The organism is Pseudomonas petrae, assembly GCF_021728295.1.
GTDB lineage: Bacteria > Pseudomonadota > Gammaproteobacteria > Pseudomonadales > Pseudomonadaceae > Aquipseudomonas > Aquipseudomonas petrae.
Genome location: NZ_JAKJXE010000015.1, coordinates 1 through 57,671, shown reverse-complemented (window position 1 = coordinate 57,671; position 57,671 = coordinate 1). Strand labels below are relative to the sequence as shown.

General features: G+C 61.2%; 40 protein-coding genes and 1 pseudogene (1 of these 41 running past the window's edge). 24 read left to right on the top strand and 17 right to left on the bottom strand.

Annotated features, from left to right (window positions below):
* From betA to L4G42_RS21995, 6 genes are all read right to left on the bottom strand, one after another.
* Positions 1-950 carry the 5' portion of a choline dehydrogenase gene (gene betA, locus L4G42_RS22020; protein ID WP_237253500.1) on the bottom strand. Its footprint begins 754 nt before the window's first position, so 950 of the gene's 1,704 nt are visible here — the first part of the coding sequence; the start codon lies at positions 948-950; its stop codon lies off the left edge, out of view.
* A gap of 163 nt (positions 951-1,113) precedes the next feature.
* Positions 1,114-2,586, bottom strand: a complete 1,473-nt coding sequence (gene betB, locus L4G42_RS22015; RefSeq protein WP_237253499.1) for a betaine-aldehyde dehydrogenase — start codon at positions 2,584-2,586, stop codon at positions 1,114-1,116.
* 75 nt (positions 2,587-2,661) lie between these two features.
* Positions 2,662-3,255 carry a transcriptional regulator BetI gene (gene betI / locus L4G42_RS22010; protein WP_122533875.1) on the bottom strand — a complete coding sequence of 198 codons (594 nt, stop codon included), beginning with the start codon at positions 3,253-3,255 and terminating at the stop codon, positions 2,662-2,664.
* Positions 3,256-3,546: 291 nt separating this feature from the next.
* The gene (gene choV, locus L4G42_RS22005; RefSeq protein WP_237253498.1) at positions 3,547-4,728 is read right to left on the bottom strand and encodes a choline ABC transporter ATP-binding protein; all 1,182 of its coding nucleotides are present in this window, start codon (positions 4,726-4,728) and stop codon (positions 3,547-3,549) included.
* Positions 4,725-5,573 carry a choline ABC transporter permease subunit gene (gene choW / locus L4G42_RS22000; protein WP_237253554.1) on the bottom strand — a complete coding sequence of 283 codons (849 nt, stop codon included), beginning with the start codon at positions 5,571-5,573 and terminating at the stop codon, positions 4,725-4,727. Before choW ends, choV begins: the two co-directional genes overlap by 4 nt.
* A 64-nt stretch (positions 5,574-5,637) precedes the next feature.
* Positions 5,638-6,585, bottom strand: coding sequence for a choline ABC transporter substrate-binding protein (locus L4G42_RS21995; RefSeq protein ID WP_237253497.1), 948 nt, complete (start codon positions 6,583-6,585; stop codon positions 5,638-5,640).
* A gap of 476 nt (positions 6,586-7,061) precedes the next feature.
* Between L4G42_RS21995 and L4G42_RS21990 the strand changes: the two genes are divergently transcribed.
* From L4G42_RS21990 to L4G42_RS21980, 3 genes are all read left to right on the top strand, one after another.
* The gene (locus L4G42_RS21990; RefSeq protein WP_237259802.1) at positions 7,062-8,438 is read left to right on the top strand and encodes an L-serine ammonia-lyase; all 1,377 of its coding nucleotides are present in this window, start codon (positions 7,062-7,064) and stop codon (positions 8,436-8,438) included.
* A 461-nt stretch (positions 8,439-8,899) separates the two neighbouring features.
* Complete coding sequence (gene gbdR, locus L4G42_RS21985; protein WP_237253495.1) at positions 8,900-10,003, top strand: choline metabolism transcriptional regulator GbdR; 1,104 nt, start codon at positions 8,900-8,902, stop codon at positions 10,001-10,003.
* Positions 10,004-10,327: 324 nt separating this feature from the next.
* Positions 10,328-11,248, top strand: a complete 921-nt coding sequence (locus L4G42_RS21980; protein ID WP_237253494.1) for a halovibrin HvnA — start codon at positions 10,328-10,330, stop codon at positions 11,246-11,248.
* A gap of 46 nt (positions 11,249-11,294) precedes the next feature.
* Here L4G42_RS21980 and L4G42_RS21975 read toward each other — a convergent pair whose 3' ends face one another.
* Positions 11,295-11,558 carry a hypothetical protein gene (locus L4G42_RS21975; RefSeq protein ID WP_237253493.1) on the bottom strand — a complete coding sequence of 88 codons (264 nt, stop codon included), beginning with the start codon at positions 11,556-11,558 and terminating at the stop codon, positions 11,295-11,297.
* A 329-nt stretch (positions 11,559-11,887) separates the two neighbouring features.
* Between L4G42_RS21975 and L4G42_RS21970 the strand changes: the two genes are divergently transcribed.
* Complete coding sequence (locus L4G42_RS21970) at positions 11,888-12,727, top strand: 23S rRNA (adenine(2030)-N(6))-methyltransferase RlmJ (RefSeq protein WP_237253492.1); 840 nt, start codon at positions 11,888-11,890, stop codon at positions 12,725-12,727.
* 271 nt (positions 12,728-12,998) lie between these two features.
* On the opposite strand, the pseudogene msrA reads toward L4G42_RS21970, so the two are convergent.
* The 4 genes and pseudogenes from msrA to aceE form a co-directional block, all read right to left on the bottom strand.
* A pseudogene (gene msrA, locus L4G42_RS21965) lies at positions 12,999-13,661 on the bottom strand (peptide-methionine (S)-S-oxide reductase MsrA).
* A 131-nt stretch (positions 13,662-13,792) separates the two neighbouring features.
* Positions 13,793-16,486 carry a putative bifunctional diguanylate cyclase/phosphodiesterase gene (locus L4G42_RS21960; protein ID WP_237261208.1) on the bottom strand — a complete coding sequence of 898 codons (2,694 nt, stop codon included), beginning with the start codon at positions 16,484-16,486 and terminating at the stop codon, positions 13,793-13,795.
* A 489-nt stretch (positions 16,487-16,975) separates the two neighbouring features.
* A complete protein-coding gene (gene aceF / locus L4G42_RS21955) occupies positions 16,976-18,646 on the bottom strand; it encodes a dihydrolipoyllysine-residue acetyltransferase (protein ID WP_237253490.1) in 1,671 nt (556 codons plus the stop codon).
* Positions 18,647-18,792: 146 nt separating this feature from the next.
* The gene (aceE, locus tag L4G42_RS21950; RefSeq protein ID WP_237261206.1) at positions 18,793-21,438 is read right to left on the bottom strand and encodes a pyruvate dehydrogenase (acetyl-transferring), homodimeric type; all 2,646 of its coding nucleotides are present in this window, start codon (positions 21,436-21,438) and stop codon (positions 18,793-18,795) included.
* A gap of 384 nt (positions 21,439-21,822) precedes the next feature.
* Between aceE and glnE the strand changes: the two genes are divergently transcribed.
* The 8 genes from glnE (at position 21,823) to L4G42_RS21910 (ending at position 32,038) form a co-directional block, all read left to right on the top strand.
* A complete protein-coding gene (gene glnE / locus L4G42_RS21945) occupies positions 21,823-24,774 on the top strand; it encodes a bifunctional [glutamate--ammonia ligase]-adenylyl-L-tyrosine phosphorylase/[glutamate--ammonia-ligase] adenylyltransferase (protein WP_237259804.1) in 2,952 nt (983 codons plus the stop codon).
* A 247-nt stretch (positions 24,775-25,021) separates the two neighbouring features.
* Complete coding sequence (gene waaF, locus L4G42_RS21940) at positions 25,022-26,056, top strand: lipopolysaccharide heptosyltransferase II (protein WP_237253487.1); 1,035 nt, start codon at positions 25,022-25,024, stop codon at positions 26,054-26,056.
* 1 nt (position 26,057) lies between these two features.
* Positions 26,058-27,122 (top strand): lipopolysaccharide heptosyltransferase I, encoded by a 1,065-nt coding sequence (gene waaC / locus L4G42_RS21935; RefSeq protein ID WP_237253486.1) that lies wholly within the window; start codon positions 26,058-26,060, stop codon positions 27,120-27,122.
* A complete protein-coding gene (locus L4G42_RS21930; RefSeq protein WP_237253485.1) occupies positions 27,122-28,246 on the top strand; it encodes a glycosyltransferase family 4 protein in 1,125 nt (374 codons plus the stop codon). The genes waaC and L4G42_RS21930 overlap by 1 nt, the downstream gene beginning before the upstream one ends.
* On the top strand, positions 28,243-29,049 hold the full coding sequence (gene rfaP, locus L4G42_RS21925) for a lipopolysaccharide core heptose(I) kinase RfaP (protein ID WP_237253484.1): 807 nt from the start codon (positions 28,243-28,245) through the stop codon (positions 29,047-29,049). The genes L4G42_RS21930 and rfaP overlap by 4 nt, the downstream gene beginning before the upstream one ends.
* Complete coding sequence (locus L4G42_RS21920) at positions 29,049-29,783, top strand: lipopolysaccharide kinase InaA family protein (protein ID WP_237253483.1); 735 nt, start codon at positions 29,049-29,051, stop codon at positions 29,781-29,783. The genes rfaP and L4G42_RS21920 overlap by 1 nt, the downstream gene beginning before the upstream one ends.
* Positions 29,780-30,535: a lipopolysaccharide kinase InaA family protein gene (locus L4G42_RS21915; RefSeq protein WP_237261204.1), complete on the top strand. Its 756-nt coding sequence runs from the start codon at positions 29,780-29,782 to the stop codon at positions 30,533-30,535. Before L4G42_RS21920 ends, L4G42_RS21915 begins: the two co-directional genes overlap by 4 nt.
* Positions 30,536-30,586: 51 nt before the next feature.
* The gene (locus L4G42_RS21910; RefSeq protein WP_237261202.1) at positions 30,587-32,038 is read left to right on the top strand and encodes a lipopolysaccharide kinase InaA family protein; all 1,452 of its coding nucleotides are present in this window, start codon (positions 30,587-30,589) and stop codon (positions 32,036-32,038) included.
* A 4-nt stretch (positions 32,039-32,042) separates the two neighbouring features.
* On the opposite strand, the gene L4G42_RS21905 is transcribed toward L4G42_RS21910, so the two are convergent.
* Complete coding sequence (locus L4G42_RS21905; protein ID WP_237261200.1) at positions 32,043-38,090, bottom strand: membrane-targeted effector domain-containing toxin; 6,048 nt, start codon at positions 38,088-38,090, stop codon at positions 32,043-32,045.
* A gap of 565 nt (positions 38,091-38,655) precedes the next feature.
* Between L4G42_RS21905 and L4G42_RS21900 the strand changes: the two genes are divergently transcribed.
* From L4G42_RS21900 to L4G42_RS21885, 4 genes are all read left to right on the top strand, one after another.
* Positions 38,656-40,413, top strand: a complete 1,758-nt coding sequence (locus L4G42_RS21900) for a carbamoyltransferase family protein (RefSeq protein WP_237253479.1) — start codon at positions 38,656-38,658, stop codon at positions 40,411-40,413.
* Entirely contained in the window at positions 40,397-41,527 is a 1,131-nt protein-coding gene (locus tag L4G42_RS21895; protein WP_237253478.1) for a glycosyltransferase, read from the top strand. Before L4G42_RS21900 ends, L4G42_RS21895 begins: the two co-directional genes overlap by 17 nt.
* A 78-nt stretch (positions 41,528-41,605) precedes the next feature.
* Positions 41,606-42,814: an O-antigen ligase family protein gene (locus L4G42_RS21890; protein WP_237253477.1), complete on the top strand. Its 1,209-nt coding sequence runs from the start codon at positions 41,606-41,608 to the stop codon at positions 42,812-42,814.
* Entirely contained in the window at positions 42,801-43,694 is an 894-nt protein-coding gene (locus L4G42_RS21885) for a lipopolysaccharide core biosynthesis protein (RefSeq protein ID WP_237253476.1), read from the top strand. The genes L4G42_RS21890 and L4G42_RS21885 overlap by 14 nt, the downstream gene beginning before the upstream one ends.
* Here L4G42_RS21885 and L4G42_RS21880 read toward each other — a convergent pair.
* Positions 43,663-44,304 (bottom strand): lipopolysaccharide kinase InaA family protein, encoded by a 642-nt coding sequence (locus L4G42_RS21880; RefSeq protein ID WP_237253475.1) that lies wholly within the window; start codon positions 44,302-44,304, stop codon positions 43,663-43,665. The genes L4G42_RS21885 and L4G42_RS21880 overlap by 32 nt on opposite strands.
* A gap of 121 nt (positions 44,305-44,425) precedes the next feature.
* On the opposite strand from L4G42_RS21880, the gene msbA reads away from it, so the two are divergent.
* From msbA to L4G42_RS21845, 7 genes are all read left to right on the top strand, one after another.
* Entirely contained in the window at positions 44,426-46,246 is a 1,821-nt protein-coding gene (gene msbA, locus L4G42_RS21875) for a lipid A export permease/ATP-binding protein MsbA (protein ID WP_237253474.1), read from the top strand.
* Complete coding sequence (locus tag L4G42_RS21870) at positions 46,240-47,136, top strand: GNAT family N-acetyltransferase (protein WP_237253473.1); 897 nt, start codon at positions 46,240-46,242, stop codon at positions 47,134-47,136. Before msbA ends, L4G42_RS21870 begins: the two co-directional genes overlap by 7 nt.
* 1 nt (position 47,137) lies before the next feature.
* Complete coding sequence (locus L4G42_RS21865) at positions 47,138-48,541, top strand: PIG-L deacetylase family protein (protein ID WP_237253472.1); 1,404 nt, start codon at positions 47,138-47,140, stop codon at positions 48,539-48,541.
* Between the two features lie 151 nt (positions 48,542-48,692).
* Complete coding sequence (gene hldE, locus L4G42_RS21860; RefSeq protein ID WP_237253471.1) at positions 48,693-50,117, top strand: bifunctional D-glycero-beta-D-manno-heptose-7-phosphate kinase/D-glycero-beta-D-manno-heptose 1-phosphate adenylyltransferase HldE; 1,425 nt, start codon at positions 48,693-48,695, stop codon at positions 50,115-50,117.
* A 72-nt stretch (positions 50,118-50,189) separates the two neighbouring features.
* Positions 50,190-51,164 carry a glycosyltransferase family protein gene (locus L4G42_RS21855; protein ID WP_237253470.1) on the top strand — a complete coding sequence of 325 codons (975 nt, stop codon included), beginning with the start codon at positions 50,190-50,192 and terminating at the stop codon, positions 51,162-51,164.
* Complete coding sequence (locus L4G42_RS21850; RefSeq protein WP_237253469.1) at positions 51,164-51,874, top strand: hypothetical protein; 711 nt, start codon at positions 51,164-51,166, stop codon at positions 51,872-51,874. The genes L4G42_RS21855 and L4G42_RS21850 overlap by 1 nt, the downstream gene beginning before the upstream one ends.
* Positions 51,875-51,941: 67 nt before the next feature.
* On the top strand, positions 51,942-52,754 hold the full coding sequence (locus L4G42_RS21845) for a hypothetical protein (protein WP_237253468.1): 813 nt from the start codon (positions 51,942-51,944) through the stop codon (positions 52,752-52,754).
* Positions 52,755-52,762: 8 nt separating this feature from the next.
* Here the strand turns inward: L4G42_RS21845 and L4G42_RS21840 are convergent, their stop codons facing one another.
* The 4 genes from L4G42_RS21840 to L4G42_RS21825 all read right to left on the bottom strand — a co-directional run bounded on the left by L4G42_RS21840 (position 52,763) and on the right by L4G42_RS21825 (position 56,142).
* Positions 52,763-53,728, bottom strand: a complete 966-nt coding sequence (locus L4G42_RS21840; protein ID WP_237253467.1) for a metal ABC transporter ATPase — start codon at positions 53,726-53,728, stop codon at positions 52,763-52,765.
* Positions 53,729-53,764: 36 nt separating this feature from the next.
* Positions 53,765-54,574 carry an aldo/keto reductase gene (locus tag L4G42_RS21835; protein ID WP_237253466.1) on the bottom strand — a complete coding sequence of 270 codons (810 nt, stop codon included), beginning with the start codon at positions 54,572-54,574 and terminating at the stop codon, positions 53,765-53,767.
* On the bottom strand, positions 54,571-55,746 hold the full coding sequence (locus tag L4G42_RS21830; protein WP_237253465.1) for an NAD(P)/FAD-dependent oxidoreductase: 1,176 nt from the start codon (positions 55,744-55,746) through the stop codon (positions 54,571-54,573). The genes L4G42_RS21835 and L4G42_RS21830 overlap by 4 nt, the downstream gene beginning before the upstream one ends.
* A 63-nt stretch (positions 55,747-55,809) precedes the next feature.
* On the bottom strand, positions 55,810-56,142 hold the full coding sequence (locus tag L4G42_RS21825) for a DMT family transporter (RefSeq protein WP_133774590.1): 333 nt from the start codon (positions 56,140-56,142) through the stop codon (positions 55,810-55,812).
* A 173-nt stretch (positions 56,143-56,315) separates the two neighbouring features.
* On the opposite strand from L4G42_RS21825, the gene waaA reads away from it, so the two are divergent.
* Complete coding sequence (gene waaA, locus L4G42_RS21820; RefSeq protein ID WP_237253464.1) at positions 56,316-57,590, top strand: lipid IV(A) 3-deoxy-D-manno-octulosonic acid transferase; 1,275 nt, start codon at positions 56,316-56,318, stop codon at positions 57,588-57,590.
* The last annotated feature ends 81 nt before the right edge of the window (positions 57,591-57,671 follow it).

Sequence of the window (57,671 nt, the reverse complement as noted above, 5' to 3'; positions counted from 1 at the left end):
TACAGCGAGACAGGCTCTGTGCAGGCGTACTGCAGATACATTTCCAAGTGGTCTTGCAGGTTCTCGCCAACGCCCGGCAGGTCGTGAACGACTGGAATGTCGAGCTTCTTCAGCAGCGGCGCAGGGCCGACGCCGGAACGCTGCAGGATCTGCGGCGAAGCAATTGCGCCGCCACACAGCAGGACTTCCTTGCGAGCGCGCGCTTCGATGCGGGTGTCGCTTTCACCGACCATGTAGGCCACTCCGACTGCTCGCTTGTTGTCGAACAGAATCCGGTCGGTCAGCGCGTGAGTGACGATGGTCAGGGTCGAGCGCTTCTTCGCTTCGTCCAGATAACCACGGGCGGTGCTGGCGCGACGGCCGAACGGCGTGACGGTGCGGTCCATCGGGCCGAAACCTTCCTGCTGATAACCGTTGAGGTCCTCGGTGCGCGGATAACCGGCCTGCACGCCTGCTTCCACCATCGCGGCGAACAGCGGGTTATTGCCGGCCTTGGGCGTGGTCACGCTGACCGGGCCTTCGCCGCCGTGGTAGTCGTTAGGGCCGATGTCGCGGGTCTCGGCCTTGCGGAAGTAGGGCAGGCAATCGAGGTAAGACCAGTCTTCCAGCCCCGGGTTTTTCGCCCAGCCGTCGTAGTCCATGGCGTTGCCGCGGATGTAGCACATGCCGTTGATCAGCGACGAGCCGCCCAGGCCCTTGCCGCGACCGCATTCCATACGACGGTTGTTCATGTGCGGCTCTGGCTCGGTCTCGTAGGCCCAGTTGTAGCGACGGCCTTGCAGCGGGAACGCGAGCGCGGCCGGCATCTGCGTGCGGAAATCAGCGCGATAGTCCGGGCCGCCGGCTTCAAGCAACAGCACGGTGACGCCTGCGTCCTCGGTGAGACGGGCTGCCAGGGTGTTACCGGCGGAGCCGGCGCCGATGATGATGTAGTCGAATTCTTGGGACATTTGAAATGCTCCCTCTTTGAGATATGTCTGAAAATGGAGCGAATGTACGCGGTCGAAATCTGTAGGAACCGGCTTGCTGGCGAACGCGATGAGTCAGGTTCTGCAACGTTGAATGACCTGACGCATTCGCGGGCAAGCGCGCTCCTACAAAAGCGGTGCAGGATCAGAACACCGACGCGTAATCGCCCAGCTCGACCTGTACCGATTTGATGCGGGTGTACTGCGCCAGCGAGCTGATACCGTTTTCACGACCCACGCCCGACTGCTTGTAGCCACCGACCGGCATTTTCGCGTCGGACTCGCCCCAGGCGTTGATCCAGCAGATACCGGCTTCCAGTTGATGGATCACGCGGTGCGCGCGGTTCAGGTCCTTGGTCACGATGCCGGCGGCCAGGCCCATTTCGGTGTCGTTGGCGCGGCGGATCACTTCTTCCTCGGTGTCGTAGCTGAGGATGCTCATGACCGGGCCGAAGATTTCCTCTTTAACGATGGTCATCTCATCGGTGCAATCGGTGAAGACCGTCGGCGCGACGAATGCGCCGTTGCCCAGCTCACCCTCGGTCAGACGGTCGCCGCCGATCAGCAGGCGTGCGCCTTCTTCCTTGCCCTTGGAGATGTAGCCGAGCACGTTTTCCATGTGCGCGAAGCTCACCAGCGGGCCGAAATTGGTGTTGTCGTCTTGCGGGTTGCCGACGCGGATGCGTTTAACGCGCTCAAGGATTTTCGCTTCGAACGCGGCCTTCAATGCGCTCGGGACGAACACGCGAGTGCCGTTGGTGCAGACCTGACCCGAACTGTAGAAGTTGGCCATCATCGCGATGTCGGCGGCACGATCCAGATCGGCGTCGTCGAAAATGATCAGCGGAGACTTGCCACCCAGCTCCATGGTCACTTCCTTGAGCGACGAGCTCGACGCGCTGGCCATGACTTTCTTGCCGGTCTGTACGCCGCCGGTGAAGGAGATCTTCTCGATGCGCGGGTGCTCGGTCAGCCAGCTGCCGACGTCGCTGCCGGCACCGGTCAGCACGTTGAACACGCCGTTCGGCACGCCGGCTTCGGTGTAGATTTCTGCCAGCTTCAGCGTGGTCAGCGAGGTGACTTCGCTTGGCTTGAAGATCATTGCGTTACCGGCCGCCAGCGCCGGGGCGGACTTCCAGAGGGCGATCTGAATCGGGTAGTTCCACGCGCCGATGCCGACGGTGACGCCCAGCGGCTCGCGGCGGGTGTAAACGAACGAAGTGTCACGCAATGGAATCTGCTCGCCTTCGATCGCAGGCACCAGGCCGGCGTAGTACTCCAGCACGTCGGCGCCGGTGACGATGTCGACGTACTTGGTTTCGGAGATCGCTTTGCCGGTGTCCAGGGTTTCCAGCTCGGCCAGTTCATCGTTGCGTTCACGCAGGATGTCGACGGCACGACGCAGGATGCGCGAGCGCTCCATGGCGGTCATGGCGGCCCAGATTTTCTGGCCTTTTTCGGCGCTGACAACGGCGCGTTCGACGTCTTCTTGGGTCGCGCGCTGCACCTGGGCCAGGACTTCGCCATTGGCCGGGTTGATGGCGTCGAAGGTTGCGTCGCTGCTGGCGTCCACGTAGCTGCCGTCAATGTAGAGTTTTTGCAATTCGAAACGGGCCATAAAGTCCTCGCAGTAGTCTGGGATGGGTGACGACCGAGTGCGCCGCGCGCTGCCTTGGTCGTGATGCCGGCTGCTTCAGCTCGGCGCTTTTGCCAGTTGAAAGTCCATGTACTCGTAGGCGATCCGTTGCGCTTGTTCGGTGTCGAAGGCGTCGCCCGAAAGCGCGCCGCGCAGCCATAAGCCGTCGATCAATGCCGCCAGCCCCCTGGCTGCGCTGCGTGCTTCGTCCAACGGCAATGCGCGACGGAACTGGCAGCAGAGGTTCGAATACAGGCGGTGATCGTTGATCCGCTGCAGCCTGTGCAGCGAGGGCGAATGCATGCTGGTTGCCCAGAAGGCGAGCCAGGTTTTCATGGCCGGGCCGTTGACCTGACTGGAATCGAAGTTGCCCTCGATGATCACTTTCAGGTGAGCCCGCGGGCTGTCGTCGTTCAACGCCCGGCGCCGCTCGGCGACGCTGGCGATCAGCGCATTCATCAGGTGGCGCATCGTCGCTGCGATCAGGCCGTTCTTGTCCTGAAAGTAGTGACTGATGATGCCGTTGGAGACCCCCGCCAGTTTGGCGATCAGCGCAATGCTGGCATCGCCCATCCCGACCTGATCGACCGCCGTCAGGGTGGCCTGGATCAACTGTTGACGCCGAATGGGTTGCATACCGACCTTGGGCATCTGTAGGGCTCCTTGATGTGCCGGGTGATCGTGAGTGGCTGGAAACGGCGTCCACTGTAAAGCTTTTTAATTGAACGTTCAATCAACAAAAAGTTGCAGGCGCGTGCGATCACCGATCTGTAGGAGCGCGCTTGCCCGCGATTTCGGTGTGTCAAGCGGCAATACATTTTGAGTGTGCCGGCGCCTTCGCGGGCAAGCGCGCTCCTACAGGTTTAGGCGTTCGCGCGATGCAGGGTCGACGCGAATCCGTAGGAGTCGGCTTGCTGGCGAACGCGTGCGTCAGGCGCTGTCTCAGCCGTGATTCTTGCCCAGCAACGCGTGGTACAGCTCGCTGTCGCCGAGGATGCCGACCAGTTGGTTGTTCTCCTGCAGCACCAGCTTGTTGCCGGTGTGATAGCGGATCTGCAAGGCGTCGCGCATGCCGATGTCGGAGTGGACAACGGTCGGTTTGCGGCCGAGGGTTTCCACCGACTGGCCCGGCTCCCAGCTTTGCAGATCAAGGGTCGCGCCATGCTGGTGGGCGCCGGTGATGGCGTTGCCGTCGGACAGATCAATCCAGGTGTCGTCGCTCGGGTCCAGGCAGACCTGAGAACCGTTGATGCGCGTGCACTGGGTGATCGGACGCATCAGGCTGCGACCGCACAGCACGTTGAGGGGGTTGGTGTGGGCGACGAACGTACGCACGTATTCGTCTGCGGGATTGAGCACGATCTCTTCCGGCACGCTGTACTGAATAATCCGGCCGTCCTTCATGATCGCAATGCGGGTGCCGAGCTTGAGCGCTTCGTCCAGGTCGTGACTCACGAAGACGATGGTCTTGTTCAGCTTTTTCTGCAGCGCCAGCAGTTCATCCTGCAAGCCCTGACGGATCAGCGGATCGAGGGCCGAAAACGGCTCGTCCATCAGCAGAATGTCAGCGTCCATCGCCAGCGCCCGGGCCAGGCCGACACGCTGCTGCATGCCGCCGGAAAGCTCGTCGGGCTTCTTGTTGCGCCATTGGGTCAGGCCCACCAGCTCCAGCTTTTCGTCCACCAGCGTGCGCCGCTCTTTCTCGGGGCGGCCCTGCATTTCCAGACCGAAACTGATGTTCTCGCGCACTGTCAGCCACGGCATCAGGGCGAACTTCTGGAACACCATCGCGATGCGCTTGGTGCGCATCATCTTCAGCTCGGCGGGGGTGCAGGCGGCGATGTTGATCTGCTTGCCTTCGTGCTCGACGAACAGCGACCCACGGCTCACTGTGTTCAAACCGTTGATGCACCGCAGGAGACTGGATTTGCCCGATCCGGACAGGCCCATCAGCACGCAGATCTCGCCTTTGTTGATCTCCAGCGTGGCTTTTTCGACGCCGACGATCTGGCCGGTTTTCTTGAGGATTTCGGCCCGCGTAAGGCCCTGGTCCAGCAGTTTGAGAGCTTCACGCGGGTCTTTGGAAAAGACGACGTCAACCTGCTCGAATTTGATGATGCTCATGCGTCGGCCCTCACTTTGGCGTCCGGTTGTTTGCAGATCCGGTCGAGCATGATCGCCAGCAATACGATCGCCAGGCCCGCTTCGAAGCCCAGTGCGATATCAGCAGTGTTCAGTGCGTTGACCACAGGTTTGCCCAAGCCGTCCGCCCCTACCAGCGCGGCAATCACCACCATCGACAGCGACAGCATGATGCACTGGGTGATGCCGGCCGCGATGCTCGGCATGGCGTGGGGCAGTTCGATGCGGGAGAGCAGTTGACGGCGCGAGCAGCCGAAGGCTTTGCCGGCGTCGAGGAGTTCTTGCGGGACATCACAGATGCCCAGGTAGGTCAGGCGGATCGGCGCAGCGATCGCGAACACTACCGTCGAAATCAGGCCCGGTACCACGCCGAGGCCGAACAGGGTCAGGGTCGGGATCAGGTAAACGAAAGTAGGGACGGTCTGCATCAGGTCGAGCACGGGGCGCATGCAGGTATAGAACATCGGCTTGTGCGCGGCAATGATGCCCAGCGGCACGCCGATCACGACACAGACCGCCGTGGCGAACAGCACTTGCGCCAGGGTCTCCATGGTTTCCTGCCAGTACCCCAGGTTGAGGATCAGCAGGAAGGAAATGATCACAAATGCGGTCAGGCCCCATTTGCGCTGAATGAAGTGGGCAAGCAGGGCAACCAGGCCGATCAGCACGAAGGGGTTGAACCAGGTCAGCCCGCCGGTCAGGCCGTGAATCATGGTTTCCAGTGACGAAGCGATGGCGTCGAAGGTGCTGGCGCCGTGCTGCGTCAGCCATTCGACAAAGCCGGCGATGTACTGGCCCAGGGGGATTTTATGATCAGTCAGCATGATGTCGGTTGTCCGCGTGCGGGATGAAAAGAGGACAACAGGCGGGCGTACCCGCCTGCCTGTCGAGTTACTTCGTCAGCTCGGCTTTTGCGGCTTCCAGGCCAGGTTTTCCGTCCACGGTGCTGACGCCCGCCAGCCAGGTGTCGAGTACTTGAGGGTTGGTTTTCAACCACGCCTTGGCGGCGGCTTCAGGCTTCATCTTGTCGTCGAGGATGTTGCCCATCAGCGTGCTTTCCATCGGCAGGGTGAAGGACAGATTTTTCAGCAACTGACCGACGTTGCTGCACTCGGTGGTGTAGCCCTTGCGCACGTTGGTGTAGACGGTGGCTTTGCCGAAGTCGGGGCCGAAGAAGTCATCGCCGCCGGTGAGGTACTGAATTTTGAAGCGGGTGTTCATCGGGTGCGGTTCCCAGCCAAGGAACACCACGTCGGTGCTGCGTCGCGAAGCGCGGTCGACCTGGGACAGCATGCCCGCTTCGCTCGATTCGACGACCTTGAAGCCTGCGTCTTTCAAGCCGAAGGCGTTCTTGTCGATCATGCTCTGGATTAGGCGGTTGCCGTCGTTGCCCGGCTCGATGCCGTAGATTTTGCCGTCGAGTTCTTTCTTGAATTTGACGATGTCGGCAAAGTCGTGAAGCCCCTTGTCATACAGAGCCTGAGGAACGGCGAGGGTGTACTTGGCGTTCTCGAGGTTGGCGCGGACGGTCTCGACGGTGCCGGCGTCGCGGTAGGCCTTGATGTCGTTTTCCATGGTCGGCATCCAGTTGCCGAGGAAGATGTCCATGTTCTTGCCATCGGCCAGCGACTTGTAGGTCACGGGCACGGAAATCATCGTGGTTTTGGTTTTGTAGCCCAACGACTGCAGCACGACGCTGGTGACGGCGGTGGTCGCCGTGATGTCGGTCCAGCCCACATCGGAAAAATTGACCATCTGGCAAGCAGCAGGCTCTGCGGCCTGGGCCAGGATGGGGAGACTCAGCGCAACGCCCAGCAACAGCCTTTGTGAACCTTTCATGTTGGACTCCTTTGGTGTTTTCTTCTCGGCATCAACCGTAGCTGATGCGTTTTCTGGTGTCGGCGAGTCAAGTTGGGAAAACAGCTCCATCACTGCGTCTGGCGATTGAGTCGACAACGATCATGTAACAGGGAAAAACAAACGCCTACAGGGGGCGTCGTATCCAGTACACAGGGCGTCGTATCCAGTATCAGTGACGTCGCTTACAGGTTTTTTCCCTGCTCGCCGAATGATTCCCGGGACAAAAGCAGAGTGACGATACGGCAAAAAGTGCCCGAATCGGCAGCCGATCGTACTCAGGGAGCGGCGAACGCAGACACGACGTTGGTGGGCATGGGTGAGTCGGTGTGAGACGCCGCCCTGCAAAACAAAAGGCTGATGATGCCGCCATCTCGATGGATCGCTGCTTGAGCGTAGCAGCTCCATCGCCGGCCGCGCGGCGCGCCGGGAGCCCTGTTTTCGGAGGTTTGCGGTTAATGGCAATCAGCGTGTTCGACCTGTTCAAGATCGGTATTGGCCCCTCCAGCTCACACACCGTCGGCCCCATGCGCGCGGCAGCATTGTTCGTTCAGGGGCTGCGCGAGCGCGATCAAGTGGCGCAGGTGCAACGCCTCGAAGTACGGCTTTATGGCTCGCTGTCGGCAACCGGCGTCGGCCATGGCAGTGACAGCGCGGTGATCATGGGCCTGATGGGCGAATGGCCCGATGCGATCGATCCTGCGCTGATCGGCCAGCGCATTGCCGAACTGCGTGAAACCGACACCTTGAAGCTCAATGGCGATCACCCGATTTCTTTCGTGTGGCAGCGCGACATGTTGCTCATCGACGAAAACCTGCCGTTCCATCCCAATGCCATGACGCTTATCGCGTTCAATGAGCACGGCGAGTTTCATCGCGACACTTACTACTCGGTCGGCGGCGGTTTTGTCGTCGATGAAGCCCAGGCCGCCAGTGGCGTGCTCGATCGCGACGAAACCGTGCTGCCCTATGATTTCTCCAGTGCCGACGAACTGCTGATGCTCTGCGAAACCCACGGCCTGCGGGTGTCGCAGCTGATGATGGAAAACGAGAAGGTCTGGCGCAGCGAAGACGAAATCCGCGCCGGGCTCATGCACCTGTGGCGTGCCATGCAGGCGTGCGTCGAGCTGGGCTTGAAGCACGAGGGTATTTTGCCGGGCGGCCTGAACGTGCGTCGTCGTGCAGCGCGTCTGCATCGCAGCCTTCTGGAGCTGAACAAGCCGAACGTGATTGGTTCGACGCTGAGCGCGATGGAGTGGGTCAACCTGTTCGCGCTGGCCGTCAACGAAGAAAACGCCGCCGGAGGGCGCATGGTCACGGCGCCCACCAACGGCGCGGCAGGAATCATTCCGGCGGTGCTGCATTACTTCGTCAAATTCAGCGACGAAGTGAGCGAAGCCAACGTGGTCGATTACCTCTTGGGCGCGGCGGCCATCGGCATTCTGTGCAAAAAGAACGCATCGATCTCCGGCGCCGAAGTCGGCTGTCAGGGCGAGGTCGGTTCCGCGTGCGCCATGGCGGCCGCCGGCCTGGCGGACATCCTGGGTGCCACCCCGGCGCAGCTGTGCAACGCGGCGGAAATCGGTCTGGAACATAACCTGGGCCTGACCTGCGATCCGGTGGGCGGACTGGTTCAGGTGCCGTGCATCGAGCGCAACGCCATCGCTGCGGTGAAAGCCATCAATGCCGCGCAAATGGCCCTGCGCGGCGACGGCCAGCACTTTATCTCCCTGGACCGGGTCATTCGCACCATGCGCGACACCGGCGCCGACATGCACGACAAGTACAAAGAGACGTCCCGCGGCGGGCTGGCGGTCAGCGCCGTCGAATGTTGAGTCGGTAACGCCCGATCCTGGGTGAGAAGCCGGTGCACACGTAGCTGCCTGCTCGCTTTTCGCCCACGCCTCACTGAACCCGCTACGTTTTGGCGCGCGCTCACCATTGAGCTGGCGGGATGCCATCCGTATCCAGAGCCCATCGCCGACTGCCGATCACCCCGTGCGTCGGGTGACACTGCCGGACCGCCTGCCGATTCGATGGTTCACACAAGTGCTACGGAATTGCTCATCGCGCCCGCCGCGTCTGCGGCTCAGCACCCCTCGGGGTCGCGATTTGAATCGTTGTGTCGCTCCCGAATAGACGCTTCGCGACGTCGCAATCAGGGGTTGTTGAATGCTCATTCAACTTTAGGCATGGCATTTGCGTTGCAATGACAAAGCTCTCCACAGATGAGGGCGATACAACAAGAGCCTCCTGGCGGGGCCATCAACCGTTTTACGCGTGAGGAGAAATTGTGATGACTTCGTTCAACTCCGGGGCTCAACCCCAGAACCGTGCGCCCCAATCCATCGGCTTCCTGCTGTTGGACAACTTCACATTGATCTCCCTCGCGTCAGCGGTCGAGCCCCTGCGTATGGCGAATCAGCTTTCGGGCCGTGAGCTGTATCGCTGGACCACACTGACGGCTGATGGCGGCCAGGTCTGGGCCAGCGACGGTCTGCAGATCACTCCGGACGCGGCCATGCACAAGGCGCCTGTGCTCGACACCGTGATCGTCTGCGGTGGCGTCGGCATTCAGCGCACCGTCACCCGCGAACACGTCAGCTGGCTGCAGAGCCAGGCGCGGCAGTCCCGTCGTCTCGGCGCCGTGTGCACCGGCAGCTGGGCGCTGGCCTGCGCGGGCTTGCTGGACGGGTTCGATTGCAGCGTGCATTGGGAATGTCTGGCTGCGATGCAGGAAGCTTTCCCCCGCGTCGCCATGAGCACGCGCCTGTTCACCCTCGACCGCAACCGTTTCACCAGCTCCGGCGGCACCGCGCCGCTGGACATGATGCTGCACCTGATCAGCCGCGATCATGGCCGTGAGCTGTCTGCCGCGATCTCGGAAATGTTCGTCTACGAACGCATCCGCAACGAACAGGATCATCAGCGCGTACCGCTCAAGCACATGCTCGGCACCAATCAGCCGAAGCTGCAGGAAATCGTTGCGCTGATGGAAGCCAACCTGGAGGAGCCGATTGATCTGGACGAACTCGCGGTGTATGTCGCAGTGTCCCGGCGTCAGCTGGAAAGGCTGTTCCAGAAATACCTGCACTGCTCGCCATCGCGTTATTACCTCAAGCTGCGCCTGATCCGCGCCCGCCAGTTGCTCAAGCAAACGCCGATGTCGATCATCGAAGTGGCGTCGGTGTGCGGCTTCGTGTCCACGCCGCACTTCTCCAAGTGCTACCGCGAATACTTCGGCATCCCGCCACGGGACGAGCGCGTCGGTTCCAACACCGCCCAGCAGGTAGCGATGCTGCCGATCCCGCAGTCGATCGTGCTTGCTCCGTTGTCCGGGCCGCTGTCGGCGCTGAGTCAGGCGCGCAATGAATCGACGTTTGCGAGTGTGCGGTTGTAGGGCCGGGGCTTTAACGCAAAGCACCGCTATCAAACCTGTGGGGTCTGTCGGGGGAGCATGCTTCTCCGGCAGAACACTCCTCCCCCGAGCATTCACAGGTAGTTAGACTAATTCGAAATAACCCCCTCTTTTGAATCATTGCTCCGATGTATCCCTGACTGACGGAGTCAGCTCCCTGTGGCACGCATGTGTCTGTTAAAGAACTATCTCGGTGGCACTGTCATTTCTGACAGTTTTCATGAATCGATATCGCGCGTATAAAAACTTCCATACCGTTAATGCCTTCGTTGTTTAAGGATCGGTTCGTGGCAAGGAGCGCTCATCATGAAACTGTCCGTCCTGCTTTTATCCATCGCGTTGGTCTGCGGTTGCAGCAGTCAAACAACTCCTCCTCAGAAAAGTCAGAGCGTTAATACATTAGATGGCGCGGCGGTGGCGGCGGCCATCCAGGCGAACTATCTGGACACTCGGCGCAATTGCGGCAGTGAATCGATGCCTGCGTTCTTATGCTCCGGGGTATTGTTCAGGGGCACTAATGAGTCCATGGACTATCATGCTTGGAATGCTGTCCCTGGAAGGACAGGCGTATCGTTCTCTTATCTACGCAAGGACTCAAATTTCGACCACCTGGCGGTTGGCACTGATAACGGATTCATCCTCTATCCCATTCTCGCTGCGCCCGCCGACAAGGAACACCTGCAAGTGCTGTGCTCGTTCCCCATCGACGGTTACACATGGATTCGCGCGCAACCGGGGTGCGGCGAGAGTACTCAGTATCCAGTTGTTAGCAAGCGCTGTCAGTCGCAGGGCATCTCGACAGCAGCCCAATGGAAAGCTCATTTCGATAAAGGTCCCTCAGGTGCCGATCAGAACAATATCTACAGTTATGTATGTTCGTTCGATGTGCGAGACTCCATGAACGAGTTGGGTGCGGAATCGTTCTATCAGTCTCTTCAGGCCATGCACCTGGTGCCAGGCAGTTTGCCGCATCACTATAATGAAATAATTGTCCAGGCGTGGGCGCAGGATATTCCGACTCAACTTCCCATTCAGGCGTTCTTTTATGAGCAGGCCAGTGGTTTGAAAGGCGCCAGGCATGACCAGTGGGACTTTTTCAGAAGCACAGGCGGGGCGTTTATTCCAATCGTTCGTATGACACTGCCTGCTGCTGTGACGGGAAGTGCCAATTTTACCTATGACCCGGCGGACCAATATTGCCAACCGGGTGCAACGTCCTGTTTGTGACGGGCGTTGGTAAATTACTGTGTTGACACGTTAGCCAAAACCCAAACTAACGATGCATGTTTCTGTTGTATGTCGCGAGCGACGGCAACAGTTGCTGATCGATCGCCTGCCTTACCGCCGGCAGAATCGTCGCACTGCCGCTCAGCAGCTTCTCGACCAGCTTGCGCAGTTCGCGGGCGCGATCGTTATTCAGTCCGCGCACCGCCTGAGCGCACGCCTGTTCTGCGCTGACACCGGAAGGCACTTCGAGACCGATCGCCCTGAGTTGGCTGATCAGGTCGTCCTGGTCGATGAGGTCTGCGTGCATCATGACGTGCGCTCCGTTTATTGAGATTGAACCGATTCTGGTGGTGCGCGTATGAGCTCGGCAAGCGCTCGCGTCGCGGATGTCTGGCATACGTATCAGCGTGTCGTTTTCGGCTATGTAACTGTTTAATTCATTTGGCATAGTCGCCTTACTTACATTGCGCAGACTACGGTTTGGTCACCCTCTGGCCCGCGCAAATGCCTCACCCCGGTTTTGTAACGGCTTAACCGGGGATTTTTTTGCCTGGCGTTTGGACTTTCGATCGGCAGGGCATGAGTGGTCTGCGCAACATCGGCTGTTTTGATAGACTCCGCAGCCTTCCAGGAGCCGCCATGAATTACCGCCACGCCTTCCACGCCGGCAACCACGCCGACGTTTTCAAACACATCGTTCTGACTCGCTTGATCGCGCTCATGTCGCGCAAGGAGCAGCCACTCGCTTATCTCGACACCCACGCGGGCATCGGCCTGTATGACTTACAGGGCGATCAGGCCACGCGCACCGGCGAATGGATCGAAGGCATAGGCCGCCTCTGGGATGCCAATGATGTGCCTGAGATGGCGGCGGGGTACATCGACGCGATCCGCCAGATGAACCGCAAGGCCGGCGAGCTGCGTTACTACCCGGGCTCGCCCGAACTGGCCCGCCGCCTGACCCGCGAACAGGACCGCGTGCTGCTCAACGAAAAGCACCCCGAAGACGGCGCGCTGCTCAAAGACAACATGAAATACGACCGCCGTGTCGCCGTGCACCTGGGCGAAGGCTGGCATGTGCCCCGCGCCTTGTTGCCGGTTCACGAGAAGCGTGCGGTGATGCTGATTGATCCGCCGTTCGAGCAGTTGGACGAGATGAAGCGCTGCTCCGTCGCCCTCAAGGAAACCGTTGCGCGGATGCGCCAGACCGTCGCCGCCATCTGGTACCCGATCAAGGACCAGCGCGCGCTCAAGCGTTTCTATCAGGAACTGGCCGAAACCGGCGCACCGAAGCTGCTGCGGGTCGAGTTGTTCGTACATCCGCTGGACACACCCAACAGCCTCAACGGCTCCGGCCTGGCGATCGCCAATCCGCCTTGGGGGCTGGAAGAGGAGCTGCGCGAATTGATGCCGTGGCTGGCGAAGAAGCTCGGCCAGACCCAGGGCGACTGGAAGATGGATTGGTTGATTGCGGAGTAATCAGCCGTGGCTCGTGTCAGTGGGACCGGCTTCCGCCGGGAAGAGGCCAGCTTGGACTCGATCAATTCTGCGGCGTGATGCCCGACGTCTTCCCGGCTAAAGCCAGTCCTACTGGTGCACGCGACCTGTCAGTGGGACCGGTTTTAGCCGGGAAGGGGCCAGATTGAACACCATCAAATTTGCGGCGTGACACCCGACGTCTTCCCGGCTAAAGCCAGTCCTACTGGTGTACGCGACCTGTCAGTAGGACTGTCGACGCCGCCGTTGTGGCTTAGTTACCCGCCAGACTCGGCGGCATGCAGACGCCGGTTCCGCCGATGCCGCAGTAGCCCTGGGGATTCTTCGCCAGGTATTGCTGGTGATACGCCTCGGCGAAGTACACGGTAGGCGCCTGGTCGATCTCGGTGGTGATTTCCCCAAGGCCGGCCTTGGCCAGTTCGGCCTGATACACCTCGGCACTTGCGTTGGCCGCCTGCAGTTGCTCAGGCGTTGTCGCGTAGATCACCGAGCGGTATTGCGTGCCGATGTCGTTGCCCTGACGCATGCCTTGTGTCGGGTTATGCAATTCCCAGAACATCGCCAGCAGCGCTTCGTAGCTGACCTTCGCAGGTTCGTACACCACGAGGACCACTTCGGCGTGGCCTGTCAGCCCCGAGCAGACTTCTTCGTACGTCGGGTTCGGCGTGAATCCGCCCGCTTAACCGACAACGGTGCTGACCACGCCCTCTTGCTGCCAGAAGCGACGTTCTGCTCCCCAGAAACACCCCAGGCCGAAGATGGCGAACTCGACCTCGTTAAAGAACGGCCCGAGGAGAGGAGTGCCTGTGACGAAATGGGTTTCAGGCAGCGTCATGTGTGTTTCGCGCCCAGGCAGTGCCTGCTGGGCGGTGGGGAGAGCGTTTTTATTCACAAGAATTTCCGAGCGCAAGACCATGAGGCACATCCTCTCTGGGGCAGGACAACCAACAGGCGTTGTCAGTGAAAACCGTATATGGGGTCAGAATCGGCTGATGCAAATGCAGGGCGGCAAGTGTGCCGCACTGATGTGATGCGGGGAAGGGGGGCTCAGGCCAGCGGACCGCGCGGGTAGCGACGCAATTTCTCGATCAGCTCTTCGCCCGGAATCGGCTTGTCGAACAGATACCCCTGACCGACATCGCAGCGATGGCGACGCAGGAAGGCCAGCTGTGCAGCCGTCTCGATGCCTTCGGCGACCACCGTCAGCTTGAGGTTGTGCGCCATGGCGATGACCGCCGAGGTGATTTCCATGTCGTCCTGATCATCCGGGATGTCCCGAATGAAGCTGCGGTCGATCTTGATCACGTCGATGGGGAATTTCTTCAGGTAACTGAACGACGAATACCCGGTACCGAAGTCATCCATCGCCAGGGTCAGGCCGAGGGTCTTCAGCGACTCGAGTTGCAGGCGCGTGTCTTCGGTTGCTTCCAGCAGCAGGCCTTCAGTCAGTTCCAGTTCCAGCAGCGACGCGTCGAGCTGTTCGTCCCGCAGAATGCTGGCCAGCGAAGAGACCAGCTCCGGATCGGAAAACTGTTTCGGCGACACGTTGATGGCCACGTGCAGTTTGCCGTATCCGGCGGCGGTCAGTTGCTTGCTCATGCGGCAGGACTGGCGCGCGACCCATTTGCCGATCGGGATGATCAGGCCGGTTTCTTCGGCAACGCTGATGAACTGATCCGGGCGGATCATGCCTTTTTCCGGATGATTCCAGCGCAACAACGCTTCCATGCCCAGCAAACGGCCACTGCGCAAGCACAGTTTCGGCTGATAAAAGACTTCAAGTTCGTTTTGCGTCAGCGCGCGACGCAGGTTGTTCTCGACGAACAGCTTGTAGCTTGCCTCGGCGTTCAGCGCTTCAGTGAACACCTGCACCTGATGCTTGCCGTTGGCCTTGGCCTTGTGCAGCGCCAGGCCTGCGTTTTTCATCAGCGTCTGCGGATCGCGGCCATGGATCGGCGCGCAAGCCAGCCCCACCGAGCCGGTTACGCTGATCAACTGATTATCGACGAACATTGGCTTGTCCAGCGTGCTCAGCACCTGGCTGGCCACCCGTTGGCCTTCCTCGGGGCTGGTGTCGTCGAGCAGTACAGCGAATTCGTTGCTGGCAAAGCGCGCCAGAATGCCGGTCGGGCTCAGGCTATTGCGCAGGCGACGGGCGAGGCTTATCAGCAGCTTGTCGCCAGTCTGGTGGCCGAGGCTGTCGTTGATGCGCTTGAAGTTGTCGATATCCACCAGCAAAAGACTGATCGGCGTCGCGACATCGCGGGCAAAGTGCTCGTCCAGGGTTCGGATGAACGCCGGACGGTTGCCCAGACTGGTCAGATTGTCGGTGTACGCCAGGCGCTCGATCCGCTGCTGGGAGAGCTTGGCCTGGGTGATGTCTTCGTAGATGCCGATGTAATGGGTCAGCTCGCGGTTGTCGCCGTAGACCTTGGAAATCGACAGCTGGCCCCAGTACGGTTCCAGATTTTTGCGCCGGCTCTTGAACTCGCCCTGCCAGCTGTTTCCGTTAACCAGGCTGGAGTTCGCGTCTAGCAGCAGCGCGCTGAGATTTTCCAGCGCCGGCAGCTCCGACAGGCGATGCCCATGAACCTCATCGGCGGGGTACTGCGTGATCTCGGTGAAGCTCGGGTTGACGTACTCGACCACGCCGTCGCGATTGACCAGCAAAAACGCATTGGCGCTCTGCTCAACGGCACGCTGAAACAGGTGCAGGGCGCTGGTGGCGGTGCGGCGGTTGTGGTTGTTGATGGCGTGGGCAAACTGATCGGCCAGCTCACCGGCAAAGGCAATTTCATCGGACTGCCACTCCCGTGGCTTACCGGTCTGCTCGAGGCACAGCACGCCCACCACCTGGCCATCAATGCGCACGGCGGCGTCAAGAATGGCGGTGATGTCCTGGGTGCGCAGTCGCTGAACCAGTTCGCGCGTACGCGGATCCTGTTCGACATCGTTGACGTCGATGGCGCGGCTGGTGTGCAGCACGTCCAGGTAGCTGGGGAATTCGCTGATGTCGATCGCGTCGGTCTTGGGGAACGTACTGGTATCGCGGCGATACTCGGCAATCGGCTCAAGGGTCTTGCCGTTGAGGTTCCACAGGCTGGCGCAGGAGATGTCGTAGATTTCGCAGGCGCTTTTGGTGATCAGCTCTGCGGCTTCCTGCAGCGAATTGTTCGAACTGTAGCGATGGCGCGCCAGGCGCAGAATCAGGCTTTGCTGCCCACGGACCCGCTCAAGGTGCAGCAACTGTTCATGCTGGGCGCGTTGATTGAGTTCCAGCGCGATCTGCAGGCGCGAGTTCTGCACCTCAAGATCGGGGCTGATGATCTGTTCGCCGGGCTCGACCTGCTCATCAACCACTATCAGGTAGCCGCGCAGCAGATGCCGGGTGCGTTGCTTGTACCCCTCACCGATTTCCACCAGATTCAATGGGCCGCGCGTCGTGTGCAGGGTGTAGCGGATCAAGTAATGGGCGCCGCCCGCCAGTTGCATCTGCACGGCGTCGTGCAGTTGATAGCGCGCTTCGGGCTCCATGAGGCTGGCGTAAGGCGTGCCCACCAGCGCGCAGAGTTCGACGGCGGGCATGCTGAATTGTTTTTCGCAATTCGGATCCAGGTAGAGCATGGCCCAACTGGGTTCATTCAGCCGCTCGAAACGCAGCATGCCGAGCCGCGAGGGCACCGGTAATTGCGTCACGACCTCGGCCGCCGGTCTACCGGCAGCATCAGGTTGGCTTTTCATGAAGGAACTCGCTTTCAGGGTGCTGTCGCGCACGGGCAAGGAGCCCGTCTTTAAGTCGCGTGCCGCAAGGTTGCATCATGGCGAACGGGCTGACAAGTGAGCGCGATGGCTTAGTGCTATAAAACTGTCGGCAGACGGTTGATTTACTGAAGGTAATTGGTCGGATTGTCGGGGTGAGGGTGAAGCGGTTGTTTTGTGTGCATGATCAGGTATCGGCAGCGTGACCGAATACTGTAGGCGCGCGCGTGCCCGCGGTGGCGGTGGGTCATTGAGCGCTGCGGGGTCTGGAAAAAGCTGTCGCCAGCAAGCCGGCTCTTACGGCGGCGCGGCGTGTCATCTCTATTTGGAGGTTCCAGGGCCGGCGACCGTAGCAGGCGTTGAGGTAAAAATCCGGGCAAAAAAAGCCCCGCCAGTGAGCGGGGTTGAGGTACGAGCGTGGCAGCTCGAGAAAGCGAAGGCCCGTTTCGCGTGAAACGGGCCTTGTAGGGCTTACAGCAGAATCGTGCGGATGTCCGCCAGCAATTCGCTTAGACGCTTGGTGAAACGCGCTGCGGCGGCGCCGTTGATCACGCGGTGATCGTAGGACAGCGACAGCGGCAGCATCAGGCGTGGCTGGAAAACCTTGCCGTCCCAGACCGGTTGCATGGTGGCCTTCGACACACCAAGGATCGCCACTTCCGGTGCATTGACGATCGGCGTGAAGCCGGTGCCGCCAATGTGGCCCAGGCTGGAGATGGTGAAGCAGGCGCCTTGCATGTCGTTAGCCGACAGCTTTTTGGAGCGCGCTTTTTCCGCCAGCTCGGCCGCTTCGGCCGCCAGTTGCAGCAGGCTCTTCTGGTCGACGTTTTTGATCACAGGGACCAGCAGGCCTTCCGGCGTATCCACCGCGAAGCCGATGTTGAAGTACTTCTTGCGAATGATCGCCTTGCCGCTTGGCGCCAGCGAACTGTTGAAGTCCGGCAGTTCCTTGAGCAAATGCGCGCTCGCCTTGAGCAGCAGCGGCAGCACGGTCAGCTTGACGCCGGCTTTTTCAGCCACGGCTTTCTGCGCGATACGGAAAGCTTCCAGATCGGTGATGTCGGCCTGGTCGAATTGCGTTACGTGCGGAATGTTCAGCCAGCTGCGATGCAGACCGGTTGCGCCCAGTTGCATCAGACGCGTCATCGGCACTTCTTCGGTTTCGCCGAAACGGCTGAAATCGACTTCCGGAATCGGCGGGATGCCCATGCCGCCGGCAGCGCCGCCAGCAGCAGGCGCGTCCTTGGACTTGGTCATGATCGATTTGACGTACGCCTGGACGTCTTCTTTCAGCACGCGACCGTGGGGGCCGGTTGCCGAAACAGCGTTCAGCTCAACGCCGAACTCGCGAGCCAGTTGACGAACAGCCGGGCCAGCGTGAACCTTGGCGCCATTGTTCGCAGGTGCAGCGGCTGGTGCGGCAGCAGGCGCCGGAGCGCTTTCAGCTTTCGCAGCCGGAGCAGCAGCGGCCGCCGGAGCAGCCGCTTCAGCCTTGGCCGGAGCCTGGGCAGCGGCCTGAGCAGGCGCGGCAGCCGGTGCAGCGCCGGCGACTTTCAATTTCAGAATCAGATCGCCGGTACCGACTTCGTCTTCGACCTTGACGCTGATGCTTTCGACAACGCCTGCGGCTGGAGACGGGATCTCCATAGAGGCTTTGTCGGATTCCAGGGTGATCAAGGATTGATCAGCTTCGATGCTGTCGCCCACTTTGACCATCAGCTCGATGATGCGAGCCTTGCCCGACGAACCGATGTCCGGAACATGAATGTCCTGGACGGTATCCGAAGCAGCAGGTGCAGCCGCTGCGGCTGGCGCCGCCTGGGCTTCGGCTGGCTTCTCGGCTGGCTTTTCAGCAGCAGGGGCAGGCGCGGCAGCAGCAGGTGCAGCGGCAGGCTCGGCCGCCGCATCGCCCTCCACTTCCAGCTCAAACAATTCGTCGCCTTCTTTCAGTCGGTCGCCCAGCTTCACTTTCATCGCCTTGATGACACCGGCTTTAGGCGCAGGGATTTCCATGCTTGCCTTGTCCGACTCCAGCGTCAGCACGCTCTGGTCAGCTTCGATGCGATCACCGACCTTGACCATCAACTCAATGACTTCACCTTCACCGTTGCCGATGTCGGGTACGCGAATTAACTCACTCACAATGTCTCTCCTTAGGAGAACCTGTTCCTCGACTGCGCCGATTCATCTGCAACGAAACAGCCTCGATGCTCATTTACCGAAGTAAATTCCGCATCGGCGGCTGTTTCGCGCACATTTCAGCGCTCTATTCGATCATTACGCAGACCTTAGCAGTCCAGCGGGTTGCGCTTTTCAGGATCGATGCCGAACTTGGCAATGGCTTCCGCCACGACTTTAGGTTCGATATCGCCGCGATCGGCCAAGGCTTCCAGGGCGGCCAGCACCACGAAGTGACGGTCAACTTCGAAGAAGTTGCGCAGCTTCTTGCGGCTGTCGCTACGGCCGAAACCGTCGGTGCCCAGAACTTTGTATTCCTTGGTCGGAACCCACTGACGGATCTGGTCAGCGAACAGTTTCATGTAGTCGGTCGAAGCGATCACCGGACCTTTACGGCCGTTGAGGCATTCTTCAACGTAGCTCAACTGTGGCTTCTGACCCGGCTTCAGACGGTTGCTGCGCTCTACGGCCAGGCCGTCGCGACGCAATTCGTTGAAGCTGGTGACACTCCAGACGTCCGCGCCGATGTTGAACTGCTCGCGCAGGATCTTCGCCGCCTCGCGTACTTCACGCAGGATGGTGCCCGAACCCAGCAGCTGCACGTGATGCGCGGCTTCCTTGGTGTCTTCTTCGAGCAGGTACATGCCCTTGATGATGCCTTCCTCGGAACCGGCCGGCATGGCAGGTTGCGCGTAGGACTCGTTCATCACGGTCAGGTAGTAGAAGACGTCCTGTTGTTCTTCGAACATCTTCTTCATGCCGTCCTGAATGATCACCGCCAGCTCGTAGCCGTAGGTTGGATCGAAGGTGCGGCAGTTCGGGATGGTCGAGGCCAGGATGTGGCTGTGACCGTCTTCGTGCTGCAGACCTTCACCGTTCAGGGTGGTACGACCGGCGGTGCCGCCGATCAGGAAGCCACGGGTGCGGCTGTCGCCTGCGGCCCATGCCAGGTCGCCGATACGCTGGAAACCGAACATCGAGTAGAAGATGTAGAACGGAATCATCGGCTGGTTGTGGCTGCTGTACGAAGTACCTGCAGCGATAAACGAAGACATCGCGCCGGCTTCGTTGATGCCTTCCTCGAGGATCTGACCCTTCTTGTCCTCGCGGTAGAACATCACTTGTTCTTTGTCGACCGGCTCGTACAACTGGCCTACGGAAGAGTAGATACCCAGCTGGCGGAACATGCCCTCCATACCGAAAGTACGGGCTTCGTCCGGGATGATCGGGACGATGCGCTGCCCCACTTCCTTGTCCTTGACCAGTTGGGTCAGGATGCGCACGAACGCCATGGTGGTGGAGATTTCGCGGTCGCCGGAGCCGTCAAGGATCGCCTTGAGGGTTTCCAGTGGCGGGGTCGGCAGGCTGAAGCTTTGCGCACGACGCTGTGGCACGAAGCCGCCCAGTGCAGCACGACGCTCGGCCAGGTAACGCGCTTCGGCACTGCCTTCTTCAGGCTTGAAGAACGGCAGGGCTTCGAGCTGATCGTCTTTGATCGGGATGTCGAAGCGGTCACGGAAGTGACGCAGGCTGTCGACGTCGACCTTCTTGGTGTTGTGCGCGGTGTTTTTCGCTTCACCGGCGCCGGTGCCATAACCCTTGATGGTCTTGGCCAGAACCACGGTCGGCTGACCCTTGTGGTTCACCGCTGCGTGGTAAGCCGCATAGACCTTATACGGGTCGTGGCCGCCACGGTTGAGTTTCCAGATTTCGTCGTCGGACATATCCGCAACCGTCGCCTTGAGTTCTGGCGAGTTGAAGAAGTGTTCGCGCACGAAAGCGCCGTCTTTGGCTTTGTAGTTCTGGTATTCGCCGTCGATGACTTCGTCCATGCGACGTTGCAGGATGCCGTCAACGTCTTTGGCCAGCAGTGGGTCCCAGAAACGGCCCCAGATGACTTTGGTCACGTTCCACTGAGCACCGCGGAACACGCCTTCCAGTTCCTGGATGATCTTGGCGTTGCCGCGAACCGGACCGTCCAGACGCTGCAGGTTGCAGTTCACGACGAAGATCAGGTTGTCGAGCTTCTCGCGACCGGCCAGGGCGATGGCGCCCAGGGATTCCGGCTCGTCGGTCTCGCCGTCGCCCAGGAAGCACCAGACTTTCTGCTTGCCTTCAGGGATGTAACCGCGGTGCTCCAGGTACTTCATGAAGCGCGCCTGGTAGATCGCCTGAATCGGACCCAGACCCATGGAAACGGTCGGGAACTGCCAGAAGTCTTTCATCAGCCACGGGTGCGGATAGGACGACAGACCATTGCCATCGACTTCCTGGCGGAAGTTGTTCATCTGGTCTTCGGTGATGCGGCCTTCCATGAACGCACGGGCGTAGACGCCTGGCGATGCGTGACCCTGGAAGTAGATCAGGTCGCCGCCGTGTTCGTCGGTCGGGGCCTGAAAGAAGTAGTTGAAGCCGATGTCGTACAGGGTTGCACTGGAAGCGAAGCTGGAGATGTGGCCGCCCAGATCCGGGTCGCCGATGTTGGTCTTGACCACCATCGCCAAAGCGTTCCAACGTACCAGCGAGCGGATGCGGCGTTCCATGAACAGGTCGCCGGGCATACGTGCTTCGTGGGTAACGGGGATGGTGTTGCGATAAGGCGTGGTGATGGCGTAAGGCAGTTGCGAACCACTTCGTGTGGCCAACTCACCCATACGGGTCATCAGGTAATGAGCACGGTCTTCGCCTTCTTTGTCGAGAACCGATTCCAGGGCGTCCAGCCATTCCTGGGTTTCGACGGGATCGAGGTCTTGCATGGCTTGCTCCAGGGCGGAAAGGCTTCCAGAATCGGTTGCCTGAGTTTGTTACGACTGGCCTTGTGGGCAGACGATGTAAATTCTTGGATGGCCGGATCGGTTCCCGGCGTTGTGTAGTTTTACTACAAATCTCGGGCTAATTCAGCTTTTTGACTTGTATATACAGTAGTAAAACTACAGCTGAGCGCTGTTATCGCTCGTGGTGCAGTGTCCGGTAAAGCAGTGTTATCGGTGCAAAAATCTGACGAGTCGCCTGATGGAACATACTGGCAACCAAGAATCGCCAGCCATCAGCAATTTTTAACCTTTGTTCGACAGTCCGTCCGTTGCGTGTATACAACCGCCCGGTCGGACTGACATTTGAACGCCGATCAAGGATAGACCATGAGCCTTCCCCTGCTGGCCGAGCTGCCGGCTGTCCTTCTGCCGTTGGTCACTCGTGCGCGCCAATCCTGGCGCACCGCTCTCGATTCCCTGACAGATAACGTCAGGCAGCCATTTCAGGCCTGGCCCGAGGCGCGGCTGTTGGCGTTCGATCGTGTGTGTGCGGCCAGCGACTTCGTCGCCGATCAGGTTTCACGAGATCCGCTGATGCTGCTCAACCTCGCTGAATCCGGCGAGCTGGAGCGCAGTTTTGCGCCCGGCGAGCTGCTTGGGCACATCGCCAATGCAGTCATTCAGGCTGCCAGCGACGATGAACTGGGGCGTAATCTACGTCGTCAACGCACGCGCCAGCAAGTGCGAATTATCTGGCGGGATCTGACCCGACAGGCCGATCTGGTTGAAACCTGCCGCGATCTCTCGGACATGGCAGATGGCTGCATTGATCTGGCTTACAGGTGGTTGTACGAGCGGCATTGCCAGCAATTCGGCACGCCGACCGGCCGTCGGACCGGCGAGCCGCAGCAGATGGTCATCCTCGGCATGGGCAAGCTGGGCGCCGTCGAATTGAACCTGTCGTCCGACATCGATCTCATCTTCGCCTATCCCGAAGGCGGTGAAACCCAAGGCGTCAAACGCCCGTTGGACAACCAGGAGTTTTTCATCCGCCTTGGTCAGCGATTGATCAAGGCCCTGGACCCGGTCACGGTCGACGGCTTTGTCTTTCGTGTCGACATGCGCCTGCGCCCGTATGGGTCTTCCGGTGCACTGGTGCTCAGCTTCAACGCGCTGGAGCAGTACTACCAGGATCAGGGCCGTGACTGGGAACGCTACGCCATGATCAAGGCGCGGGTGGTGGGCGGCGATCAGGAGAAGGGCAGCGAGCTGCTCGACATGCTTCGGCCGTTTGTTTATCGCCGCTATCTGGATTTCTCGGCCATTGAAGCGCTGCGCACCATGAAGCAGCTGATCCAGCAGGAAGTCCGGCGCAAGGGCATGGCAGAGAACATCAAGCTCGGGTCCGGCGGCATTCGTGAAGTGGAATTCATCGCCCAGGCGTTTCAGTTGATTCACGGCGGTCGCGACCTGAGCTTGCAGCAGCGACCGCTGCTCAAGGTGCTGAAAACCCTTGAAGGCCAAGGCTATCTGCCCGCTGCCGTCATTGATGAACTGCGTGAGGGCTATCAGTTTCTGCGCTACACCGAGCACGCCATCCAGGCGATCGCTGATCGGCAAACGCAAATGCTCCCTGACGACCCGCAGGATCAGGCGCGCATCGCCTTCATGATGGGGTTTGCCGATTGGGCAAGCTTTCATGAGCAGCTGATGTACTGGCGTGGGCGCGTCGAGTGGCATTTCCGTCAGGTCATCGCTGACCCGGACGAGGAAGAAGGCCAGGAGGCCCACGGCGAAGAAATCGTCGGTGGCGAGTGGCTGCCCCTGTGGGAGGAATCGCAGAACGAAGAAAGCGCCTGCCTCCAGCTCCAGGAGGGCGGATTCGCCGACGCACAAAAGGCGCTGAAAAATCTGAGCAACCTGCGCAACAGCTCGCAACTGCGCTCGATGCAGCGTCTGGGGCGTGAGCGGCTCGATGCCTTTATTCCGCGCCTGCTCGCCCAAGCGGTCGAGCACGACAATCCTGATCTGGTGCTGGAGCGAGTGCTGCCGCTGGTGGAAGCGGTGGCGCGTCGCTCGGCGTATCTGGTGTTGCTTACCGAAAACCCTGGCGCGCTGCGTCGATTGCTCACCCTGTGCGCGGCCAGCCCGTGGATTGCCGAGCAGATCGCCCGTTTCCCGTTGCTGCTCGATGAGCTGCTTAACGAAGGTCGCTTGTTCAGTCCGCCTCAGGCGCTCGAGCTTGCCGCAGAGCTGCGTGAGCGTCTGACGCGGATTCCCGAGGACGACCTCGAACAGCAAATGGAAGCGCTGCGGCACTTCAAACTGGCGCACCGTCTGCGGGTGGCCGCTTCGGAAATCGCCGGCAGCCTGCCGCTGATGAAAGTCAGCGATTACCTGACCTGGCTGGCCGAGGCAATTCTGGAGCAAGTGCTGGCCCTCGCCTGGCGCCACACCGTCGCCCGTCATGGTGCGCCGCGCCGTCCGGATGGCACATTGTGTGATCCCGGTTTCGTCATCGTCGGCTACGGCAAGGTCGGCGGCATCGAACTGGGTCACGGCTCGGATCTGGACCTGGTGTTCATCCACGATGGCGATCCCCAGGCTGAAACCGACGGCGCCAAGCCGATCGATGGCGCGCAGTTCTTCACCCGGCTCGGCCAGCGAATCATCCACCTGATCACCACCCAGACCAACTCCGGGCTGCTCTACGAAGTCGACATGCGCCTGCGCCCGTCCGGCGCGGCGGGTTTGCTGGTGAGTTCGCTCGGTGCGTTTTCCCGTTATCAGGAGAACGAGGCCTGGACGTGGGAGCATCAGGCCTTGGTGCGCGCGCGGGTGCTGGTGGGCAGCACCGATGTCGGCAGGCAGTTCGAGGCCGTGCGCGCCTCGGTGCTGGGCCGCGAACGGGACCTGCCGAAGCTCCGCCTGGAGGTCAGCGAGATGCGCGCCAAGATGCGCGACAACCTTGGCACCCGCACAACGGCGGCCGGCAAGGGGGCTAATGCGTTTGAGCCAACGACGCGGTTCGACCTCAAGCAGGACGCCGGAGGTATCGTCGATATTGAATTTATGGTGCAATACGCGGCCCTGGCGTGGTCCAGAGAGCATCCCGCGCTGCTTCGTTACACCGATAACATCCGTATTCTCGAAGGCCTGGAAGAGGCGGGTCTGATGGCCGTCGCCGATGCCGGTCTGCTGCGTGAGGCGTACAAGGCCTACCGTTCGGCCGCTCACCGACAGGCGTTGCAGAACGATCCGGGTGTTGTGGCCGGCGACCAGTTCGCCACCGAACGGCGCGAAGTGATGCGGATCTGGGAGCAGTTGGGGCTGAGTTAATAAATGAAGGATTCTTCATTGAGCTCGCCGGCCCCATCGCGGGCAAGCGCGCTCCCACAGTTGAGCGCTGTCTCCTGTAGGAGCGCGCTTGCCCGCGATGGCGTCAGAGGGTGCGCAACCGGATCCGGAGTTTGGTGGATCCCATCCGGTTCTATATAGCTATGACAGGGAGGCGTCAGGCGGCGTGTGCAAGCATCGCGCTGTTTGATGGGCCTCCCTGCTCGTTTCTGGTCGTTTTTGGATGAGCATGAGAATTCTGATCGTAGGGCCCAGCTGGGTCGGTGACATGGTGATGGCGCAGACGCTGTTCCAGTGCCTGAAGCAGCGTCACCCGCAGTGCGAAATCGATGTGCTGGCGCCCGAGTGGAGCCGGCCGATTCTTGAACGCATGCCCGAAGTGCGCACGGCCTTGAGCTTCCCGCTCGGCCATGGCGCGCTGGAGCTGGCCACGCGCCGGCGCATCGGCAAATCCCTCAAGGGCCAATACGATCAGGCGATTCTGCTGCCCAACTCGCTAAAGTCGGCGCTGGTGCCGTTCTTCGCCGGTATTTCAAAGCGCACGGGCTGGCGTGGCGAGTTTCGCTATGGCCTGCTCAATGACGTGCGCACCCTCGACAAGCAGCGCTACCCGCTGATGATCGAGCGCTTCATGGCGCTGGCCTACGACAAAGGCGCCGAGCTGCCGCGCCCGTATCCCAAACCCAGCCTGCGAATTGAAACCACGAGCCGCGACGCGGCGTTGACCAAGTTCGGCCTGAGCCTTGATCGGCCGGTGCTCGCGCTGTGCCCGGGCGCCGAGTTCGGTGAATCCAAGCGCTGGCCTTCCGAGCACTACGCCAGGGTCGCCGAAGTGAAGATTCGTGAAGGCTGGCAAGTCTGGCTGTTCGGCTCGAAGAACGACCATGGGGTGGGCGAAAGCATTCGCGAGCGGCTGATTCCAGGCCTGCGCGAAGAATCCATGAACCTCAGTGGCGGTACTTCACTGGCCGAAGCCATTGACCTGCTGTCCTGCGCGGACGCCGTGGTCTCCAACGATTCCGGGCTGATGCACGTGGCCGCCGCGCTGAATCGCCCACTGGTGGCGGTGTACGGGTCGACCTCGCCGGGCTTCACGCCGCCGCTGGCCGATGAAGTGGAGATCGTCCGCCTCGGCATCGAGTGCAGCCCGTGTTTCGAACGCACCTGCCGCTTCGGCCATTACAACTGCCTGCGCCTGCTGGAGCCGGACTCGGTGATCCAGGCCCTCGGCCGCATTGGCGCCGCCCCGGTCGAGGTCGCCTGACTTGCGGGTACTGCTGATCAAAACCTCGTCACTGGGTGACGTCATCCACACCTTGCCCGCGCTGACTGACGCCATGCGCGCGCTGCCGGGCATCCAGTTCGACTGGGTGGTGGAAGAGGGCTTCGCCGAGATTCCGACCTGGCATCCGGCCGTCGCCAACGTGATTCCGGTGGCCATTCGTCGCTGGCGCAAGAACCTATGGCAGACCCTCAAAAACGGGGAATGGCGCCAGTTCAAACAGCGTCTGCGCGACACCCGCTACGACTTGGTGATCGACGCCCAGGGCCTGCTGAAAAGCGCCTGGCTCACCCGCTACGTCAAAGCGCCCATCGCCGGGCTGGACAAGACCTCGGCACGCGAGCCCATGGCCGCTCGTTTCTACGATCGCCCCTATGCCGTTGCCCGCGGCCAGCATGCGGTCGAGCGCTTGCGTCAGTTGTTCGCCCGGGCGCTGGGTTATCAGGTGCCGGCGGGATTGGGCGATTACGGCCTTGATCGCAGCCGCTTGCTCACCGCCACCCACGACGCGCCGTTCGTGCTGTTCCTTCATGGCACCACGTGGGACACCAAGCACTGGCCCGAGCTTTACTGGCGGCAATTGGCCGAACGCATGATCGGTCAGGGACTTGAAGTGCGGCTGCCGTGGGGCAACCCGGCCGAGAAGGCACGGGCCGAGCGCATTGCCGATGGCCTTGATAATGCCGTCGTGTTGCCCAAACTCAATCTGGCAGGCGTTGCCCGCGTGCTGGCGGGCGCACAGGGCTGCGTTGCGGTGGACACCGGCCTCGGCCATCTGGCTGCAGCGCTGGACGTGCCGACGCTGTCGCTGTTCGGCCCGACCAATCCGGGTCTGACCGGCGCCTACGGCCGGTCGCAGGTTCATCTGGCGGCGGAATACCCAGCCTGCGCGCCGTGCCTGCAAAAGAAATGCACCTATCGACCGACGCCTGAAGATCAGCGTCAGGTCGATACCGAACGCGAGTGGCCCATGTGCTTTACTCGCCTGAATCCCGAGCGGGTAGCGAACCAGTTAGGCGCGCTATTGCTGGCAAAGGAACATCCCTGATGCAACTGGCATTCGTGCTCTATAAATACTTCCCCTTCGGCGGCCTGCAGCGTGACTTCATGCGCATCGCCCTGGAGTGCCAGCAGCGCGGCCATAAAATCCGCGTCTACACGCTGATCTGGGAGGGCGATGTGCCGCCCGGCTTTGAGGTGCTGGTGGCGCCGGTCAAGGCGATCTTCAATCACCGTCGCAACGAAAAACTCACCGACTGGATGAACGCCGACCTGGCCAAGCGTCCCGTGGACCGGCTGATCGGCTTCAACAAGATGCCCGGTCTGGACGTGTATTACGCCGCAGACGGCTGCTACGAAGACAAGGCGCAGAACCTGCGCCACGGTCTGTACAAATACTGGGGCCGCTACCGTCACTTTGCCGACTACGAACGCGCGGTCTTCGCCAAAGACGCGAAGACCGAAGTGCTGATGATTTCCGAAGTGCAGCAGCCGCTGTTCATCAAGCATTACGACACGCCGCTTGCGCGCTTTCATCTGTTGCCGCCGGGGATCTCCCAGGACCGCCGCGCGCCGGCCAACGCCGCCGAGATCCGCGCCGAGTTTCGACGCGAATTCAAGCTGGCTGACGATGACCTGCTGCTCGTGCAGATTGGCTCCGGCTTCAAGACCAAGGGCGTCGATCGCAGCCTCAAGGCACTGGCGGCACTGCCTGCTGAACTGAAGAAACGCACGCGGCTGTTTGTAATCGGCCAGGACGACCCCAAGGTATTCCAGCTGCAGAGCACGACGCTGGGCCTGGGTGATCACGTCACGTTCATGAAAGGGCGCAGCGACATCCCGCGTTTTCTGTTGGGCGCCGACCTCTTGATTCATCCGGCGTACAACGAAAACACCGGCACCGTGCTGCTTGAAGCGCTGGTGGCAGGACTCCCGGTGCTAGTCAGCGCGGTGTGCGGGTACGCCCATTACATCGCTGAAGCCGACAGCGGTCTGGTGCTCGATGAGCCGTTCGAACAGAACCAGCTCAATCAATACCTGGCCCGCATCCTCAAGGACGATGCCGCGCGCAGCACCTGGAGCCGCAACGGGCTGGCATTCGCCGACACGGCTGATCTTTACAGCATGCCGCAGCACGCTGCGGATGTGATTCTGGCGGAGCACCACGGATGAAACTGATCCTTGCTGAACCCTTCAAGAGCCTCTGGGCCGGGCGCGATGCGTTCGAGGCCGTCGAGGCGCTGGAAGGCCAGGTCTATCGCGAACTCGAGAACCGGCGCACGTTGCGCACCGAGGTCGACGGACGCGGTTATTTCGTCAAGATCCACCGCGGCATCGGCTGGGGTGAAGTGGCGAAAAACCTGCTGACCGCCAAATTGCCGGTGCTCGGCGCGGGTCAGGAGTGGGACGCGGTCAATCGTCTGCATGAGGTTGGCGTCCCGACCATGACCGCCGTGGCATACGGCGAGCGCGGCAACAATCCGGCCATGCAGCATTCGTTCATCATCACCGAAGAGCTGGCGCCGACCGAGAGCCTGGAAGACGTCAGCCTCAACTGGCGCACCGAACCGCCCGAGCCGCGCATGAAGCGCGCGTACATCGCCGAAGTGGCGCGGCTGGTCGGGATGATGCACCGCGCCGGTGTCAATCACCGCGACTGCTACATCTGTCATTTTTTGCTGCACACCGACAAGCCGGTCACGCCCGACGACTTCAAGCTCTCGGTGATCGACCTGCACCGCGCGCAGACGCGTCCGGCGATCACCCAGCGCTGGCGCAACAAGGACCTGGCCGCGCTATATTTCTCGGCGATGGACATTGGCCTGACCCGACGCGACAAACTGCGGTTTCTCAAGGGCTATTTCCAGCAGCCGCTGCGTCAGGTCCTGGCCCAGGAATCGGCGCTGTTGAGCTGGCTTGAAGGCAAGGCCGAAAAGCTCTATCAGCGCAAATTGCGTTACGGGGACGCGCTCTGATGGCGGGCTGGAATCTGGAGCCTGGCTACGCCGCGCTGACGGACGACTTCGGCACCCTCGACGCCGTGTTCGCCCTCAAAGGCGAGCGCCTGACCCGGGATCCGTTGTCCGAAGTCATCCGCGTCGAGCGCGATGGCGTGAATTACTACGTCAAGCGTTACGTCGCTGCCGGCAAGGGTTTGCGTCGGTATCTGGGGCGGCCGCGGGTCAAGTCCGAATGGCAGAACCTCAAGCGCTTCGCCAAATGGGGCATCCCGACGGCAGAAGTTGTCGCCTGGGGCCTGGAGCGCAACGGCGCTGCGTATGATCGCGGCGCGTTGATCACCCGCGAACTGCCGCGCACCGAAGACCTGTCCGAACTGGCGCGGGTCAACGACACGCGCCTGGACAGCCGTTCATGGGTCAACGGCGTCAGCCAGCAGGTCGCGCACTACACCCGAACCATGCACGACCATCATTTCACCCATAACGATCTGAAGTGGCGCAACTTGCTGGTGGACGATCAGTCGACGGTGTTCCTGATCGACTGCCCCAACGGCGCGTTCTGGGTCAGCTTCATGCTGCGCTATCGGATCACCAAAGACCTCGCCTGCCTGGACAAGGTCGCCAAATATCACCTGTCGGCCACCCAGCGCCTGCGTTTCTATCTGCAATACCGTGGGCGCCAACGCTTGAACGATTCGGATAAAAAACGCATCCGCCACATCGTCAGTTTTTTTGAGGGTCGCGAATGAGTGTTTTCATTGCTGACGCCGACCGGGGGCTGCTGGAGCGGCACGGTCTGGCGGACTTCGATGCGTTGTGGAACGTCGAGCTCGACGCGGTGGATGAGCCCAACACCGGTCGCGGCGGCTGGAGCAGTGTGTTTCGCCTGGAGCTGGAAGGCTCCGGGTATTACCTCAAGCGCCAGAGCAACTACCTGACGTACACCCTGCATCACCCGTTTGGCGAGCCTTCGTTCTCCCGGGAATTTCGCAACATCAGCCTGTATCAGAAGCTGGGTATTCCGGCGCTGCATGCGGTGTTCTACGCCGACAGGAAAGTCGACGGCGAGCGCCGCGCGATTCTGATGACCCGCGCGCTGGATGGCTGGACGGATCTGGACACGCTGTTGCAGGACTGGCACGAGCGGCCGGCCACCGAGCGCCTGGCGATCCTGCAAGCGTGCGGGCAACTGGCGCGCACGCTGCACAAGGCCGGGCAAGTGCATGGCTGTTTCTACCCCAAGCATATTTTCATGCGGGCGCGGGGCGGCAAGTATATTGCGCAGCTGATCGACCTTGAGAAGACGCGTAAGTCGATTTTCGGCCAGCGTGACCGGGTCAAGGACATCGAGCCTCTGCTGCGCCGCGCACCGGTCTGGAACGAAACGGAAATCCGCGAACTGCTCGCGGCTTACCTGCACGCCCCGACCGACAGCGGGCTGGTCGAAGCCTGGTGGCAGCGGGTCGCCAAACGGGGCAGTCACAAGCGCCGGGATCGGTAAACAGAGTTCCGGGTTGAAATGCTTAACCTGGATTGATCAAAGAGGGCGCCGATGCGTTTGTCCGAACTGAAAAACGCCGGTCGCACCCCTGCGCTGCCAATGAGCATTGCGCTGGAGGATGCGGCCGGCCCTGCCGAGCTGCAATTGCTCAGCCTGCTGCGCGTCCTGCCCGGTCAGCGGTACGTCGGCGCCGGCATCTGGCGTGGGCGCACGGTGCTGGCGAAGTTGCTGGTCGGCTCAAAAGCCCCTCGGCATTTCCAGCGTGAACGCGACGGCGTACAGGCGCTGGCAAAACAAGGCTTGCCGACGCCGTTGCTGCTGGCCGACGGGCTGCAAGAAGGTGAGGGCGGCTGGCTGTTGTTCGAGTTTCTGGATCAGGCCGAAAGTCTGGGCGATGCCTGGAAATCGGTGGAAGACCTTCCGCCTCTGGCCGATGCACAGCAGTCAGTGCTGGGCGATGCTCTGGCCGCTGTGGGTCAGATGCACGCCAAAGGCCTGTGGCAAGAAGACCTGCATCTGGACAACCTGCTGCGTCAGGGCTCGACCTTGTACCTGATCGACGGCGCGGGCATTCGCGTCGAGCAAGCGGGCAAGCCGTTGTCCCGGCAAAAGGTGCTGGAGAACCTCGGTGTGTTCTTCGCCCAGTTGCCCAAGTCGCTGGAGCCGTTCACCGAAGAACTGCTGGTCTATTACCTGCTGAGCAATGGCGAGCACGGCTTGCCGGTCGAGGCGCTGCAAAAGCAGATCGACAAGGTGCGCATTTGGCGCTTGCGGGATTACCTGATCAAGATCGGCCGTGAATGCAGCCTGTTCAGCGTTGAAGACGGGCCGTTTGCCCTGCGCGCGATTCGTCGCGAGGAAGTCGCCGGAATGCTGCCGGTGCTGGAGAAGGCAGACGTGCTGGTCGAGCGCGGTCATCTGTACAAGACCGGTGGTGCGGCCAGCGTCGCCAAGGTTGACGTCGCCGGCCGCGAACTGGTGATCAAGCGCTACAACATCAAGAACCTGGCGCACTGGCTCAAGCGTTTCTGGCGCCCGTCCCGTGCCTGGCACTCATGGCGTGAAGGCAATCGGTTGCGGTTCCTCGGCATCGCAACGCCCAAACCGCTGGCGCTGCTGGAAAAACGCTTTTTATGGCTGCGCCGCGAAGCGTATCTGGTGACCGAGTTCCTGCCGGGGCCCGACATCATCGAGCGCTTTGCGCCCTATGTAGCGTCTGGCGATGCGCCAGACGCCGAATTGCAGGCGCTGGACAGGCTGTTTGCGCAGTTGATCCGCGAGCGCATCAGCCACGGCGATCTCAAAGGCCACAACGTGTTCTGGCACAACGATCGCTGGTCGCTCATCGATCTGGATGCCATGTGTCAGCACGGCTCCCAGACCTCGTTCGCGACGGCGTTCGCCAAGGACCGCGCGCGCTTCATGCGCAACTGGCCGGCGGACAGCGCGCTGCACCAAGTGCTGGAGCAGCGCATTCCGACCGTTGCAAAAACGGAGGGCTGAATCGTCAGTCCACGTGTTTGAGGTTCATCTCCACCAGTGCGTCGATCAATGCCTGCACGTTGTCGAACGGCTGGCGATGAACCTGCGGCCATGACGCGCGCTCGACGTAGGCTTTGCCAGCGGTATTGAACCGTACCGGCGTGTGCTTGAGGGTGCGGTCTCTTGAGCGATGCACGATCGTCGGCCGCAAGGGGGCGGACTCATCGAGCATGAACATGCCCGGACTGTGCAGTCTGTCGCTGGCGGGCGCGGCGAGTTGAGGGCGTGGCGGCAGTTCGATCTCCACGCGGAAATCATTCTTCACCTGCACCGACTCACGCCCCAGCCCCGCCGGGACCTGTTCGCCCGGATCGATCATGATGCCGTGGCCTTTGCCCTGCGCCACGTCCATCACCCGCACGCCAATCCCCTGCTCTAGTTCGGCGATGCCCGGCACGCTGTTTTTGAAGGTGTTGGCATGGGTCTCACCCACCAGCGCCATCCACTTGTGGGGCCCCATCACCTCCTGATGCTTGCGTATCGTGCGAGACGCAAAATAGCTGAGCACCTGCTGGCGCGTGGTGTTGGAGTGGGTTGGCAAATGGCGGATGAAGTAACTGGCGGCGCAATCGATAGCGCGAACTTCAATGCCATGCCGCCTGGCCTGGACCACCAGTCTTTCGAACGTGTAGAGGCCCGTCGGGTCGGTCTGGAATGTTTGGTCCATGCGCTTGAGGTCATGCAGCAGACGCTTGCTCATGTGGCCCGTCTCGGCGAAGCGGTCAAGATCGGCCGGATGGATATCCGTCAGCAGATGCTCCATGTACAGCGTCTTCACCTTCTGGCGTGCCAGATGCTCCATGTTGTCGAGGATGAAGCGCTTGCTGGCGCGTGCCGAATGGGATTCGCCGAGGACAACACCGGACGTGTTCTCGTACAGCTCTTCGATGAACATGCTTAACGGCGTGTCGGCTTTGACCTCGGGCAGAATGACGCGCTCAGGGAGGGCGAGGTTGAGCACAGAGCGCGCATCTTTCTGCAGCGTATTCGCCAGCTCGAAGAACTTCTCACGCACGTCCACGAGATGACTTTCGATAAAGAAGTAATCGGGGTTGAGGCCTCTGTGACGGAAATTAGCCAGGTCATGAAAGATGCTCTGCATGTCGACCGGCATCTGGTAGCGGTTGTCGATCAGCGACTGCTGAATGGCGCCCATCGGGTAGTCGTTGCTCCAGGCGGCGGCATCGGCGCGGGTCCAGTAGCCGGCCGGATTCCATTCAAAGCCGTGTTCACCGATGTAAAGGTTTACCTCGCTCCTGGGATGGGAAACGATGGTGCGGCGGTTAGGGTCCAGGCCCCACTCCATGAGCGAGCGTCGTTCGAAGAAACCATACAGGGCATCGTCCATTGACGTGCCGGATGGACTGAAGGGCGAGGATGCGCCGGCCCCATTGTCGATGTTCGGGTTGCCGATCTGTGCCTTGAAATCCGCACGCGACGCAGCGCTGCTGATGACGGCATCGCTGTCCACGGATATCTGGATCGGCGTGCCCGACGGCACGTCTTCGACGCGCAGGCTGAGTACGCCTTGCAGTTCACTGATGCCCGGCTGTTGCTGCCAGGTGTTCGCGGTGCGGTGGTCGAGCAGCGCGATCCAGCGCCTGCCGGGATGCGCCTGCACATCGCCGCTGATCACTTTGTGACCAAAGAAAACCGCCATTTTTTGCGGCGCGAGGGCGTCACCTGCAGCGGATGCCACTTCATTGCCAGCGTAGTCATAACTGACCGAGGAACTGAACGGCCGAACGTCGATGCCGTGTCGGTGGGCCGCTTTGATCAGGTGGTAATAGTCGTATTTTTCGCTGCCGTTCTTGAGCGCGCCCTCGTTCACGGTATCCAGGTAGTGCTTGATCATGTGGGAGCCGCTACGCGTCTTGCTGCCGAGCGCCTTGTATTTCTGCAACTTGTGCGTGTGCTGGTCGGTCTGCAGATGCTCGATGTAAAGCACCTCGACCTTGCGCTCTGCCAGCAAGGGCATGTTGTCGATCAGCAGTTGTTTACTGGCGATGGAGGTCGGTGCTTCGCCGATCACCAGGCCGTTGGATTTTTCCAGTGCGGCCTCGAAGAACGCCTGGGGCGTCACGCCATCTGCCAGCTCCGGCAATTCAGGTTTGCCCGGCAGGGGCGGCTGCTCGAAGAATGCCTTGGCATCGCGGTACAGATTCTGGCGCAGGGTTTGGTAGGTCGAACGACCGCCCTGGAAAATGTCGTCGAAAAACTCATGCAGACCAAACGTGGCCTCCTCAAAGCGTTCAGCCTGCCTTGGGCTGACGATGCCGAAGACGTAGGGCTGCAGCGATTCCGGCATTTCATAGTCGCTCAAGTCGCCTACCGCTGTGGCGGGGCTTGCCGGGGTTTCGTCCAACCGGCTGAACGAAGGCAGAACGCCGCCGCGCAAGCCGGCAGTCTCAAGCAGTTCCCACTGCCCCTGGCTGTTGAGGCGTACCGTCTGCCGGCCAAAGAATGCAAACGGGTTACGCGGATCGACGATCTGCCAAGCCGCAAGCCGGGCGTCGTACTGGACCTGGTATGTCTGGTCTTGCATGGCAATGTAGAAGTTGCCGCGAACGACGCTGACCCCTTGCCCATGCGGGCGGTTCAAGGGGAGGGCGTCCGCCAGAGACACATCCACCGGGTGCAACGGATGGACAGGGGTATCCCCGACCCGCACCGGCGCGGTGTCCTGCTGCAGTGCCCTCCATACGCCTGTGACATCGGTTTGCGCATAGCGCCCGGTAGGCTGAAGCGTTTCGGGGATCAATGCGCGGGTTCGGTACAGCGGGACATGGGTGTTGGCTGATTGAGGCGCGGCCCAGAAGAGTTCGTTCTCAATCGCGACCGGTTGCAGTGTTTCATCGGAGCCATTGGCCACCGAGCGAGCATGCCTGCCGGTCGCTTTTTGTGTGGTCAGGTCCTTCAGTACGCCGCCCAGCCCTTTGATTCCAGTATGCAGATCGCCCGCCGCGCCCGCCGTGTTCAACCAGGCGCTGAGCACGTAGAAGCTCGCGGCTGCGTGATCCCGCTCGTCCAGGGCTTGCAGCGCGCGATAACCATCAGCGCTCGCGATGATCATGCCGACCGCGAAGCTGGCGGGCGGAAAGGGCAAAGTCACGGCGGTCGCGATCAGCTCAAGGCTGTTCCAGGCTTGCCGGCAGAGCATGTCTGCGCGCCCCGTCGTGGTGTCCTCGACCTCGCGAATCTTGCGCTCGATTACCTGGTTGAAGCACACGTCGTGCAGGTTGCTGAACGGCTGGCTCGGCAACGCGGGTTTGCGACCACTGCCTTTTTTCAGTTCAGCCAAGGCAAATGCCAGCGGCATGCCGGCCTTCACACGGGCACGGCTCAGGTAGTAGTCACCCATGCCTGCGCCCAGTAGCGTGTTGCTGAAGGTGATCAGCGGGCGGAAAGCGCGGCCGTCCGGTGCCTGCGGGGTGTACAGCAGAACCTGCTCCAGGGTGCTCGCGCCAGGCGGCCGGAGCAGGAAACAGCCGTGAATGACCTCCGCGCGGGAGCCAATCACCATCATGTCTACATTCAATTGCAGGGGATAGACGGGGTAGCGCAGGCGCTCCGCCGGGCTGCTGTGATGCATGTTGAAGATGGAGGTGGTGAGCCAGCTCAGTTGCGAGGCGTCGATGTGCCCTTCGAGAAAGCTGCGCAAGGCGTCAGCGCGCATTTGCAGTTGGGTCAGCAACAGGCTGTGTTGGCGGCGCCAGTTGTAACCGTCGCTGGCAGGGTCCAGCAGGCGCCCACGAACCATCGCGATGTACTGATCGGCGACCCACTGGCCGCGAACCGAACCGGCCACTTTCTCCGGGCTCAATCCTGTGAGATCGACGCCTTCGGGGCCTCTGAAAGTGGCGGTGGTGTCGGCAGACGCTTTAAGCAGCCCCAGCGTGTCGTCGTAGCCGTCCCGTAGCATCTGTGTGTAGGACAGGGTTTCGCGGGGCGTATGAATGATGATGCGGTCAGGGTCCACCGTTTCTGGCGGCAGGCCCAGCAGCGCGTTGATCTTGCGGCTGGCGGTCTGATGCACATAGGTGTTGAAGTCGGTGACATACGTGTGCGGTCCGGCTTGGTAGATGTCACCCGCCGCAACAAGCGCATCCTCCAGCGCCACCAGTTGCCGACGCTGCTCGGCGGGCGCCCGCAGGAACCAGTCCGGCGTGTGCAGTCGTTGTTCGGACAGTTTTACTTTAACGCGCGCCGACACCAGCGCGTGCAAACCGGTGTTGTAATCGGGCAGGGTTGCATAGCTGAGCCAGCCTGGGCTCGGCGCCGGTTTCTCGCTCAAATCATGCAGCTGGGCCCTTAGCGCGTCTCTTCTGTTGGCGGCGATCTGCTCCAGCAAGAACTGGCTCAGTTCGGCGGACCTGCTCCAGCTCACGAGTTCGCCGAGCAACTGACGCTCGTTCTCGAAGCGCCGAAAATGCTGAGAGTGAGGGATGTCCGGGGTGAACATCAGCAACCCGTCCGGCTGGCCCGCTGCATCGAGCTTGCGTAACAGCACGACGCTGCTCAGGGTGTCACGCCCATTGAGCTTGATCTGTTGAACGGTAACGGCCGGGTTTCTCGGGGCGACGGTGTCCGGATTCAGTGACTCGATCAGGGTCAGATCGGAAGGCTGAATATGCCCCTGCAGCTCTGCGCCACGGGCCTGGGCGATGAGTTGATGGTGCATTGTTTCGCACATCAGGTGCTGGGTGGTCGGCGAGCCGAGCGCCTGGCGCTGCGCGGGCCCGAAACGGCTTCGCAGGTCTTGCTCGTTGATGACGTCGGCGAGGTAAGCGGCGGTCAGGGCGCTGTGTTCAGGCTTAAGCGACAGGCCGCCGTAGGTGATGTGGCTGTGCGTCTGAAAGGCGGAGCCTGAAACTTCGTCACCGGGGTGCAGGCCGTAGAGCGCCAGGTGCGTCAGCGATCGGCGGGCCGTGAAGGTTTCGGCGGTAATGGGCAGCGTTCGTTCGGTGCTGATGAGAACATCGTCCGGATCGAGATCAATGCCCAGATCATTGGCCAGTCGCGCGTGCAGATGACTTCGCGCGAACTGTTCGGGGGATGCGGCGCTGTCCATGACGCTCATCAATGCGCTGCGCGCGCGCTCGTAATTCATCAGGCTGCGGGCATAACGCTCGCGCTGTTCGGCACTCGCCATTTCCAGCCAGTCGGGGCGTGAAAGACGCTCATCGCGTTGGGCGCGGCGATTCTGCGCAGCGGCAATGGCGCCGTCGGGCCCCCAGGATTTCGGCTGGTGGAGCAGATCCTCAAGTCGAACCTGAAGGGCCTGAGGCGACAGGCTGTGGGCGGTCTCGAACAGCTCGTCGATGTCTACACGCTGCTTTGCCAGCAGGCGATCAAAGGCGTGCTCGTAGGGCGATCCTTTGAAGGACATCAGTTGAAAGTCCGACGGCAGGTGGGGTTCCAGAAACACATCGCCGCCTGAGGCGATCTCGAGCCAGGCTTCGCGCGTGCTGTCGTGCATCAGGCGCAGGAGGGGCAGGCGCAGGAGTGGATGATTGATGCGACGGGCGAGTTCTTTCAGCAATACCTGGTTGGAGACGAAGCCTTCAACGCCTTGTCCGGGCAACCAGAGCAAGGTTTGCCCCGGCGGGGCGGTCGCAACCATCGCCCCGGCGAATTCGATGCGAAGCTGTGCATCAAGTTGAAGTTCGAGGGCGCTGAATACCACGTGTTCCTGCGCATCCATGCCCGGCAGGCAGTGCGAGTAGTCGCGGTGCAACTCGCCTTCGTCGATGTTCAGCAGCAGGTCGTCGCGCAGGGCCAATTCGATGCAGGTCACGAAGAGCTCGCGGCGTGAAATATCACGCGCACTGGCCTGCGCCCAAAAGCGCTCGATGGCCGAGTGCAAAGACGTTGCCTGCTTCAGGGGCGGTTGGCTGGGTGAAGCGTTGATGTAGTTGTCTGCATCCGGAAGATGCAGGCACTCTGCGTCGAGAACAGCGGCGAGCGTTGTCAGCCGATCCAGCGCAGGCGGGTTGGGTGAAAATGTTTCCATGGCGTTCAGCATTCCTGAGTGATCTCTGCGCAAATAGGTAGCGCGAGAGCCGGGCGAGAAGCCCGATGATTCGTCGAGCGATCAATCAATCAGAACGCCTGGGCGTGTGGTGCTAAATAGTTAACGCACGGGATGGGCAGTGAACCGGTAAACGCGAGGTAATCGGGCAGGGCGGGCAGCCCGATCCAGAAGAGACGCCAGATTGACTGCCGCTGCGCGCCAGATCGCGGGCAAGCGCGCTCCTACAGGAGGTTGGCGTCAACGCTAAAGCCTGCGCTCCTACAGTGGATTGGCGTTAACGCCTATACCTGTGCCTTGCGCAAATCTGTAGGAGCGCGCTTGCCCGCGAATGCGTTGTGCCAGGCGCCGCTGCAACGCCATGACCCACCGCAATCCCAAGCAACCCCAATCCTACCGCTGTGTTTGCTGACTTCATTCCCCGCGACCACTTCCAGAGCCATTACGCTATAATCCCGCCCTTTAGCTGTCTGCCGCCGTTGCGCCAGGCACACCTTATTTGTCAGGCGCGTGATGCCTGCATGCAGACTTAAGAGGCTAGACCCTAGTGGCATTGACGATCCTTGGCCTGTCCGGCGCCCTTAGCCATGATCCTTCCGCAGCCCTGTACATCGACGGCAAGCTGGTTGCTGCGGCCGAAGAAGAGCGTTTCGTTCGCGACAAGCATGCCAAGAACCGCATGCCCTATGAATCGGCGAAGTTTTGCCTCGAACAAGCGGGCATCAAACCTTCCGATGTCGACGTCGTCGCCATTCCCTTCGCGCCCATCAGTCTGTTCGGCGAAGCGCGCTGGCACTACGCCAAACGCTATTGGTATGCACCGGACCGCGCCCTCGACGCGATCCTGATGGGCAACCGCCGCTACAAGCGCTATCGCAACAAGATCGTCTGGTGCCTGGAACAACTGGGTTTCGATCCGAAAAAGATCAAGATCGAACCCGTCGAGCACCACCTGGCCCACGCCTCCAGCGCTTACCACTGCTCCGGCTTCCAGGAGAAAACCGCGATCCTCGGGATCGACGGCAAGGGCGAGTACGCCACCACGTTCTTCGGTTATGGTGAAAACGGCAAGATCCACAAGATCAAGGAATTCTTCGATCCGGATTCCCTCGGCGGCCTGTATGGCGCGATCACGGAATTCCTCGGTTTCGAGATGCTCGACGGTGAATTCAAAGTCATGGGCATGGCGCCGTACGGCGACGCGACCAAGTACGATTTCTCGCGCCTGGCCACGTTCGAAAACGGCGAATTGGTGATCAACACCGAATACGCCAACGTCATCGGCCTGCGTCGCTACAAAGAGAAGGGCAAAGGCTTCTACTTCTCGCCGAAACTGATCGAGTGGCTGGGTCCCAAGCGCGAGGGCGACATTGCCGACGAGCCGTATATCCATTACGCCGCCAGCATGCAGGCGCTGTTCGAGAAGCTGTCGCTGCAGATGATCGACCACTATCTGGGTGACATCCTCAAGGAAACCGGCAAGCTCGCCTTCGCCGGCGGTTGTGCGCTGAACGTCAAACTGAACCAGAAAATCATCGCGCGCCCTGACGTCAAAGAGCTGTTCGTTCAGCCAGCGTCGGGTGATGCCGGCACTGCCGTCGGTGCCGCCGCTTACGTTTCCCACACACGCGGCGTGCCGGTCGAGAAGATGGAACACGTCTACCTCGGCCCTTCCTACAGCAACGAAGACGTTATCGCCGCCTGCGCCCGCCACCCGAGCAAGCCGGCCTGGCGCCAGATCGACAACACCCCCGAGCGCATCGCCAAAATCATGGTCGCGGGCAACCCGGTGGCCTGGTTCCAGGGCCGCATGGAATTTGGTCCTCGCGCTTTGGGTGGTCGCTCGATCATCGGCTGCCCGAGCATTGCCGGCGTGGCCGATCGCATCAACCATCAGATCAAGTTCCGCGAGCGCTGGAGGCCTTTCTGCCCGTCGATGCTCGACACCGTCGCCCCGCAGATGATCAAGATCGATCACCCGGCGCCGTTCATGACCTTCACCTTCGAAGTGGCGGAAGAGTGGAAAACCCGTGTGCCGGAAGTCGTCCACGAAGACGGTACCTCCCGCGCCCAGGTGCTCAAGCGCGAGTACAACCCGCGTTACTACGACATGATGAAGGCGCTCGAAGACCTGACCGGCAACGGCGTCTCGCTCAATACTTCGCTCAACCGTCGCGGCGAGCCGATGATCTGCTCGCCTACCGATGCGCTGAACATGTTCTTCGGCTCCGATCTGGAGTACCTGATCATGGAAGACATTCTGGTAGTCAAAGACGGCGTGGACACCCATGACACGCTCAGCTGAGCGCCATGTTCTCCAGTTCTGCCACGGCTATGACGGGCCGTTCCTCGACTGCGCCCGTCAATACGCCAGCCTGTTCGTGGGCAGGGGTTACCGTGTCACCACGGTATTCCTGACCGGCGTTGCGGATGCCGACGTCGCAGCCAGCTGCGCGTCGGACGAAGTGCTGTTCATGGAGTACAGCTCCAAGGCCATCGGCGGCATGAAGCTGGCGGCGATCCGCGATCTGCGCAAGATCGCAGCGTCGCGCAGTTTTGAGTTTTGCATCGCCCACCGTTTCAAGCCGACGTACATCGCGTTGCTCGCCACCCGTTTACCGGTGATCGGCGTTCATCATGCGTTTGGTGATTACCGGCGCCGCAGTCGCAAGGTGCTGGCCAACATGTTTCGCGCCCGTTTGAGCCTGCTGGGCGTCTCCGATGCGGTGCGCGATGACATACGCAATTGCCTCTCCAAGTGGCCGGCCGAGCGTATTCAGACCCTATATAACCGCATCGATGTCGATCAGCTGAGCGCCACGCTGCTGTCCCGTGAGGAAGCACGCGACGCATTGGGTCTGGCGCAAGAGGCGTGGGTCGTGGGCAATGTCGGTCGACTGCACCCCGATAAGGATCAGTCGACGCTGCTGCGCGGATTCGCCCAGGCGTTGCCCAATCTACCCGCCGACAGCCAACTGGTGATTCTCGGTCAGGGCCGGCTGGAACAGGACCTCAAGCACCTGGCGGTCGAGCTGGGCATCGGCCACGAGGTCATGCTGGCGGGGCAGGTGACTCAGGCCAGCCGTTACTTCAAGGCCTTCGACGTGTTCGCACTGAGCTCCGATCATGAACCCTTCGGCATGGTACTGCTGGAAGCCATGGTGGCCGGCGTGCCCCTGCTGGCGACAGCCTGTGGCGGCGCGAAAGAGGTCGTCGAAGGCGTGGGTATTCTGTTTCCCCTCGGCGGTGCCGAGCCTCTGGCTCAGGGGCTGCTACACCTTTCGCGGATGGACGCCGAGCTGCGTCAGTCCTGCGCGGATGCGATGCTGCAACGGCTGCACGACCGTTTCAGCGACGAGGCAGTAAAAGCTGTTTTCTGGCAGTTGCCGCAAGTCGTCGCGCTCACCTCGGAAACCTGATTTTATTCGAACCGCTGGCAGCCATTGGCCTCTGATAGCAATGAACACCCGGCTGCATAGCACAGGATATGGATTGGAATGGTTGTAAAAAATTTGCCGGCACGTGCGGGGTACATTGCAGGTTTACTGCTTGCAGTGGTGATGGTGATCCTGTTTCTCGGGCCGTTCTGGTGGCCCGGTGAGTCAAGTTCCTGGGCTGCGTTCATTCGTGCGGCGCTGGTCATTGCCTTGCTCTGCGCGGCGCCGGCGCTGAGTCGGCGATCATTTTCAGTCAGTCCGCTGACATACACCGTCCTGCTGCTGTTCGCCTATCTGCTGATCAACAGCCTCATGGCAGACGACGACATGAAATCCCTGCGTCGGCTTCTGCTCATTCTTGTGTTTTTCATCGGCGTTGGCGTGATACCGGCAAGCGGCGCCTTCGACTGGGAAAAAATCCTCAAGATATCGGTGGCAGTGGTCGCGCTGTTCGCCGCGTTTTCGATGCTCAATCTCGCCATTCACGGCGCGTTCGTCCTGGGCTATCGGCAGATGTCGCTGTCCGGGTCGGGCATTACCGACGTGGCGGACTTCGGCAACACCATCGTTGCCGGCATGAACTACGGCTTGTTTCTGCTGGCCGGGATCTGGCTGACGTTACGTTCCAGGCGCCGTGCCGAAATCGTCCTCTGGCTGCTGTGCTGCGCCCTTATTGCCACCTACATCTATTTCACTTTCGCACGCAGCGCCTGGTTGGCGTCATCGGTCGGCGGGCTGGTGCTGCTTGGCACCATGACCAGCGGCAAGCTGCGTCGCAACATCCTGATCCCGGCGGCTATCGTCATCGCGCTCGTGCTTATATTCGGCTTCAGCGAGTTGGCTTACGAAGTGCAGACCCGCGGCGTGACGGGGCGCAACGAAGTCTGGCTCGCAGTGTTCGAGCGACTGGCCGGCCATTGGTGGTTCGGGGTTGGCGCGGGCACGCCACTGGGCGAGGTTCACCTCTCGACCGGGCAAATCGTGCGCAACACCCACGGCCTGTATTTCGAGGTGCTTTACCAGTTCGGCATCGTCGGTCTGGCGCTGCTGCTGGCAACCATGCTGCACGCGGGCGCGTGTCTGGCTCGAGCGCGCAAGATCTCGGAGATCGCGCGGCTCTGGCTGGCGATCCTCTGCTCCGTCGGCGTGGTGATGACGGTTGAGCTGCACACCTTTGTCGGTTCACCCGATCTTGTATGGGAATGGCTCTGGCTGCCCCTCGCAGGCGCGGTCGCCATCTCGCGGGAGGCGCGGCGTGCTGAGGATTGAAGCGCGGGGCGAGCAACGCTGGCTGGTAGGGCAGGATCTGGAAGTTTGCCTGCAGGACTTTGCGCATTCCTGGGGTTCTGTCACGGGGCCGGTGTTGCTGCTGGCTTCCGGACCGTCAGCGAACGAATTCCCGCTTCACCGTTACCGCAGTCTGCCGGTCGTTGCCATGAACGGTTCGATCGTGCGCTGCGTCGAAGAGGGCATACGGCCTTTCTACTACCTGTGTGATGACCCGAATTTTGTCATCGGCCGGTCGGCGCTGGCGCTGATGGGGGTCAGCCACGGCGAGCACCTGGCGATGAGTCTGGATGTGCTTCAGGCGATTCACTCGGCCGACGCCACCGCCTTGAGCGGCAAGAAGATCTATCTGCTGGAGCGGGTCAACCGCCAGGACGGAAGGGCGGTGATGTCGGATCGGGCCTATGCATGGTCTATCCGTAACGACGACGAGCTGATTTCAAACTTCTCTCTTTTGCGTCGAAAACCAAACCGTATCGGCTTCAGCCTTAACCTCAAACGCGGCTATTTCGGCAGCCGAACCATTCCTTTCGGCGCCTTGCAGCTGGTTTGCCATCTGGCGTTTCGTCAGGTGTTCGTGGTCGGCATGGACCTGCGTCAGGGCGGGGGGCGCTTTTACGAGAAAGGAGAAGCGGCTTTGCCCAGCAGCCTGGATGAGGATTTCGAGCAATACATCCTGCCAAGCTTCGCGCTGATGGCCCGCAAAATCCTGCCCCGAACCGGCATGCAGGTTTTCAATCTATCCAGCGTCAGTCGCATGCCAGAGCGGGTCATTCCCAAAATCACCCTGCAGCGCCTCGACGAGCTGTTGGGCGTTGAACCCGGCGCGTCTACGCAAACAGCGCCGTCAACCGGGCAGTGAAGTGGACGCTCCGGCCTTTGGTGTAAGCCGAAATAAAAGCCACGCCCGTATCGCTTTCCACCAGCCAAGCGCGATCTTCCTTATACCTGAGCAGGTGCTGGAAATTGCGCAGCCGCTTCGAGTCGCTCAACCCTCTACGCTGGCACTTCATGTCAGAGATATCGATCAGCCCCAGTTTCGACTCGGGGGTAAGGATCACGTTGCCCAGATGCAACGAGCGGAAGTAGACGCCGCGATCGTGCAAGTGGGCGATAAACGTACCCAGCTCAGCCCGCAGCGGCGCGCTTTCACCGTGCTCTTTCAGCACCTGGCGGATGGTCAGGCCGGGCAACGGCGTGTAGCGCACGGCGTCGCGGCTTATGCTGGCAATTCGGTAGGTGGCGATCACTTCAGGGCAGGGGACGGCGCGCTTTTTGAGGGCGTCGATGTTGTCGGCGAAGCGTTGCGCGTAGGGAAACAGCAAGGCCGAGCTGATCAGGCGCTTGCGGCGGAACAGTTTGAGAATGGTGCCGTCCTCAAGCAACAGAACCTTGTCCCCGGATCCGTCCGCTTCGAGCACGGTGGCGTTTTCTCGCAAAGCCAGATAGGCGCTGTGTTCCATTGGGTGCATCGGCATACTTACCTGAACAAATGCGGCATGTTACCCGAGTCGGCCCCGCTTGGGTCGCGGCAGGGGTCGACAAATATGGGTTGTGCTACCATGCCCGCCTAATTTTTTCGTGCGGATTCCCATGAGCAGTCCTGATCCTCAAGCTAAAACGACCCTGGCGATTTACTTCCGCCTGTTGACCTATGTGCGGCCGTATATAGGCCTTTTCTGCTTGAGCATTGTCGGCTTTCTGATCTTTGCGTCCACCCAGCCGATGCTCGCCTACATCCTCAAATACTTCGTCGATGGCCTGGCCAATCCCGAGGCCAGCCTGTTCCCCGGCAACCCTTATATTGGCCACCTGCAATTGCTGCAGGCGGTGCCACTGATGATCGTGCTGATCGCGGCGTGGCAAGGTGCCGGCTCGTATCTGGGCAACTTCTTCCTGGCCCGCGTCTCCCTGGGGCTGGTGCATGACCTGCGTGTCGTGCTGTTCAACAAATTGCTCACGCTGCCCAACCGCTTCTTCGATAACAGCAACTCCGGGCACCTGATCTCGCGCATCACCTTCAACGTGACCATGGTCACCGGCGCTGCCACTGACGCGATCAAAGTCGTGATTCGTGAAGGCATGACAGTCATCTTCCTGTTCGGCGCGCTGCTGTGGATGAACTGGAAATTGACCCTTGTGATGCTGGCGATCCTGCCGCTCATCGCGGTCATGGTGAACAGCACCAGCAAGAAGTTTCGCAAGCAGAGCAAGAAGATTCAGGTGGCCATGGGCGACGTGACCCACGTGGCGTCCGAAACTATCCACGGCTATCGCGTGGTCCGCAGCTTTGGCGGCGAAGACTACGAAAAGGCCCGTTTTGAAAAGGCCAGCCGCAGCAACACCAAAAAGCAGCTGGCGATGACCAAGACCGGCGCCGTTTACACGCCGATGCTGCAATTGGTGACCTACAGCGGCATGGCTGTTGTGATGTTCCTTGTCCTTTATCTGCGCGGCGACTCCTCGGCGGGCGATCTGGTGGCTTACATCACCATGGCCGGCCTGCTGCCCAAGCCGATCCGCCAGCTGTCTGAAGTCAGTTCCACCATCCAGAAAGGCGTCGCCGGTGCGGAGAGCATCTTCGAGCAGCTGGATGAGCCGACCGAACAGGACCTGGGCACCGTTGAACGCGACAAGGTTTCAGGCCGTCTGGAGGTGAAAAACCTCACGTTCACCTACCCGGGAACTGAAAAGCGCGTGCTGGACGACGTGAGTTTTGTCGCCGAAGCCGGCCAGATGGTCGCGCTGGTGGGCCGTTCCGGCAGCGGTAAATCCACGTTGGCGAGCCTGATTCCGCGTTTCTACGATCATGTGCAGGGCCAGATCCTCCTTGATGGCGTCGAGACTCAGGACTACACCCTGCGCAGCCTGCGCCGGCAGATCGCGCTGGTGAACCAGAACGTCACGCTGTTCAACGACACCATCGCCAACAACATCGCGTATGGCGATCTGGCCGGCGTGCCGCTGGAAGAAATCAAGAAAGCCTCGGCCGATGCCTATTCGGACGAGTTCATCGACAAGTTGCCTCAGCAGTACCAGACCCTCGTCGGAGAGAACGGCGTGCTGCTGTCTGGCGGCCAGCGTCAGCGTTTGGCGATTGCTCGCGCGCTGCTGAAAAATGCGCCGCTGCTGATTCTCGACGAAGCGACTTCGGCGCTGGATACCGAATCCGAGCGCCATATTCAGAAGGCGCTGGAGAAGGTCATGCAGGGCCGTACCACGCTGGTGATCGCCCACCGTCTGACCACCATCGAAAAAGCCGATGTCATTCTGGTCATGGACGAAGGCCGTATCGTCGAGCGCGGTTCCCATGCCGAACTGCTGGGGAAGAACGGTTACTACACGCGCCTGCATGCCAAACAGTTCGAAGAAACCGAGCCTGTCGAAATCGACCGGGCAGTCGATGCATGCTGAGTCACTTGCGCGCATGGCGTGAGCGAGGCTGGACCCCGATCGATGCAACGACCTACGCCAACGCGTGGCAGCAGTTCGGTGGCAGCGTTGCCACGCACCCGCAAGTGATCGAGCGTCTGGCCGGGCTGGCGGACATTCCGGTGCGTTATCTGGGATGGCTGCAAAACGGCAACATTGTCGCTGCGGTTGCCTGCTGGGGCCGGGATCTGGCGCTGGCCAAGAAGGTGCTCAAGCAGCGTGATCGGCGTGTCTTCGATCTGGGTAACGCGGAAATCATTCTGCCGATCGCCCCAGGCGTGACAGTGCCGGTGCGCCAGCGCATGAGTTACGTGTCGGAGCTGAACGCCGGTCAGATCGACACGCTCAAGCCGCAAGCCGAAAGCCTGGCGATCGCCCGCGCGCCTGAAGACTACTCCAAGAAATTCCGCTACAACCAGCGCCGCGAGCAGCGTTTGCTTGAAGAGGCGGGCGGGGTTATGCAGCCGATGCTGGATTTCACGTCCGAGGAACAAGCCCGCATTTACTCAAGCCTGTTTCATGCGCGCTGGGGCTTCGACGTGCCGGGCAAGGATCACCTGGCCAAGGTGTTCGAGCTGATGCGCGAGTTCATGACCGGCTCGATGATCCTGCTGGAGGGCAAGCCCATTGCCGCTCAGGTGCTGTACAGGGTCGAGTCGCCACACTGGGTGTCCGTCGAATACATCAATGGCGGTGTTGATCCGGCCCATCAGGCGTTGAGCGCCGGCAGCGTGCTGAGCTTCGTCAACACTCAGAACGCCTGGGCTGACGCGAGGGCGGTGAACAAGCCATTGCGCTATTCCTTCGGTCGCTCCGATCGCGAATACAAAGACCGCTGGTGCCAGACGGTGCCTGTCTACAAGGTTGGATGACATGTCCGGGCGCAAGCAGCAGCTTCTGAAACGACATCGGCGCAACAAGCGTCTGGCGCTGATCATCGGTCTGGCGCTGCTGATCGGCATTGGCGTCTGGGTCGCGTGGTGGCTGGTGCCGTTGCTGATTGTTGCTGCCTGGGTGGCCCACGAAGCCTGGTTCTCCGACCATCTGTTTTATTCGCCCAAGAGCGATTACCACTATCAGTTTCCCGACGCGGCCCAGGCGCAGCCGGTTTCCGTCGTCAACGGCATGCTGCAACTGAGCGAGCCGTTGGCCGAAGGCGAAACGCTGCTGCTGGAGCTCGACCTGCGCAGCAGCTGGCTCGGTCGCTGGCTGGACCCGTACGTATTGGCGGGCGACGACCGCCAGGATTTCGAACGAGGGTTTGCCGGGCGTCGCTACGTGAACCTCACCGGCCAGCGAGACGTCGTTGCAGACAGCACGTTGCGCCTCAAAGGCGGGTTCTGCCGCATCGCCGACACCGGCCGTTTGTACGTGCTGATCAACCCGGATTACCGCCATCAGCGGTTGATGATCCTCGCACCCCACGCCGACGATGCCGAACTGGCAGCGTTTGGCCTGTACAGCCAGGCCGCCGATTGCAGCATCGTTACGGTGACTCAGGGCGAAATCGAGGCCGAACGCTACGAACAACTGGGGCTGAACCGCGCCGATGCTGCGCGGCTCAAGGGTCGCCTGCGCACGTGGGACAGTCTGGCGATTCCGCTGTGGGGCGGTGTGCCGCAGAGTCAGTGCGTGCAACTGGGCTACTACTGCCTGCAACTGCCGGCCATGGCCCAGTCGCCGGATCAGCCGTTTGGCTCCCGCGACTCTTCAGAGACCGACATCCGCAGCGCGCGGCAGCAAAATCCTTTGCCGTTGCCGGGTGATCAGGACGGCGCGCCGACCTGGAACAATCTCGTGGCCGATCTCGCTGCGCTGCTGGACGCCTATCGGCCGGACGTCATTGTCATGCCGCACCCGGAACTCGATCCCCATGCTGATCACATCGCCACGACTCAAGCGTTATATGAAGCGGTGAGCAGAAGCGCGCACACGCCCGAGGTGGCGCTGTTCTACGCCAATCACCTGCACGACAACGACCGCTGGCCCATGGGCCTGGCCGGTAAAGGCGTCGCGCTGCCGCCGTTTGTTGAAGCACCGTCGGTTGATCAGCTCTGGAGTACGTCGCTCGGTTCGGACGTGCAACTTGATAAGGCCATGGCCCTGGCGATGCAGCATGACCTTCAGGGACCGCCACCCTTTAAGAAGCGCCTGCGCCGGCAGATTCAACGCTGGCTGGCCGGTCGCGAATGGCCGCTGACGGGAGACGACGAATTCTTCCGCAAGGCTGTTCGCCGGCATGAGGTGTTCTGGGTTCGCCGCTTTCCGCGCCCGTAACTGCAACAGTGGATGCGCGATTCGTTGCACCACTTAAAGCGCCATGTGAAGCGCTGCTTGAAGCACTAAGGGATTCGAGGCCAACCGGCCAGCCAGCGCTGATCGCTGTGCTAAGATTCCGTCCTTGTCCATTTCTGCCACGGGTTGTTCGATGAAGTTGTCCATGCCGCGTTTTGATCAGGCTCAAGTGTTAGTTGTCGGCGATGTCATGCTCGACCGCTACTGGCACGGTGGCACTTCCAGAATCTCCCCTGAAGCACCGGTGCCGGTGGTCAAAGTCGACCAGATCGAAGACCGTCCGGGCGGTGCCGCCAACGTGGCGTTGAACATTGCAGCGCTGGGCGCCAAGGCGTCCCTGGTGGGTGTCACCGGCACCGACGAAGCCGCTGACAGCCTGAGCAACAGCCTCAAGGCCGCTGGTGTGATCGCCTGTTTCCAGCGCATTGCCCACCAGCCCACCATCGTCAAATTACGCGTCATGAGCCGGCACCAGCAGCTCCTGCGCATCGACTTCGAAGAACCCTTTGCTACTGACCCCGAGGCGCTGAGCCGCGACGTCGATGCCTTGCTCGACGGCATCAAAGTCCTGGTCTTGTCCGACTACGGCAAAGGCGCGCTGAAGAACCATCAAGTCCTGATCAAGGCGGCCCGGGATCGTGGCATTCCCGTGCTCGCCGACCCCAAGGGCAAAGACTTCGCGATCTATCGTGGCGCCAGCTTGATCACCCCCAACCTCAGTGAATTCGAAGCCATCGTCGGCCACTGCGTCGACGAGGCAGAGCTGGTCGCCAAAGGCGCCGCGCTGATGAAGGACCTCGATCTGGGTGCGTTGCTGGTCACTCGTGGCGAACACGGCATGACCCTGCTGCGCCCGGACCAACCGACGCTGCACCTTCCGGCCCGCGCGCGGGAAGTCTTCGACGTGACGGGTGCTGGGGATACAGTTATTTCCACGCTGGCAGCGGCCATTGCGGCGGGTGAGGAGTTGCCGCACGCGGTCGCGCTGGCGAACCTTGCGGCGGGCATCGTCGTGGGCAAGCTCGGTACGGCGGCGATCAGCGCGCCCGAGTTGCGTCGTGCCATCCAGCGCGCCGAAGGCTCCGAGCGCGGCGTGCTGACCCTCGATCAGTTGTTGCTGGCAATCGACGACGCCCGTGCCCACAACGAAACCATCGTATTCACCAACGGCTGCTTCGACATTCTGCACGCCGGCCATGTCACCTACCTGGAACAGGCCCGCGCGCAGGGCGATCGGCTGATCGTGGCGGTCAACGACGACGCGTCGGTGAGTCGCCTGAAAGGCCCGGGCCGCCCGATCAACAGCGTTGATCGACGCATGGCCGTGCTGGCAGGTCTGGGCGCGGTGGATTGGGTGATCAGCTTCCCGGAAGGCACCCCGGAAAAACTCTTGACCCATGTGCGTCCGGACGTGCTGGTGAAGGGCGGGGACTACTCGGTTGACCAAGTCGTCGGCGCCGACATCGTCGCCTCTTATGGCGGCACCGTGAAAGTGCTGGGACTGGTCGCCAACAGCTCGACGACAGCCATCGTCGACAAGATCCGCAGTCAGGACTGATCCGACGCCCGCAGCGCAGAGTGGCACCCTTGCCGCTGCCATTTTTGTATTCGCAGTTCGGTATATGAACGTATGAAAGTCATGTTACTGGTGATGGATGAACAGCGCGTCATACTGGACGGCTTGTACGAAACCGTGCGGCAGCATTGTGACGACTGCGTCATCTTTCGCCTGAGCAAGCAACAGCAGTTGAATCTCGGGCCGTTTCTGGCCTCGGTCGATTATCAGAGCTACGACCGGGTGGTGATCTTCTCCCGGGTCAAGCGGCTTGCTCGCCAGCCCGCGGTGCTCAAGTGCATTCCGGGGCTGATCTTTCTTGAGCACGATGCCTATCAGAACTACATGGCCGCCAGCAAATACCACGGGATGTATTCGCGCGTGTACCGGCAGCTGCCGTGGAGTCGCGCGCTGGTCTCCGGCGCGGTTGTCGCGCGACGCATGTGCGACGAAGGCATCGATGCGGTGTTCGTGTCCAAGGGCTATGACCAGGAAATGCTGCGTAACCTCGGCCAGCCCCGGGACATCCCTGTGGGCTTTCTCGGCAGCCTGAAAAGCCGCGAGTATTCCCAGCGCAAGCAATTGGTGGAAAACCTCGCACAGCGCGCCGGCATGCTGGTGACACGCACGGCCTCTGGCGCCGAATACCTCGAAACCCTCAATCGCATCAAGATTTTCGTCAGTGCCGACATCGGCATGGGCGAGTTCATGATCAAGAATTTCGAGGCCATGGCCTGCGGCTGCGTGCTGCTCGCATGGAGTCAGGGTGAAGAGGACGACCTGCTGGGTTTCGAGGAGGGGCGCAACGTCATGTTCTACCGCTCCGAAGACGAAGCCGTCGAGAAGATCCGCCTGCTGCAGAGCGATCCTGATCTTGCTGCGCGCATCGCTAGCGACGGGCAAAGATTCGCCGAAGAGCGCTATGCCTTTGCCCGCGTGGGCCGCGATCTGGCCGATGAAATTCAGCGGCCGATGCGCCCGTGGCAGCGTCCGTCCGCGCTGATCCGTGCCTGGGTCAAGTTGCGCCATGGCATGCAGGTGCCGGCCTGATGACGCTGCCGTCAGACCACGACAGCGCCGCGCCCAGTGAACACTTTGTACTGCCAGGCGCCGATCAGGACGTGTTCGGCGCGCTTCCCGCTGCGCTGCGCCAGTGCCTGGCGAACGCTGCACGGGTGATCCTGATCGCCAACAACCCTGCCATCACCCACGCGGATTTCGATGCCTTGGGCGTGGGCGCCGACGATGTAGTGGTCAGCTTCAATCTGTGCATCAAGGCCGCTCTGCTGAAGCCTGCAAGCGTCAACCTGTTCGTCCACGGCTTCAACGCGCCCGACTGTTACTTCTTCGGGCTTCCCGCCTCGACGGACGTGACGCAGCTCTCGACCCAACCTGAGTCGCGTTGCTTCACGCTGCTGGTGGGCTGCGCCGTGCCGCTGTGCCCGCTGCCAGACGTCGCGCTGTATCGGGACCGCATTCCGTTGCCGGCACTGGCCGAGCATTACCCGGTCGATCGCCCCAACGGCAAGCGCTTCGTGGGTCCCTCCACGGGTTTCAACGTGCTGGTGCTGCTCGACTGGCTGCGCGCTCATGCCGGTTACCGCTACAGGCTCATGACCCTGGGTTTTTCCAACGAAGCCGGCAAGCTCTGGGGCGGCCACGCCTGGGACTATGAGCGCAACTGGCTGCTGGGCGCAGATGTTGAAGTGGTCGCCCTCAAGCCCCGGAGTTGGTGGCGCAAGCTGTTATTTCGTAAGTGAACGAGCCCGTCCGCCGCTTGAGCGCGCGCGTCCAGGCGCATCGCCATTGATCCCGGAGAGTTTGTCAGTGCTGAACATTGCGGTCGCGTTTTTTGGTATCCCGCGCAACTCGGAAATCTGTTTTCCTTCCATCGAGGAAAACGTCCTTGGCCAGTTGCCGAAGGGCAGCAACGTCAAATGCTTTTACCACCTCTACAAAATTGACGAAGTGCACAACCAGCGCTCGGCGGAGAAGGGTGAGCTGAAGGCGCAAAACTACGACGTTTTTCAGCCGATGACGGGGGTGCTCGAATCCACCGACGGCGTGCTCGAACGCTGGGATTTCGATCGGGTCAAGGCGATGGGCGACACTTGGGGCGACGAGCACGTCTCCCTGCGCAACCTGATCTATCAGCTCAATTCACTGCACACGGTCACGGGCATGATGGAGTCGTTCGATCCGGACTTCGTGGTGTTCGTGCGCCCGGACAATTTCTTCCATTCGCCGCTGCCGGGTCATGTCTTTCATTCGCCGCACGCACGACGGCTGAACGCCTATATTCCGGACTGGCAGTGGTGGGGCGGTTTGAACGATCGCTTCGCCATTTGCGGCCGCGATGTTTATCGCGCCTATGGCAAACGGATCGAGCGCATCTTCGAGTTCTGCGAAGCGACAGGCCGCAAGCTGCACTCTGAGCGCTTGCTCAAATATGCGCTGCTCAAGGCCGACGCCCGCATCTGCACGCTGCCGACGACCGCTTCGCGGGTGCGTATCACCGGCGCCTTCGCCGAGGAGTCGTTCTCACCGAAGCGCGGGATGGGCAAGCGCGAAAACCGCTATTTTCACTTCTTCGCCCGGCTGCGGACCTGGCGTGACAAGCGCCTCTCTGACAAAGAGTGAATTGCGGTCTACTTGTGCAGGCCGCCGCGAACCAGTCTGACCAGCCTCCGTGCCTTGATCCGCAGCTTGGTCAGCCCTGACTTGGGCTTCTTCTTCGGTGTGAGGCCCTGCTGCACCAGCCAGTCCTTCCAGCGAATCCGCTCCTCGCGCACCACCCAGCCCTCCTGGGGAGCGAAGCTTTCAGCGAGATAAAGTCCCCGTGTGCCGGCGGGTGAAAGCTTGTCGTTCTTCAGGGTGTACAGCTCGGGCAGGGGCGAGCCGTTTTCCAGCGGCATCAGGTACAGATCCGGTTTGCTGCGATTGAGGCGCGCGACCAGTTCGTTGTTTTCCAGGCTTTCATCGACGTGGAACAGGCTCAGCGGGCGAGCTTCTTTCGGCACCTCCAGGCGCATGTCGTAGATCAGTTGCAACGACGCCGTCGGCAAATGGACGTAAGCGCGGGGCCGCTCGATCAGCGTGAGGCTGCCGCAACGCACAGGGCGTGCCGCGCCGGAAAGCGGCGTGAGGCGAAAGGGCATCGCTTCGCGGTAATGCAACGCTGCCGCATAAGGCGCTGGCAGCCAGGTTTCATTGAAGCGCCCACCGAGCCAGCCTTGCGGCGTCTCGATCAGGCATTCCTCGGCGACTTCCTGCACCGCCGTGTGCAACGGCAGGTTGAGCTCGTGGGCGGGCACGTAGCCGGAGATCAGCTTGAGCACCACATCCCCACGGTCCTGACGGCGCTGGCGAACCAGCACCCAGTAATCGCGGTTCTGCCAGCGCAAGGTCAGGCGCACCGAGACGCCGAGATTGGCCAGCTCGGTGGAAAACCGTTCGCTGTCCTCCACGTCGATCTTGCGACGCCGCGCCAGGGTCTGGGAGAAATTCAGCGGCATCCCGACGCTCTGGTAGGTCAGGCTTTCCGGGATGGCTTCGACGAATAGCGGAAGGGTCTTGAAGTTACTGGGGTTCTTTCGAATCAGGGTTCGCGGCATATCGGCTCCTTCTTGCGTTGGGGTCGGCCGTTCGTCTCAGGGCTGACGACGGATCACGGCAGCGGCGGTTGCCACGTTATGGGCCAGATGCAGCGGATTGATGGTGCCGACGATAGCACCGGTGACGCCGGGATGTTCAAACAGCAGCTCGAAACTGGCACGCACAGGATCGACACCGGGGCTCAGGCAAACGTGCCCGCTGGCCAGCGCTTTTTTGACCAGTACCCCTTTGCCGTGTGCAGCAGCGTAGTCGAGGACCGGCTTTTCGCCCTGTTCGTTGAGGTTGTACGTGACCATCGCGCAGTCGCCGTCCTGCAAGGCCAGCAGCCCGCCCTCGACGGTCTTGCCGGAAAAGCCGAACCCTCGAATCTTGCCCTCGCGCTTGAGCGCTTCCAGGGTCTGGTAGACGGCGCATTCGTTGAGAACGTGCAGGTCGTTGCCGTCGGAATGCACCAGCACCAGATCGATGAAGTCGGTTTCCAGGCGCTGCAGGCTGCGTTCCACCGACAGCCGCGTATGTTCGGCGCTGAAATCATGCCGAGACTGGCCGGCTTCAAACTCCTCGCCGACCTTGCTGACGATCACCCAGTCCTTGCGCTGCCCGCGCAGCAGCGGGCCGAGGCGCTCTTCGCTGCGACCGTACGCCGGGGCGGTGTCGATCAAATTGATGCCCAGATCCCGCGCCAGCTTCAGCAGCATCTGCGCTTCGACGTCGTCGGGAATCGTGAAGCCATTGGGGTACTTCACGCCCTGATCTCTGCCCAGCTTCACCGTGCCCAGGCCCAAGGGGGAGACGTTGATGCCGAGGGTGCCGAGCGGTCGATGCAGATCGTGCAGGGTCTTCATGGCAACAGTTGATCCCAGACAGGAATGGCGAGGGGCGGCTTGGGGAAGTCGGTGTACGGCGGTTGCGGGGTGGGGTGAATGTCATCCCTAGACAACGAGGCCAGCACGCGATCGGCAAAGTCGGGGGCCAGTGCCAGCTTGGTGGGCCAGCCGACCAGCAACCGGCCCTGCACGTCGACAAAGGCGTTATCCGGGCGCACCAGACCGCTTTGCTGCGGCTCGGCGCGGTCCACGCGGAGGGTGGCGAACTGCGCCTCGCTGAGGTCGACCCAGGGCAGCAGATTCGCGAGCTCTTTTTTCGCAGCAGCGATCTGCTCGGCAGGGTCGCGGGCGACGCCTTCGGCTTCAGCAATGTCGCCGCCCAGGTACCAGACCCACTGCCCGTCTGCCGCTGGATGCGTCGTGACAGTGATTCGTGGTTTCGGCCCGCCACCCAGGCAATGCGCGTACAGCGGTTTAAGCGTCGGGCCCTTGACCAGCACCATGTGCAGCGGCCGGCGTTGCATGGTCGGCTGGCTGACGTTCAGCGCCTTGAGCAGATCAGCCATGCCTTCGCCGGCACTGAGCACCACTCGCTGCGCATGGATCTCGCGGCCGTCGACGCGCAGTCCGACCAGTTCGCCGTCGCGGCGCAGCGGCTCGATGTCCTGGCCCGCAAGCAGGCTGTCGCCCGCCAGCTCCGCCAGTTTTTTCACCAGACTGGGGATGTCGATGACCAGCTCGGCCAGCCGGTACACCTTGCCTTTGAAGCGCGGATCCTGAAGCGCAGGCGGCAAGTCGCTGCCCTTGACCTGATCAACGCGCCCGCGCACGGCCTTGCTGGCGAAGAAGCTGGTGAGGTTGCCGGCGATGGTCCCTGGCGACCAAAGGTAGTGGGCTTCCGAGAGCAGGCGGACGCCCGACAGGTTCAGCTCGCCTTTGCCGGCCAGTGCTTCGCGCCAGCGACGGGGCATATCGGCGATCGCTTCGGAGGCGCCGGACAGCGCGCCGTGCAGTGCGTATTTGGCGCCGCCGTGAATGATCCCCTGGGATTTGAGTGTCTGCCCGCCACCCAGGCTGGCCTTTTCCACCACCACCGTTGAAAAGCCCTGATGCCGCAGCCGCGCGTTGAGCCAGAGACCGGCAACGCCTGCGCCGACAATCAGGACGTCAGTGGAAATAGCAGATGACATGGGCACCTCAAATGGCGAAACGAATGGCGGCATTATAGGGGAAGGCTGTTTTCAGTAACCCCCTTAATGACCTGCCGTCTTCGAGAACAGCTGGATCACTACGACGCCTGCGACGATCAGCCCCATGCCGGCGATGGCAGGCAGATCCAGTTTCTGGCCGTAAATAAACAGCGCGGCGATGCTGACCATGACGATGCCCATGCCCGCCCACACGGCGTATGCCACGCCAACCGGGATGGTGCGCACCACCAGCGTGAGCATCCAGAACGCAATGGCGTAACCGACGATCACCAGCAGCAGCGGGATCGGCGTGCTCAGGCCTTTGACGGCTTTCATGGACACGGTGCCGATGACCTCGGCACAGATGGCGATGGCCAGCAGGTAGTAAGCAGACATGGTGTCACTCCTTTTCAATGGCCGTCATTAAAGCGGCTAACCCGGTACTGAACAACCGGCGCCTGCGGCTGGCGGGTTGGCGGTTGGCGAATGTTCCGCAGCTGCCCGTACCTGATAAGACAGGCGAATCTCGATGCGAATCCGACAGCAATTGGCTGATAAACTCCGCGCCCATGAATAGAACCCTCTACAGCATCCTGTTCCACCTCGGCCTCCCATTGATCGCCCTGCGCTTGTGGCTGCGTTCGCGCAAGGCCCCGGCCTACGCGCAACGTGTCGGCGAGCGCTTCGCCATGGGCTTGCCCGCCATGCAGCGCGGCGGGATCTGGGTTCATGCAGTGTCGGTGGGCGAGAGCATCGCCGCCGCGCCGATGATTCGCGCGTTGCTGGCCCGCTATCCGCAGTTGCCGATCACCATTACCTGCATGACGCCGACCGGCTCGGAGCGCATTCAGTCGCTGTTCGCCAACGAGCCGCGCGTCCAGCATTGCTACCTGCCCTATGATTTTCCGTGGGCAGCCGGGCGTTTTCTCGATCATATCCAGCCGAAGATCGGCGTGATCATGGAAACCGAGCTGTGGCCCAATCACATTCATCAGTGTGCGAAGCGTGGCATTCCAACGGTGCTGGCGAACGCACGGCTGTCAGAGCGTTCGGCTCGCGGCTATGGACGCTTCGCCGGGCTGACTCGGCCGATGCTCGTCGAGATGAGCCTGATTGCCGTGCAGACCGAAACCGAGGCCCAACGCTTCCGTGACCTGGGCGCTCGGCCCGAGTGCGTCACCGTGACGGGTTCGATCAAGTTCGACCTGACCATTGATCCCCAACTGCTGGCGCGTGCCGTTCAGCAGCGTCAGCAATGGCAGACCCTGCAGCGTCCGGTCTGGATTGCCGCGAGCACTCATGCTGGCGAAGATGAAGTGGTACTGGCCGCTCATCGCACGGTAATGGAAACCCATCCCGACGCGCTGTTGATTCTCGTGCCTCGTCACCCCGAGCGGTTCAACAGTGTGTTTGAGCTGAGCCGGCAGCAGGGATTCGCCAGCGTTCGGCGGTCGACGGCCGAGCCGGTAACGCCGGAAACCTCGGTTGTGACGGGCGACACCATGGGGGAGCTGCTGTTTCTGTATGCACTCGCCGACATCGCCTTCGTCGGCGGCAGCCTGGTGCCCAACGGTGGCCATAACCTGCTGGAGCCCGCGGCGCTGGATAAGCCTGTGTTAAGCGGCCCGCACCTGTTCAACTTCCTCGAAATCGCCGCGATGCTGCGCAGTGCCGGCGCGTTGGAAGAGGTCAGTGACTCGGCCGCATTGGTTGCCGCAGTGCGTGGTTTGATCGACCATCCCGAGAAAGCAAAGGCGATGGCTGATGCCGGGTTGGCCGTGATGAAAGCCAATCAAGGGGCGTTGCAGAAGTTGCTGGATGGGATTGGGCGGTTGTTGGGCTGATGTTGGCGAGCAAGCGGTCATCTGGAGGGCTTGCGCATAACGACAATCGTGCGCTCGGAGCAAATCCAATGTAGGAGGGAG

What these genes read in the sequence shown, in the direction of transcription:
- waaA (WP_237253464.1), top strand. Translation starts at nt 56,316, where the DNA reads ATGAATAGAACCCTCTACAGCATCCTGTTCCACCTCGGCCTCCCATTG.
- betI (WP_122533875.1), bottom strand. Translation starts at nt 3,255, where the DNA reads ATGCCCAAGGTCGGTATGCAACCCATTCGGCGTCAACAGTTGATCCAG.
- L4G42_RS21850 (WP_237253469.1), top strand. Translation starts at nt 51,164, where the DNA reads ATGACGCTGCCGTCAGACCACGACAGCGCCGCGCCCAGTGAACACTTT.
- L4G42_RS21970 (WP_237253492.1), top strand. Translation starts at nt 11,888, where the DNA reads ATGAATTACCGCCACGCCTTCCACGCCGGCAACCACGCCGACGTTTTC.
- L4G42_RS21910 (WP_237261202.1), top strand. Translation starts at nt 30,587, where the DNA reads ATGCGTTTGTCCGAACTGAAAAACGCCGGTCGCACCCCTGCGCTGCCA.
- L4G42_RS21960 (WP_237261208.1), bottom strand. Translation starts at nt 16,486, where the DNA reads ATGAAAAGCCAACCTGATGCTGCCGGTAGACCGGCGGCCGAGGTCGTG.
- msbA (WP_237253474.1), top strand. Translation starts at nt 44,426, where the DNA reads ATGAGCAGTCCTGATCCTCAAGCTAAAACGACCCTGGCGATTTACTTC.
- L4G42_RS21890 (WP_237253477.1), top strand. Translation starts at nt 41,606, where the DNA reads ATGGTTGTAAAAAATTTGCCGGCACGTGCGGGGTACATTGCAGGTTTA.
- L4G42_RS21915 (WP_237261204.1), top strand. Translation starts at nt 29,780, where the DNA reads ATGAGTGTTTTCATTGCTGACGCCGACCGGGGGCTGCTGGAGCGGCAC.
- L4G42_RS21840 (WP_237253467.1), bottom strand. Translation starts at nt 53,728, where the DNA reads ATGCCGCGAACCCTGATTCGAAAGAACCCCAGTAACTTCAAGACCCTT.
- rfaP (WP_237253484.1), top strand. Translation starts at nt 28,243, where the DNA reads ATGAAACTGATCCTTGCTGAACCCTTCAAGAGCCTCTGGGCCGGGCGC.
- L4G42_RS21980 (WP_237253494.1), top strand. Translation starts at nt 10,328, where the DNA reads ATGAAACTGTCCGTCCTGCTTTTATCCATCGCGTTGGTCTGCGGTTGC.
- L4G42_RS21905 (WP_237261200.1), bottom strand. Translation starts at nt 38,090, where the DNA reads ATGGAAACATTTTCACCCAACCCGCCTGCGCTGGATCGGCTGACAACG.
- L4G42_RS21990 (WP_237259802.1), top strand. Translation starts at nt 7,062, where the DNA reads ATGGCAATCAGCGTGTTCGACCTGTTCAAGATCGGTATTGGCCCCTCC.
- gbdR (WP_237253495.1), top strand. Translation starts at nt 8,900, where the DNA reads ATGACTTCGTTCAACTCCGGGGCTCAACCCCAGAACCGTGCGCCCCAA.
- choV (WP_237253498.1), bottom strand. Translation starts at nt 4,728, where the DNA reads ATGAGCATCATCAAATTCGAGCAGGTTGACGTCGTCTTTTCCAAAGAC.
- L4G42_RS21855 (WP_237253470.1), top strand. Translation starts at nt 50,190, where the DNA reads ATGAAAGTCATGTTACTGGTGATGGATGAACAGCGCGTCATACTGGAC.
- glnE (WP_237259804.1), top strand. Translation starts at nt 21,823, where the DNA reads ATGAGCCTTCCCCTGCTGGCCGAGCTGCCGGCTGTCCTTCTGCCGTTG.
- L4G42_RS21895 (WP_237253478.1), top strand. Translation starts at nt 40,397, where the DNA reads ATGACACGCTCAGCTGAGCGCCATGTTCTCCAGTTCTGCCACGGCTAT.
- L4G42_RS21930 (WP_237253485.1), top strand. Translation starts at nt 27,122, where the DNA reads ATGCAACTGGCATTCGTGCTCTATAAATACTTCCCCTTCGGCGGCCTG.
- L4G42_RS21865 (WP_237253472.1), top strand. Translation starts at nt 47,138, where the DNA reads ATGTCCGGGCGCAAGCAGCAGCTTCTGAAACGACATCGGCGCAACAAG.
- L4G42_RS21835 (WP_237253466.1), bottom strand. Translation starts at nt 54,574, where the DNA reads ATGAAGACCCTGCACGATCTGCATCGACCGCTCGGCACCCTCGGCATC.
- L4G42_RS21920 (WP_237253483.1), top strand. Translation starts at nt 29,049, where the DNA reads ATGGCGGGCTGGAATCTGGAGCCTGGCTACGCCGCGCTGACGGACGAC.
- L4G42_RS21975 (WP_237253493.1), bottom strand. Translation starts at nt 11,558, where the DNA reads ATGATGCACGCAGACCTCATCGACCAGGACGACCTGATCAGCCAACTC.
- L4G42_RS21825 (WP_133774590.1), bottom strand. Translation starts at nt 56,142, where the DNA reads ATGTCTGCTTACTACCTGCTGGCCATCGCCATCTGTGCCGAGGTCATC.
- betB (WP_237253499.1), bottom strand. Translation starts at nt 2,586, where the DNA reads ATGGCCCGTTTCGAATTGCAAAAACTCTACATTGACGGCAGCTACGTG.
- L4G42_RS21995 (WP_237253497.1), bottom strand. Translation starts at nt 6,585, where the DNA reads ATGAAAGGTTCACAAAGGCTGTTGCTGGGCGTTGCGCTGAGTCTCCCC.
- hldE (WP_237253471.1), top strand. Translation starts at nt 48,693, where the DNA reads ATGAAGTTGTCCATGCCGCGTTTTGATCAGGCTCAAGTGTTAGTTGTC.
- L4G42_RS21830 (WP_237253465.1), bottom strand. Translation starts at nt 55,746, where the DNA reads ATGTCATCTGCTATTTCCACTGACGTCCTGATTGTCGGCGCAGGCGTT.
- L4G42_RS21870 (WP_237253473.1), top strand. Translation starts at nt 46,240, where the DNA reads ATGCTGAGTCACTTGCGCGCATGGCGTGAGCGAGGCTGGACCCCGATC.
- aceE (WP_237261206.1), bottom strand. Translation starts at nt 21,438, where the DNA reads ATGCAAGACCTCGATCCCGTCGAAACCCAGGAATGGCTGGACGCCCTG.
- L4G42_RS21880 (WP_237253475.1), bottom strand. Translation starts at nt 44,304, where the DNA reads ATGCACCCAATGGAACACAGCGCCTATCTGGCTTTGCGAGAAAACGCC.
- waaF (WP_237253487.1), top strand. Translation starts at nt 25,022, where the DNA reads ATGAGAATTCTGATCGTAGGGCCCAGCTGGGTCGGTGACATGGTGATG.